Below are 43,535 nucleotides of genomic sequence, written 5' to 3' on the forward strand. Positions count from 1 at the left end.
CCTCTCTCCCTTTTGTAAAGCTTTTTCTTGTCCTTTTTTTATTTTTTTCTCTATTTACCTCTTTTTCTGCCTTTATATCAACGTTTTTTATCCAACTCTTTTTTTACCTTTTTCTCTTCTTTGTCTAATATACTGTGTTTTTACAACAAAAAAAGACCTTTTTAGTGGTCTTCTTTCAAACTGTTAACAAATAAAATGTTAATAGTCTGAAGGACCTATTTCCTCAATAGGCCCTTATTTTTGAATAAACTTTTGATCTTCTTTTGGTATTCCTGTTTCATCTAAAAAATAGCGTTCAACTTTCATATGTAGATGATATTTGATTCTTAGTTCCATTATTTGATCCATGATGCTAGAAGAATGATGTAAATCAATTGCTTCTTGATTATCCCAACTATCCACTAATAAAACCGTTTCTTCATCTTCTACTGAAAAGAAATATTCATAACGTCTATTTCCTTTTTCTTTTTTAATTTCATCAACAAGACCACTTGTTAACATCTCTTTGACAAAAGCTTTTGCACTTCCATTTTCTCCAGTATAGTAAATATGAACAGTAATTGCGTTATTCTTTTTCAAGACTTGATTTCAAATTTTCAATACGTTGATTGATTTCATCAATCTTTTGAACAACTGGAGCAGCTTTTTCATCAAAGACATTGTCCTTATTTAAAACTTCATAATACAACTTTCCTAATTCAATGAATTGATCATCCAAATCAACTTCTGCACTTTTAATACTTACTTTTGTTTTTGCAGTATCTACAAGTTCAGAAGATTTTTCAATTGTTTTTTCCGTAAACTTTGCTGCTTTCTTTGTTAAATCATCAAATAATGCCATACTTTTCCCTTCTTTCTTTCAATAATTTTATCATATTGACCTTTATAATTAAACATTTATAATTAAGACTGTTTGGAGGTATTTATGAATCATAGATTAGAAAATGAAAAAGTGTCATCACTTTTATTCTCGCTTGCTTTACCATCCATTTTGGCACAGCTTGCAACGCTTATTTATAATATGGTTGATCGTATTTATATTGGTAGACTTCCCGATGGTGGTTTATCCATTGCGGGAATTGGTTTATGTACATCAATTATTACAATCATTACTGCTTTTAGTAATCTTTTTGGTCGAGGTGGTGCTCCACTCGCCTCTATTAAATTAGGAGAAAAGAATCCCAAAGAAGCTGAAAGAATTTTAGGAAATGCTTTTAGTAGTTTAATTTTAACCTCGCTTATCATTATGTTCTGTCTTTTTGTTTGGGGTGATAAAATTCTTATTCTTTTTGGAGCAAGTCAAAAAACACTTCCTTATGCTTTATCTTATTTAAGAATTTATGCAGTTGGAACTGTATTTATCCAATTAACAGTCGGTCTTAATTATTTTATCAACACTCAAGGTTATGCGAAGTTTGGCATGATGACTTTACTTATTGGTGGTATTTTAAATATTATTTTAGATCCTATCTTTATCTATGTTTTACATATGAATGTTGCTGGTGCTGCCCTTGCAACCATTATTTCACAATTTGTCTCATGTATTTGGGTGTTATCTTTTTTATTTGGTAAAAAGACAATTATAAAAATAAGAAAAGAATATCTTTTATTTGATAAAAATATTATGAAAAAGATATTAGGTTTAGGTTTTACTCCTTTCTTTATGTCATCAACAGAAGGAATTTTACAAGTCGCCTTTAATAGACAGCTTCTTCTTTATGGTGGAGATTTATCGGTAAGTGCTATGACAATACTTCTTTCAATGTCACAAATCCTATCTCTTCCTATGGAAGGAATTGCCCAAGGAGCACAACCTATTATTAGTTACAATTTTGGCGCAAAAAAATACGATCGTGTAAAAGAGACTATTAAAATTACGATCAAAGTAGCTTTAACCTATTCAATTATTGGTGTTTTGCTAATGGAATCATTTCCTCAAGTATTTGTTTCCTTATTTGCTAATAATACTCAGTTAATTCAACTTTCTTATCAATTATTAAGAATCTATATCTTTGGCTTTATTATCATGGGTGCTTTCTCTACTTTTCAACAAACCTATAATGCATTAGGTTGTGGAAAAAATGCATTTTTCTTTGCATTCTTTAGAAAAATCATTTTATTAATACCTTTGATTTATCTGTTACCATTTATTTTACCAAGTTATGGAGTTTATGCTGTTGTTCTAGCAGAACCGATTTCAGATTTAATGACAACAATTCTTAATGGTATTTATTTCAAGCATTTTGTGAAAAAAACACTCGCTTAAAAAAGAGGCTACAAAAGCCTCTTTTACTCTAATTAAAAATATCTTTTTCTACCTTTAAGCTCATTATTTATGATTGAAAGTTTTTTCTATTTCTTTAATTTCTTTTTCTGGTATTTCTAATAAACAAACCGCTTCTTTAAATGACATTTGTAATCTTTCCATTAGTTTTCTTACATACTCTATATTCTTTTCTTTACGTTCTATTTTTTGCCTTGGTTGATTACTTGACTAATTCCTTGATTGATTCCTTCATTTCTTGCTTTTCTTTCAAGATAGTTTGCATATACAATCATGATGTACTTCATGGTAATGATACATTTCATTGCGAATAACTTGTTCTAATAATTTACGATCTTGTAAATCTGTTAGATTTTTTAGTTTTGCAATAAGTTCTAATAATTCTTCTTTACTTAAAGCACGACAGCCCACAAGAATTTTCACAATAGCAACAAGTTCTTTAGAAACTAAAAAATGATCGAACTTTAAAGAATACGTTTTACTTTGATAAGAATAAAGAAGTTCACTATTTCCTACCACATCTCGATTATCCGCTAAGAAATTTTTAATTTCATTAATATCTCTTGTAATACTTTTTGTAGATACTTCATATTCACTAGCAAGATTAGAAACAGAAAGTTCTTCTCCTTTAAAAGCTCTATAAAAAATATCTAACACTCTATTTTTCTTTTGATTATTTACCATTTGTCTCACTTCCTTATTACAGCTTCTATTATAGAGTTCAACTAAGACAGCCCCATGTCCTAGTAAAAATATTCTAAAAAAATTATACCACGCAAAAAAAGGAAATGGTTTCCCATTTCCTCACTTACAAATTCTAAACTTTTAAAGCTATTGTATAAGCTCCCCAAATAGCAGTCATAAGATTACTTGGATGAATGGCATCTCCTAATAAGTAAACATTATCACCTTTTATTGAATCATATAATGTTTGATTTGATTTATATCCAACAGAAACAACAACTGTATCTGCATCAATTGTTTTTGGAATATGATGTACTCCAAACAATGACATCATACGTGCTCTATTGTTGATATTTGGTTGATTGGTTGTCATTACATTAATTAATAATTTTCCATCTTTATATTCTTTAACTGTTGCATTTTTATAAATATCCACATGATAATGTTCCATTAATTCAACAAGCATATTATAGTTTGGTGCAGCAAGACCTTCAACGTTCATAATTGTTGGAAGTGCTTCTACTACAGATACTTTCTTATTCTTTCTTGCTAAATCATAAGCCAATTCACAACCTGTAAGACCTCCACCAATAATGACAACATTTTGGTCCTTAATATCTTGTTTATCTAAAACATCTACAGCGTATCTTACATTTGGTTGATCAAATCCAGGAATCATGTCTAAACGTTTTTCACTTGCTCCCGTAGCTACAAAAACAACATCATATTTTTCTTTATCTTCTACCTTAAATTCTGTATTGAATTTAACATTCACACCTGTATCTTTAATTTGTTTTTTATACCAAGCAAGTAAACGACGATCATCATCTTTAAAATCAAAAGCACTTGCTTCATTAAAGACACCACCTAGACGATCTGTTTTTTCATAAAGGTCAACCTCATGACCACGAAGAGCAGCAACACGTGCAGCTTCCATACCAGCAATACCGCCACCAACAACTGCAACCTTCTTTAAAACATCTGCTTTCGTAATATTATAATGATTTTCCATACCACATCGTGGATTTAAAGCACACGAAATATCTTTAGAACTCATTGTTTTCATATCAACTTGGAAAATACGTGCTAAGCATCCAAAATGACAAGAAATACATGGTCGAATATCATCTTCTTTTCCTTCTTTGAATTTATTTGCAAGATCTGGATCAGCTAATAATGGACGCCCCATACCCATCATATCAATCTTTCCTGCCGCAATTTCTTTTTCAGCAAGTTCAGGATCATCAAAACGTCCACCACAAATAACTGGAATGTTGACCCATTGTTTTACCTTTTCAACATCTTCCAAGTTACATGCTTTTGGCATATATACTGGTGGATGTGGCCAATACCACGCATCATATGATCCATTATCACAATCAAGCATGTCATATCCTGCTTCTTCTAACATTTTAGCAACTTTTTCACTTTCTTGATAATCTCTACCAAATTCTTGATATTCTTCTCCAGGTAAAGCACCTCTATTAAAATCTTTTGTTTTACTTACAACTGAATATCGAACGGAAACTGGGAAATCTTGTCCACAAGCTTTTTTAATTGCTTTAACAATTTCACATGGGAATCTTAAACGATTTTCTAAACTTCCGCCATATTCATCATTACGTTTATTCCATGCAGCAATCGTAAATTGATCCAACAAGTAACCTTCATGAACTGCATGAATTTCTACCCCGTCAATACCGGCATCTTTAGCGGCTTTAGCCCCCATGGCAAACCATTCAATATATTGATGAATGTCTTCAATACTCATTTCAGGATTATTTTTAGATGGATCCCATACATTAGGCATTGAACTAGGTGCTGGATCTGTAGCATGAATAGATGCTCTACCAGACATTGCTGTTAACATAACAAATACTTTTGATCCATATTTATGAACACCATCTGCTAAGTATTTCATGTTTTCAGTATAGCTTTTTACATCATTGACAATACTTGGAAGCCCTGCTCCTTTAGGTACTGGAACTAAACCAGTAATAATTAACCCTGTTCCTCCTTTAGCTCTTTCAATATAATAATCTGCTCCATCTTTTGTATAACTTCCGTCATTATTCATCATACGTGGTGAAAAGACCCCCATTGGAAGTAATGCAATACGGTTTGGAACTTCTACTGTACCGATTTTAATCGGTGAAAATAAATGTTGATATTTATTCATACCAAATTCCTCCTTGAATTAGTTCACTGAACTTATTCAGTTAGCTTATATATATCGTAAGCCTTTACAATTCAATTGTCAATAACTTAATAATTTTTTCACATAGAAATAAAAAAATAGAAAGACTTTCGTCTTTCTACAAACCAATATAATCTAATACAATAGAAATTTCTTCATGCACTGCTTCTATTAAATCATAACTTCCATTATGACAACACCAATCATAAATACTTCCTCGACTAATTCTTAACATCATTTTAGCAGCATGTTCTTTATTCATATGTTGTATATTATTTAAGTTTTCTAAAAGTTTTTGATAAAGATATCTTTCATCACTATGAAGATATGTATTTTCAGCATTTATTTGATTTTTAAAACAAATAGTTGTCATCTTTAAACCAATATCTAAAAAAACATCTTTTATTTGAAAATCAATTAGAAAGAGAATAGCCTCTCTTTCACTATCAAAAGTTTGCTTTTCATAAGCTTCTTTTAACATCTGATCAAATTCATAATATCCATAATCAATGATGGCTTCTTTATTTTTATAATGATAATAGACAGATCCTACAGAAACATTTGCTGCCTTAGCAATATCACTTACTTTTACCTTATCATATCCAAATTCATCAAATAACTTAAAAGCAACATCATATATTCTCTTTTTCGTTTCTTCTCTTTGTATATCTCTAGTAGTCATCCTATTCCTCATTTCTAAACAGAATAGATTTTATCAAAAGTTATAGAAAATTACAAATAAGTTACATATTTCCAGATTCTAATGCTTTAAAAAAATCATGTGCTTCATCATGGATATTTACTTTCTTTGTTGCCTCAAGAACATACCACGTAAATTCTAAATCTTGAATAATAATAGGAATTCTCTTACCACATCTTTGTAGAAAATAATCTTCTTCAATTAATCTTCTAGCAACATCACTAATCACTTCTAATAATTCATAATACCCTACTGGACCTTTTCCTATATATCTACAATTTTCATCATAACAATCAGGATCTTCATAACCAATATTCTCTATACCTTCTTGTTTATACCACGCAAATAAAGTTTCCATTCCTTTTTCATCAAGCATATCTTTATCATCTTGCTCTAAATATGCATAATTCCATCTTTCTTCACTATAAAGACCTTCATCATCTCCAGAATATTCACTTTTAAAGAAAGTTTCATTATTTAAAGAAATACTAAATTCACAAACATTAGAATATTCTTTATATGTATATGCTTCATTACTATATAGAAAAAAGGTAATAGAATAAGCATCTGACATATCCCAATGATCCATTTCATTTTTTATCTTATTATAAAAATATTCTCTTAAATCAATCATCACTCTAATCCTTTCTTTGTTTATTTATTTAATTATACTTGATAATCAAAGTGATTAAAATAAAAAAATCCTCCTCGTTGATTTCAACGAAGAGGACATTTTAATTAATCATTTCTTTTTCTTCTTGCTAATACAAATACACATCCTGAAATAAACATCATTACTGCAAATGCTGTAATTGCTGTATTATCTCCTGTTTTTACTTTTGATTTTTGTGTATTTTTCTTTGTTTCTGTTTTAACTGTTTCGTCTTTTTTATTTGTTGATTCATCTTTTTTATCAGATGGATTTGTTGGTTCTTCTTTTTTGTTTTCTGTTAATGCTTCATATGCTTTATTTAATGTTGCTAATGCTTCATCAATATCTTCTTGTGAACTTACTTTACTTAATACTTCTTTAGCATCATTTAATGCAATTTCAAATACTGACCATGATGCATCAGTATAGTTTCCTTTTTCAAGTTTTTCTAATTCTGCTACTTTATTTTCTAATTCATCTCTATTAATTGTTTTAGCATCGTATGTTATTCCATGACCACGTTTATAAACAATTTCATCTGTATAACTATTACTATCAGCATCATATTTTGTAACATTTACAGGTAAAGTTCCTGTTGCTCCAAATGTACCTAAAGCTACTTCTACACCAGCAATAATATTTGGTCCATATGCTTCTTTAGATGTTGTAGTTCCACCTACGATAGCTTCTGTTGGATCAACAGAAGATCCTATATCACCATATACAGCTAAGATTGCATCTGCATATGGATATAATTGAACATCATATGGTAAATCTACTGACATAATAACTGAAGTTTTATTATTTTCTTTACAATATTTTGTAAAATTATTTGGTCCAGCAGAAAGCCAATATTTATAATTTGTATAGTATGTTCCATAAATTTCTGAATTAATAATAACAGTATCAGCCCAATCAATATTTTCTTTTACTGTTTCTAAATCATCATGATTCATAAAACATTGAACTTTAACTTCTGCACCATCAGGAATTAATCCAGCTTTCTTTGCCCTATTCCATCCCATTAACATTTGAGATTGTTCATTTGTATATGGACAAAGCATTAAAACTTTACTTTTTTTAGTAACATTTAATGGTAATGCGTTATTTTCATTTTTAACAACTGTTACAGCTTTTCTAGCGATTTCTCTTTCTTTAGCTCTGTTTTCATCACTACCTACTGTTGCTAATGCTTTTTCTAATGAATAGTTAGATTCTTTCCAATCTAAAATTCCTTTATTTTCTTTTAATGTTAAGATTCTTGTTACTGCATCATCTAATCTAGATTTTTGAATTTCACCATCATTTACTGCTTTTTCTACACCATCAATAATTTTATCTAAATTAGCTAAATCATCTTTGCTTTTTAAATCACAAGGCATACATATTAAATCTACCCCTGCATTAATAGCAAGTTTAGTAGCTTGAACTTGATCGTATGTTTTTGCAATACCTGCCATGTTCATTGCATCAGTAACAACAACCCCATTAAATCCTAATTCATTTTTTAATAAATCTGTAATGATTTTATGAGATAATGTTGAAGGTAATTTTTCTTGTTGTTTAGTTTTTTCTGAATAAACAGTTGTATTATCTAATTGAGGGTAAAGAATATGAGCTGACATGATCATTTCAATACCTTGATTAATTGCAACTTGATATGGTTTTAATTCATTATTTAATAATTCTTCTTTTGACTTGTTTACGATTGGTAATCCATAGTGTGAATCAGTAGCTACATCTCCATGTCCAGGGAAGTGTTTTGCACATCCAATAACATTATACTCAGCTAATCCTTCGATTTCAGCTGAGGCCATTTTCCCCACCATTTCAGCATCATCACCATATGAACGTAGTCCAATAACCGGGTTACTTGGATTATTATTAACATCAACAACTGGTGCCAAATTTGTATTAATTCCTAAAGAACTTAATTCACTACCAATAATTTCTCCAGCAATTTTAGCATTATTGACATCACCTGTTGCTCCTAACGCCATGTTTCCTGGTAAAGCAGTTCCTGATCCTAAACGATAAACAGAACCACCTTCTTGATCTGCACTAATCAATAATGGAATACCATTATCTTTTGTTGCTGCTTTTTGTAGATCCATTGTTAAATTATAGCTTTGTTCAGTTTCTTTAATATTGTTAGCAAAGAAAATAACTGAACCAAAATCATAATCTTCTACGATTTTTTGTACTTCTGAATTCATTTTAGTAAAATCAGTAGCTTCCGATTCATCTTCAGTTTTCCATTTTCTAAAATCAACCATCATCATTTGTGTTATCTTTTGTCTTAATGACATATTTGATAACAAACTATCAACTCTTGAAGTTGTAGCACCAACCCCTGACATAGCCATTGAAGCGACCATTGATAGGGACATAGCTGATGCTAGAACTTTTTTCATTCTTTTTCCCATTTATTCATATTCCTCTCTATAATTTGCACTTAATATTGTCTAGACATGTTGTACAATATGTATTGTAACAAAATGCAAATCATTTTGAAAGCCTTTTCATACATAAAATTTCATTTTTTTATAAAAATATTTAAAATATTATTTCAAGAAAAAAAGAAATGAAATTAATCATTTCTTAAATTGTTGATGTTGAGCTTGAATATAATCATGATACCACTTAAAACTATCCTTCTTATAACGTTTATAAGTACCATTTCCTAAATTATCACCATCTACATAAATAACTCCATATCTTTTTGCCATTTCACAGCTTCCAGCTGAAACAATATCAATAACACCCCACATAATGTAACCAATAACATCAACACCATCATCAATGGCTTCTTCTATTTGTTTAAAATGTTGTTTTAAATAATCTATTCTATAAGGATCATGAATTGAAAAATCACTATTTAATTGATCTCTTGCTCCTAAGCCGTTTTCTGAAATAAAAATTGGTTTTTGAGTACGATCATACATTTTATTGAGCATAATTCTAAGACCAATTGGGTCAATTTGCCATCCCCATTCACTTGCTTTTAAATAAGGATTTTTAGTTGAAACTACTAAATTACCTGCTGTTTGTTGTCCATCTTCTTGAACAGTAGCAATTGAACTTGAATAGTAAGAAAAGCTAACAAAATCACAAGCATATTCTTTTAACAATGCTTCATCGCCCTCTTCCATTTTTAAATGAATATCATTTTCTCTAAAAAAGCGATCCATATAACTTGGATAATGACCATTAGCTAAAATATCAACTGCAAACCATTGATGTATTTCTTCATCTCTAACGGCTTTTAAATTATCTTCTGGTGAAGATGTTAAAGGATAATAACAAAAACATGCGACCATACATCCTGATTGACTTTTAGGAGATAATTCTCTTGCTATTTTAATTGTTTGTGCACTTGCAATAAATTGATGATGAAGTGATTGAAAAACAAGACTTTGATTATAGGATTTGTCTTTTTCTTTAACTAAACCTACGCCATTATAAGGACTAAAATAACCTGCATTTATTTCATTAAATGGTAAAAAATAATCAATATATTGTCCCCAATGTTCAAAAACAGTTCTCGCAAATCTTTCATAAAAAATAACTAATTTTCTATTTGTCCAACCACCATAATTGTCTACTAAATATAGTGGTACAGCATAATGATTCATTGTTAAAAATATTTTCATACCCGCCTTATGAACTTCTTTAAAAATATGATCATAAAACGCGATTCCTTTTTTATTTGGTTCTAACTCATCACCTTGAGGATATAATCTTGCCCAACTTATTGAAAATCTATAAATATCAATCCCTAATTCCTTTAATAAAGCAATATCTTCATCTATATGATGATATCCATCACTGCCTTTTCTAAAAGGATAATTTCCAATACCCTGACATTTTTTTGCTTCATCTATAACATCTTGTGTGAGTAAGCGTGTTGCTGTTGTAGCATCAGAAGTTCTCTTTAAATAAGGTCTACAATCTTGTGTATCTAAACCTTTTCCATCTAAATCATAACCTCCTTCATATTGACTACTAGCAGTTGCTCCACCCCAAAGAATATCTTTTTTCTTTTGTATATATACCATTTTATGTCCTCCTTTTAAAAACTAAGGTGATTTCTCACCTTAGTTTCTTTGCAAGTATATAGGCACCATATTCTGGTGTATGAATAGGTGGAATAAGATTAAAACGATTTCCTAATTGATCTTGAAGATGAGGAATAATAAAGGAACCTGCATGTTGAAATACACCGCCTATATAAGAGACGTTAATGGGAGATTTAAAATTTTTAGATAACAAGTTAATAAGTTTATATATTTCTTCTGCAGCTTGTTTATATATTTTTAAAGCATTAGGATCTTTTTCTTTTGCTGCTAAGCCATTGATATAAGCTAAAGCAGCTATTTTTGTACGATCATGATTTAAATTATTCATAAAAGTAATAATGTCATAATCATTTACTAAATAACATTCTCTTTTAATTAAATCATATAAAATCGTCTTTTCTAAACGACCATCAACTTCTTGACAAAAAACATTCAACATCTTTTTAGCAATCCAATAAGCACTTCCTTCATCACCTAATTGATAGCCCCAACCACCACAACGTTGTAACATACCTTCCTTTAAAGAAAGCGCAATACTACCCGTTCCAGCAATCACAACAATACCATCTTGACCATCAAGAGCACCTTCTATTGCTATTTGTACATCACTTTTTAAAACAAATGGTCTATTTTTAAATGCTTTTAAACAAATATCCTCTATTTCTTTTCTTATTTTTTTATCTTGTCCATATCCTGCTAAACCAATACCAATTTTTGAAACACTTTGTGGATCTAATTGTTCAACTCCAGCTTTTAATATTTCAATACATTTTTTTGGCGTTTGACTTAGAATATGAACAGTTGGTAAAACTATTTCTTGACATATATTTCCATCATCATCATAAGAAACCATTTTTGTCTTTGTTCCACCACCATCAATACCTATATACATAAATTTCACCTTTTATCCTTCAATAGCTTCTTTAGCTTTTTCTTCTTCTAATAATTCCTTATCATACATTTTAAAGAATGGATAATATAACACAACAGAGATTACAATTAAAATAATATTCAAAACTGCTGCTCTCCAATCTCCTCCACATGCAAGATAAGCACCAATTGGTCCAGGTAATGTCCATGGAGCAATTGTAACAGCACAATTAACTAAATGCATTGCTGTAGCAACCCAAGCAATTGTTGCCAGAACTAAAGGAATAACAATAAAAGGAATTAATAACATCGGATTTAAAACAATTGGTGCCCCAAAAATCATTGGTTCATTAATGTTAAAAATAGATGGTAAGATTGTTGTTCTTCCTAAAGTTTTTCCATATTTAGATTTTGCTTTAAAACAGAATAAGATAGCTAATCCAAGTGTTGCTCCTGATCCACCAATATGTACAAACCATTGTAAAAATGGTTCAACACCAATATGTGTTGCTACTTTTCCAGCAGCTACCGCAGCTGTATTTTGGTCTAATAAAATTAACCAAATTGGTCTTGCAAGAGAACTAACAATAGAATCTCCATGAATACCGAATGACCAGAAAAACATAATTAAGAAAATAATAATTAATGTTGATGGTAAAGTATCTGTTGCATTTACTAATGGTTTAATAAGTGTTCCGACAATACTATGAACATCAATACCTAACCACATTGTAATGGTAGACATTCCTAAAATAATAATAATTGTTGGTGTTAAAGATTCAAAAGATCTTGCTACTGCTGGTGGAACAGCAGCAGGCATCGTAATTTTTATACCTTTTACTTGTGTAAATCTATAAATTTCAACTCCAATAAATGCAGATAAAATTCCAATAAACATACCTGCTGATCCTAAGTTTTCTGCAGGAATAACATATCCTGAAGGAAGTTGTTGTAAAAATGCATTTAATTCTGCATTTTTACTTGCTAATGCAGTAATTGAATCAGTCACATCTGGAATAGAGACAGGAACAATCGTTAATAAGAATGTTAACTCTGCCATAATTGCTCCACTTAATCCATCTAAATCATAAGATTTTGCAAGTGAATAACCAATTCCAAAAACTGCATATAATGTCATAATATACATTGACATTCTATATGGTAATAAAATAGCTACTGCATTAGCTTTGATAAACTTCGCCAAAGCCCATGATTCAGGCATTTGATTATATGAAAATGCAACAACCATTAATAACGAACTTACAATAATAATTGGTAAAGTAGCAATGATCCCATCACGAATAGCACGTAAATGTCTTTGATTGGAAAGTTTTTCCAAAGGACCAGCAAATTTACCTTCAATAATGTTCGAGAACTTTTCAAACATATTTTTTCCTCCTATCTAATCATTAATATCATCACAAAAGCCATGATTGTAAATATACCTGCAACAATCCAAAAGCTTTTACACATTCCTTTTTTTCTTTCAATATAAAATTGTGAATAAGCAACAGATAAACCACATACAATTGAACTAATAATTGCATTAGGAAGGCGAAAATCAATATGTAAATAATGAAAACCATTTACACAAACAATTAAAGATAACATTGTAGCACCTAAAATCAACAATGCGCTTTTAAATCCGAACATTGGAATATCATAGTCTGTTACCCCAAACATATTTTTATATGTTTTATTTTTTTCATTTTTTACAACATATCTTTTCATTGCTTATTCCTCCTATAAAAAACTTCTAACTGTTAGGCTAATATTACCTTTATTCTTTTCAAGAGCTTCTTGACATTCTATTTCATCTTTACCCGTAAGACCCATTAAAATAGCAATCTTAACATTAAACTTGCTTTTATTTAATAGTCTTGTTGCTTCTGCTTCATCACAATCAACAGATTGGCAAACAATAGAAACAGCTCTCATTTTTAATTTTTCATTTGTTGGTTGAACATCAACCATTAAGTTTCCAAATACTTTTCCTCTTTTAATCATCACTGAAGTTGAAATCATATTTAAAACCATCTTTTGTGCTGTCCCAGCTTTCATTCTTGTTGAGCCAGTGACAACTTCTGGTCCTACAACAACTTCAATAGGATAATTAGCGTACTTTGAAATCTCTCCATTTTGAACACAACACAATGAAATTGTAGAACAGCCAATTTTGCGCGCATATTGCAATCCTGCAATTACATAAGGTGTTCTTCCTGAAGCAGCAATTCCACAAACAATATCTTTGTCATTTAAATCTATTTTTTCTAAATCTATTTGTGCTAATTGCTTCGAATCCTCTGCACCTTCAACTGCTTGAGTAACAGCTTTAATCCCTCCAGCAATAATTCCTTGGATAAGAGTAGGTTCAACTCCATAAGTTGGTGGACATTCAGAGGCATCTAGTATTCCTAGCCTTCCAGAAGTTCCAGCACCTACATAAATTAATCTTCCACCTAAACACATTTTTTTATAGATACAATCAACCGCTTGAGCGATTTGTAATATGACGTCTTGTACTACAAATGCTACTTTTTGATCTTCATTATTAATTGTTTTTAAAATATCAATAGTTGACATTTCATCAATATGTAATGAATTTTGGTTTACTTTTTCTGTATCTAACTGATTTAATTTCATTAATATGGCCCCTCCTTCCAATATCATTATATTATTATTGAAATATTATTTCAATAATAATTGATATATTTTAAAATATTATTCCCAAAATAAAAGATTCATTTTGAAATGAATCTACTTTTTAAGAATTGAAACATTATTTCTTGAATCAATCAAATTATCTTTATTTTTATCAAAGTTCTTTTTAAACACACCATAATACAATAAATCAGTAATTACAAAAGAAGAAATTCTTGATGAAACTGCTCCTATACGTAACTCCTTTTCCTCGCTTGGTACTCTAAGTGCAACCGTACTATTTTTTGATATAAGATTTTGATTAATTTGTGTAATTGAAATATACGGAATATTTTTTTCAACTAAGATTTTAGAAATATCTACCAATCCTGCCGTTGTTCCTGAATAACTGATGATCAATGCCATATCATCCTTTGTCATACTTTGCGTAAATGTCATTTGAATATGTAAATCATTATTATAAATAACCTTTTTCCCAATTCTGATTAATTTTTGTTCAATATCATTAGCAATAACTGAAGAACCACCTACTCCAAACAGATAAATAGTTGATGCATTGCATAAAAGATTTATAGCATTTTCTAAATCACTAACATTAATCAATTGATATGTTTTCAATACCGTATTCATATTTAAACGACATCCTTTATCTACTAAAGATGTCATATCATCATTTTCATTAAAAATAATATCTACATCTAAATCATGTTGCTCATTTGAATGAGATTGTGCTAAATTCATTTTTAAATCACTAAAACCTTTAAAACCTATTTTTTTAGAAAACCTAATAATAGCTGCGGCAGAAGTATTTGTCTTCTCTCCCAATGTTTGTGCAGAATAATTTAAAATCTCATTACCATGTTCAAGAATATATTTCGCTATTAATTTTTCTGTCGATGTATAACTTTCTTCAAATTCTCTAATTCTTACAAAACCATTCACACTATCATCTCCTTATTTTCATTATATCAATCACCATCAATAAATTCTATCCTAAAAAGAAGCTAGTTTCCTAGCTTCACAAACTATCACGAAAGGTAAACATATGGACAATCATCACCAGTGATAGTACACATTTTATGTGCATAATTATTCTATCATTTATAATTAAATAATTTTTATTTAAGAACATTTTGGTCTTTATTCTTTTTTTAGAATACTCTCTCTTGGATTATCTAAATGATATTCTTTTGCCCATTTTCTAAAATGTCTATTAATATATGAATTAAGTTGCACCATATCTCGTTTATTAAGATAAATATCAATTAATCCAAGAGGATCTTCTACTGAATAGTCTTTAATTCTTTCCATCATTTGATAAACAACTTCATTATTCATAATTTGAAAAGAATATGTATCATGTTGTGTGACAACATCTAAATCTACATAATAATTCATATGAACAACTAAGGCTCTCATTAAGCCTATTGAACTTGACATAGATAATTTAAAATATTTTACATCACTATAGTTTATTTTTGTTTGTCCATATTGAAGATAATCTTTATAAAAATATAAGCGATCATAAATCGTTCCATAATCTAAAACGTGATCAACTGCTATTTTAACTTTTCTTCTTTTAATATAATTATTAATTCTTTCATCTATATTTTCTAAATCAAGATGTTGTTTTTTAATCATATCTTTTTTATTTTCTAAAACATCTCTAATCGACTTCTTATCATTTATAATTTGTTTGATTTCTTCAATCGTGACATCCATTTCTCTTAATAATAAAATAAATTTAATTCTTGAAACATCCTCTTGATTATAATTTCGATAATTATTGCTATCTCTTGCTGGTTTTACCAAACCTTCATTTTCATAATAAATCAATGTTTTCTTTGTTATTGATAACATTTCTTCTACTTCATGTGTTGTCATATTCATCACCTCTACCCTTATTAAACAGTATAACCTTAGGATATGGTCAAGTACTTTTTATAATAAAGACAAATATAAGATATACATATTTGAATAACTACCGTCTTTTAACATAAAACCTCCCGGAATCATGTCAACTTCTTTAAAACCTAAAGATTTATATAATACTGATTTACATGCTTATATAATAGCTAATGAATTGATTATTGATCAATTCAAATAAATCATTTCATTATTTAAACAACAAAAGCGTCTACAAAATATGTTAAGCTTTATTCATCAAAATTATTATAAAAGTATTTCTTTACAAGATATTGCTGAAAGTGGAAACATGAACATAGCTCAATGTTATCGTTATTTTAAAATGATTGTTAAAATGTCTCCTTATGATTATTTAATTCACTATCATTTATTAAAAAGTATTGATTATCTTTCAGATTCTACTTTCAATATTACTGAAATTTCTGAAAAAGTTGGTTTTCAAAATGTAAATCATTATATCCAAATATTTAAAAAGGCATACACTTTATCACCTAAAAAGTATCAAAAAAACATAAAAAAAGGAATTTACAATAATGCAAATTCCTTTTCATTCTTTCATTTGACAATTTCCATCCAACATAAATAATCAGCGATCTTTACCTTCATCCCTTCTAGAATATGAACTCTTTGAAGAGGCGTCACTAAAGATTCTAATGTTCTCCAAAACACTTTTTCGCTCATTTCTTTATTATTTATATAGAATTTCATTTTGATTCCCTACCCTTTTTATATTTTTTATAAGACAACCAAAATTAATTTTAGCACAACACTCTTTTCAGTTCTATATTTCAAACAACATCTCTAAGTCGTATATGTCCATTACTTCTTTTTTCATTAATACATCCTAATATTTAATTTTTAAACATGATTAGTATATCATATTTAAAAAGTACAAACAAGAATACGAAAATTACATAATTCTTCAATATTCTTGTTCTATATATTTATTACTACAATTAGCAATCTTTTTTATATTTAGTTACTTTCGTCCTCTGAAGTATCATGAACTTTATGTTCTTCTAAATACTTACTGACTTCTTGATAATCCTCTGAATGTCTAGAACGATAAACGCATTGATTACTACTCATATATATACTCATTACCGATTCTATATCTTCTATAGCTAAATCTTGTAAATGTTTCTTAAAAAAGTTCATGAAACCATCAGCATCATTAAATCCATTATAAGGTGGTACTTTATTTATTAAGATTTTAGAAAATTCTGCTAAATCGAAATCTACACTTTCTTTTACAGCATCATATAATGTCATTGAATAAAGTGGTTGTTGAACTGTACTGTTATCTTTGAAAAATTCATATGGGGTTTTATTAGAACGTGGATAAAATAGTCTATAATATTTTATCCCATTTGGATTTAGTAAAATTTCGTTGCTGATATATTCAAACAATGACACATCTTCTTTGATTATATCCAATAAAATTGGAAAATTTAAAATAAGTTCTATTAAGGATTGTTTTCTTTCAGAAGAGTTTTCTAAATTTTCAATACTAATACTTAATAATTTTTTTCTAACATCTTCTTCTTTAAATAATCTTTCAAACCCATTTTTCCTTATATGATCTGTCATAGCGTAAACAAATGCAAATAATCCATAAGCATTTCTTTCTGCATCTTTATCAGTAGTAATAAATAATAATTTTAAAAATGTTTTATACGACATTTTTAGTGAATCATATGTCATACGTTCCAAATAGTTTTTGGTTATTTCATTTTTTATTCTTTCATCCAGACTATTTTGAGAAATATTATCAATTCTTTGTGAATAAATTTCAACAACTTCTTCCACTATAGAAAATAAATCCATAATAAATGGTGCTTTAACAGAAAGTATATTATCATACATTGAACATATTAACATTCTAGCTTGATAATCCTCTGGAACATATAATGTATTATCATTGACCTTCAAATGAGCACATTTGTGTCTACACTCTCTTAAATAATTTACGTCCTCTGTAAATCGATTAAAATACAACTTACAATTTTTATTAAAGAATTCAATTATTTTCTTTTCGACTTCTAAATATTTTTCATTTTTTAAAATTAATTCATTAATTTCTGCTAATTTTTCCTCAGCCTTATTATTCCCCTCACTTGCCATAGTTTGTAATTTCATAAACAAATCATAAATAACAAATGAATATAACAAAACAATAGTTGCCCTATAATTTTTACTATAATAACATTGTAAAATTTCTTCAAAATATTGTCGAGAATCTGGATTGTCGAAAACTCTTAAATCTCTTTCATCAAATAGCATATTTCTTCTCCTTTACATATTTTTAAATTAAAATAATTTGATATTATTTATTATTTTAATAATATCAAATATTACATTTTTCAACAAATTTTACTAAATAAACTTGTTTATATTATCATAACATTTATTTTAATTTACTCATAGTAAATTCACACTTTTGATTATCTATTGTTTCTATTTGATAGTGTAAGATATTTTGTGTAAATTATGATTTTTCAATTATAGAAAATGGACATATAAATAAAAAAAATAGTAAATCACTTGATTTACTATCTCATCTGTCATATTCACTTTTAAAAGCATTACACTATTTCAATCCAACATAAATAATCGGCAATCTTCACTTTCATCCCATCCAAGATATGTACTCTTTGCATTGGACTTACTAATGATTCTAGTGTTCTCCAAAATACTTTTTCACTTAATTCTTTATTGTTAATATAAAATTTCATTTGGTTTCCTGCTTTCTTTTAATGACATCCATTTTACCTCATCTCTGAAGTAAAAAATAGCGATTTTTAGATAGTGACACCCTTTTATATGGGTGACATCCACGTAAATCGCTATTTTTTGATTCTTTAAAATATCTTAAAAAACGTTGATTTCATCGACAATTTTTCGATGACATCCATTTTAACTCTTAATTTTGGTGGAGATGGCGGGAATCGAACCCGCGTCCAAAAGCAATTCCTCCAAAGCGTCTACAGTTTAGTCCATTGAATAATTTAACTTGGCTACAATCAACGAACAATTTTACACCAAGCGATTCTTTAAATTTTCGTGGTTAAAGTCAAGACCCCTTCAACCCTTATCCTAAAAGTTATAATACTAACAAATAGCTATAGGCTCACTAAATGTTAGCAGCTTTCATGTCTATGTCGACTAAGCGAAAGCGTAATTAGTTTGTCTGTTTCCAGTTATTTTTTGTTTGAGTTTAACGTACTCCAACGACTGCAGCTAAGGTCAAACATACCCCTGTCGAATCCAAGACATCCCCAGATTAGTAGTAATTTTTAAGAGACTTTTCGATATCTCTTTTTGCAGCTTTTTCTTTTAGATCATTACGTTTATCATAAAGCTTTTTACCTTTAGCAAGCGCAATTTCTAATTTAGCTTTAGATCCACTAAAATACATTTTAGTAGGTACGACAGTTAAGCCACCTTCTTTTAACTTATTAGTTATTTTAAGGATTTCTTTTTTATGAAGCAAGAGTTTTCTTGTTCTTCTTGCTTCATGATTAAAGATATTTCCATGATCATAAGGAGCGATATGCATGTTTTCTACATAAACTTCGTTATTTTTGATTCTTACAAAAGAATCTTTTAAATTCACATTACCTAAACGCACAGATTTAATTTCAGTTCCTTTTAATTCAATACCTGCTTCATAAGTATCTAACAAGAAATAATCATGATGTGCTTTTTTATTTTGAGAAATGATCTTCATACATATCACCACCTTTTCTATCTTCTTTTTCTTTTAAACTTTTGTTTTGGCTTTCTATCTCGTCGCTTATTTATTATAACAGTTTTTTTCTTCTTTTTGTTAGATTTCATACCAACAATTTGAAAATCTATTGTTTTTTCTCTTTTTGAAGCAGCTGAAACCTTAATTTTGACTTTATCAGACATCTTAAATCGTCTTCCAGTTCTTTTTCCAATTAATTGTAGATTTATGTCATCAAAATAATAGAAATCATCTACAAGATCTTCCATACGAATTAATCCTTCAATCGTATTTGGAAGTTCAACAAACATACCAAAGTTTGTAATTGAAGAAACAATTCCTTCAAAAGTTTCACCAATATGGTCTTCCATATATTCAGCCATCTTCATATCATCTACTTCACGTTCAATATCAATTGCTTTTCTTTCAAGCGAAGAAGCTTGATCAGCAACATTTTGCATAATAGAAGCAAAATGGAAAAGAGTTTCTTGATCTAATTTCTTTTTAAATAAATACGTACGTATCAAACGATGAACCATTAAATCAGGATAACGTCTAATTGGTGATGTAAAATGTGTATAATATTCATCCGCTAAACCAAAATGTCCTAAACATTGTTCATCATATCTTGCCTTTGCCATGCAACGAAGAAGTAATGTAGAAATAATCACATGTTCATCTGTTCCTTTACTTGCTTCAACGATTTTACTTAATTCTTTAGAATGAATATCTTCTAACGAACCTTTTATTGTATAACCTAGAGTTCTAGAAATTGTAGAGAATTTTCTTAATTTATCTACCTTAGGATTTTCATGAACACGATAGATAAATGGTAAATCAAGCCATTTAAAATGTTTTGCAACTGTTTCATTAGCAACTAACATAAATGATTCAATAATACGGTCACTTTCTCCACGTTGTCTTAAAACAACATCTGTTGGTTTACCTTTTTCATCAACTAATACTTTAGCTTCATTTGTATCAAAATCGATTGCTCCACGATCTTCTCTTGTTTTTTGTAAAATTTCAGCAAGTTCTTTCATTAAGAAAAATAAATCACATACATGGCTATACTCTTCTTGTAGTTTTTTATCCCCTGCAAGTATTTTATTAACATTATTATAAGTCATTCTTTCAGTTGAATTAATAACTGATTCAACGATATCATGGTCAATGACTTCCCCTTGAGGGGTAATTTCCATAAAACATGAAATTGCAAAACGATCCACATGAGGATTAAGTGAACAAATTCCATTAGATAATTTATGAGGAAGCATTGGAATAACACGATCCACTAAATAAATAGAAGTTCCTCTTGCAAGTGCTTCTTTATCTAATTCAGATCCTTCTTCTACATAATAAGAAACATCAGCAATATGTACCCCTAAATAATAATTTCCATTCTTTAATCTTCTTAAAGAAATTGCATCATCTAAGTCCTTGGCATCATCACCATCAATCGTAACAATCGTTTCATTTCTTAAATCAGTTCTTGTTTTAGCTTCTTCTTGATCAATTTCATTTTCAATTGATTCGATTTGTTCATAAACTTCTCTAGGAAATTCAACATGTGCTTCATGTTGAGAAACAACAGATAAAATATCAACCCCTGGATCTCCTACATGTCCTAAAATTTCTACGACATTTCCTTTTAAATAAGGTTTATACGTTTTAATTTCAACAACAACTTTATGTCCAGCTACTGCACCATGACTATGTGCATGATCTATATAAATAGGTTGTGTAAACTTTTGATCATCCGCATCAAAGACAAGTTCTCTTTTAGCGTTTTTCAACAGCCCAACAAGTCTTGTTTGTCCTCTTTCAATAACTTTAACAATTCTACCTTCTTGACGCGATCCTGTTTGATGCTTTTTAAGTTCAACCATGACTGTATCCATATTAAAAGCATCTTTTAAATCTCTTGAAGAAATAAAAATATCATCACTTTCTTCATCAATAATGACAAAACCAAAACCTCTTTTATTAATATGTAAAACACCTACAATATAATTAGAATTTTCTATTAATAAATATTCATTTTTATCATTTCTTACAATTTTACCCTCATCTTCTAATTGATTTAAAGCTTTAAGCAAAACTGTAAAACCTTCACTATTATTTAGATCTAATACATGTTGTAATTCATGAATTGATCTTTCTTTATCTTTTAATATATCCAAAATTCTTTCTTTCATCTTCTCACCTCCAAAAAAAATAGGACGCCTTGCGTCCTATTATTCATTAATTCATACGTAGTAGAATTGCGATCACGAAGAAGGCAATACTCAAAATCATTGTCATTCTAGACATTACTAAATCAACACCACGTTCTTTTTGTTCAGCAAAAAGATTTGAACTTTGACCAGTTAATGCATTAACAATATCATCTGATTTTCCACTTTGTAATAAACATAATATAATAAGAGCAACGGAAATAATAACCATAGCAACCTTTAAAATTGTTTCAAACATATTTTTAACCTCCTTCGATTAATTTAATACATTGCATAGCAAATATTATCATAAAAAGCTCATAAACACAACATAATTTTAAAATAACTTATGCATTATCTAACCCACAAACATAGTAACGATCTTCTACCCTTACAACCGTTACATTGACTGTCGAATTCAAGCCTTCAATTTCTTCATTAAACGTTAATGAAATCAAAATATTATAATAATCATTATCCTCTAATCCAGCAATTGTTACCTTTGAAGGTGAATAAGATATAATATTATATTTTAAAACCTCTAATTCTGGATATTGATTTTTATAACTATAAAATGATGTTTGTGCATATTGACTAAAGTTTTCCACCATTTCAGGATACATATAATCAACACCACCTATTTCATTTTTTTTCTTATCTACAAAAGTATAATAATCACACACAAAATAAGCAGCCACTAATTGACATTCATCTTCTTCATCTTTATTTTTATAACTTGTATCTAGTCTTGCATAAATATTATTTAATAGTTCGCTATCTCCAGATTTAGTGTATGGAGATTGTACTGTTTCAGTTTTTATTGGTAAAGGCGTATCTTTAGATGTCATAAAATAACCAACACCTACAATCATAAGTAAAAAACATAGCGCAATAATTAAATGATCTCTCATGGCTTTTTGAGGAGATCTTCTTTTACGATAACGATCTAAAAATTTAATTTTTGGTAATTTATCAGAATCAATAAAAATATTTACAATTGTTAAAATTGGTTTATATTTTCTAGAAATCATATCTGTTACTTCTACAAATATTTCAAACATAATCATTAAAGCAATAAATAAAATTGTTCCTGCAGTTGGATTATAATAATATAAATAAGATGAAAGCGAAAATAAGAAAGTGACTAAATAAAGCACTAAAACACTTTTTCTTTGTCCTAATTTTAATTTAAACATCAAATTATGATGTAAATGCCCTCGATCCGCTTCACTAAATTTTTTATGATGTATTTTTCTTCTTAAAATTGCTATTAAAGTATCCATGATTGGAACCATTAAAACAATAATTGGTGCTCCTAAAGTAAAAAAAGCAGAAGCATTGTATCCAAATCCTAATAAAGAAATAACTGAAATCATGAAACCTATATATAAAGCTCCACAATCCCCCATAAAAATTTTTGCTGGATGAAAATTAAAAAACAAAAAGCCCATAATACTTCCAGCAAGAATGAGTGATAAAGAAGCAATGTCACTTCTTCCAGATAATAAAGAAGTCATTGAGATAGTAACAAGGACAATAATTGAAATACCTGCAGATAACCCATCTAACCCATCAATTAAATTAATCGCATTAGTAATTCCTACAATCCAAAATAAAGTAACAATCCCTGAAAAAAATGTCATCGCATCACTTGGGAAATATCCAAATCCTTTTATATAGATTTCTCCATAAACAATGACAATCAACGCCGCAATCACTTCAAAAATTAATTTTACTTTAGGGGATAAATCATGACTATCATCATAAAGCCCTACCATAAAAATTATAAATCCTGCAACCATAATAGCATTTATTTGATGATCCGCTTTCAAAAATAAGGCTGATCCTATAAGTGAACTTAAATAAATGGCATAGCCACCAATACGTGCTATTTCATGTTTATGAACTGTTCTTTTATTCATATGTGCAACAATTCCTAATTGATTTCCAGCTTTAATTACAAGTGGAATCATTAAAGCTGAAATGATTGTTGTTACAACAAATGAAAGAATGACCGTCAGTGACATTTTGCCACCTCCTTTATGCCTATATTATTCATTATTTTTTAGTAAATTTCAACTTTTAAATAGCTCTAAGACTTGTATTTGGACAAAAACTTGTCTATACTAGTATATAAGGAGGAATATGTTTATGCATAGTTTAGGAATCTCTGTTTATCCCGATAAAAGTGATATTAAAGAAGTTTATGAATATATGGAAACTGCCGCTAAATTAGGTTTTTCTAGAATCTTTACTTGTTTTTTATCGATTCCAGATGATAAAAGAGAAAGTTATTTAAAAGAATTTAAAGGATTCATGGATAAAGCTCATGAATTAGGATTTGTTGTTGCTGCTGATACAAATCCAGAAGTATTTAAATTAATTGGAGCTACTCCAAATAATTTAAAACCATTTGCAGATTTAGGATTAGATATTATTCGTTTGGATGGTAACTTTGGTACTCAAGGAGATATCGCTGTTACTAGAAATCCTTATGGTATTAAAATCGAATTCAATGCAAGTATGGATGCTGGTGTTGATTTATTAATTAAAAATGGTGGAAATAAAGACCAAATTATTATGTGTCATAACTTCTTCCCAGAAAGATATACTGGGCTAGATTTTGATTTATTCCAACAATTCAATAAACAATGGAAAGCATTAAATCTTCATACAGCTGCCTTTGTTTCAAGTCACAATGATCCAACAATTGGTCCTTGGGAAGTTTTCTGTGGTTTACCTACAGTAGAAATCATGAGACCTTTACCAATTGAAGTCCAAGCAAGATATTTATTAGCTACTGGTGATGTTGATGATATTATCGTTGGTAACTATCCAGCAAGTACAGAAGAATTAGAAGCATTATCAAAAATCAACTTCCAAGCTTTAGAATTACGTGTTGATGAAGTACCAGAAATTACTGATAATGAAAAATACATCATGTATGAATTTGCTCCACACTGGGATCGATACGATCATTCATCATTTATGTTAAGATCAAGTTTCCCAAGACTTCAATTCAAAAACCAAGCAACTGTTCAAGATTCAGGATTTGGTGATAAAAAAGAAGCTAAAGAAGACAAATCTATTCCACATCATGACTGTGGTAAAAAAGTATTTACGCGTGGTGATATCTTAGTGGTTAACGATAACTTAGCTCATTATCGTGGTGAATTAGAAGTTGTTTTAACTGAAATCCCAAATGATGGTGAACGTAACTTAATCGGTCGTATTAAAGATGAAGACTTAGGTTTATTAGATTTCATTCAACCAGGACAACATTTCAAATTTATTAAATAATTGAAAAAGAAGCTTCACATTGGAGCTTCTTTTATTATTACTCAATTGTCTTTAAATATTCTTCTAAACCATGTTCATCAACATGTCCAATCACTTCATCAGCAATTTCTTTAAGTTCATCAACAGCATTTTCCATAGCAATACCATGACCGACATAGCGAATCATTTCTAAATCATTCAAACCATCGCCAAAAGCATAACTATGTTCTTTATCGATTTGTAGATGTTCTAATACTTTTTGCACACCTGATGCCTTTGAAGTATCAAGAACACAAATTTCAAAAGAAGAAGGATGCAATAAGTCACAATGTATCGTAAAAAATGTTGATTCAATTTTTCATCCTGACACATTCGTTATCTTTAAAATAATTTTATACAATGTATTCAAATAAACAAAGAGAAAAAATTCCTCACCTTAAATTGAACTATATTGAATGCTATCTCTTGTTTATAAAATTATGAAAGATAAAGGAGATCTAACTATGGAAAACAAAGACACAAAAACTGTTTCAGTCGGACAAGAATTTTACACAGCACAGGAAGTTACTACTATGCTAGGTGCATCTAAAACAAGTGCATATAGAGTAATCAAACGCCTAAATGCTGAGCTTGAAGAAAAGGGATACATTACTATCACAGGCAAAATTTCAAAGCGTTACTTCCTTGAAAAATCTTATATTTGACCCCTAAATTGAAGTGTGAACTGACAACTCACACTTCTTTTTATTTGCTTAAATATTTCAATCGACACATTCGTTTTATAAATAAATATCCGTTATCATAGTGATACAAAATATGAAACGGAGGAAAATCTTATGAAGTCAATTTATGAAAGCACCGGAAAAGGTTACACACAACAAGGTGATTATTTATTGCCAAATCTTCAGTTAAACGAAGAACCTGAATACAATATTGGTATCTGGGGACAACGTTATCGTCAGCACTTAAAGAGCAATCACAAAATAATTTACTACAATTATTTAACCAAAGGAACATTGTATCAGCACCTTGCAGAAGTAAATGAACGTGCTGAAAGTATGTTGGATCAGCTTGTAAAATCACTTGCCGAAAAAGAAAATATTACCGAACAACTAAAAGAAAACGATATGCTGCTATGGGTTAAAAAGATGAATAACATCCGTAATAGAGCAATGGAAATCATGAACAGCGAGTTGATTTATGTATGAGAAAACTTTTCATTATCACATTGGTTTTGTTCTTCGCTTTATCATTATCGGCTTGTAATAAAACTGAAACACAGATAGAAACAAGTAGTGTTTTTACCTATACAAGAAACAGAGGTCATTGAAGAAACTTCAAGTCAAATCTCTACATCAGAGCCAGTAACAACAGAAAAATCTACTACTCAAGTTGTAATTTCAACGGTAGAAAAGGAAGAAAATAATTTGACTTCGTCAACAACTTTACCACAAATTACAGAAGTAAAACCAACGCAAAAACCTAAACCAACAGAAGCTAAAACTACTCTCAAAAATGTTACTGAACCAGTTGAAAAAACAACGGTTCAGACAACAGATCAAACCATAAAAGAGCAGAAAGTAGACATTGATTATTATGTTGATTATGCAAAAAATTACGCATTAAATATCGGCTTAACTTACGATATTGAGGCTACAGAATGTTGGGATAACCCTATTTCTATTACATCAAAAACCACATCAACAATCGCAAATATTGAAAGCAGATTGAACAGGTACAAGAACATAGAAGGCTTTGAATCCGTATGTATTTGGTATGAAAAATGCGGTGAAAATGACTACAATCTATACATAGGTTACGCATAATATAAAAAGATAAGGCACAGTTTATGGACGTCAAAATCCATTGCTGTGCCTTGTTTAATGTATAACTGATGTAGAACAAGTTTTTATGTATAATCTTAGCGAGCAGACCATCTGTATACCCAAAGGCTATCCAAACGGTAAAACTGCATCGTCTGAGCATCTCAGCGAGCAGTGTATTTGTGTCCTCACATCCACAAATACCTCGTTAGGGAACACCCTAAGACCTGTTAGTAATCTAATAATTAAACAATCATTCTACATTGCTATCAATTATGTTGACTCTGTAACATTTTCCTTGTTCTGGAAGCTTGCATAGATTTCCTTCGTTTTCTTGAAGTATTTTTTTTGTATGAGTAGCAATGCTTTCTTGCAGTTTTTTATTTTTAGGATCAACACCTAAAGAATTTATTTCGTATGCATCTGCAAATTTATATAAATCAGACGAATTTTCTGCTAACTTTTTCAGATCTATTTCCTGATCCTTTGTAGGTAATAATTCAACTATATCAGCTAAAAGAATTTCGTATATTTGAAAATGTTGACTAAATTCAAGATTAGTAATATGCCTTCCACAAACTCTATAGTTTATTTGATTCCAATTTACAATTTCTTTGTCAATAAGTTCTTCTATAAATTCCCTACTTAAATTATCAATAGATTCTCTATTTGCTTTCTTATCAAATCTTTTTATAAATTTTTTTAAATAGCGATTTTCTAATTGTAATCGATAGTCATCTTTCGAAGACTTATCAATAGGAATCCTATCATCATCAATTACATGAAATTTATTTTTTAATTCCATTTTTTCATTTTCAGTAAACTTATAAACTCCTCCAACTGGTTGATATTTTCCTGTGTTACGTTCATTTTTTACTAATAAATATTTATTACCCACTTTGATTCTAAAGAGGTACGCAAAAGAAATTCGTACAATGCTATCTTTTTTTACAATATCTCCTCTTAGTAGTTTTCTTTGTGAAGTCTTCCAATTAGTATTGTCGGTTAAATCTTCTGCCAAAGATTTAATTTCTGGTATTGCTAAACCTAAAAATATACCAGTAATACTGCCTATCGTTACCCAACTTTTATGCTCTGAAATAAACATAACTCCAACGCAAAGAATAGAAAAGATAATTATTCCTATAAACTTCAAAATTTTCATTAGATTATCTCCTTCCAATAGGAATATTGACTCGTTGTTTTGCAACACATAGTTCATCTTTTATAATGTAACATTCTATATAGTGATTTCCATAAAAATTACTATGTTCGATAATTCTATTTCCCTTTTCAAATATTTGTCCTCGAAGCATATTTTTTCTTTCTGCCTCTGGGCCAACATTTTTAACTTTCCACATTATTTTATAAGGAGGAGGACAATCAGTATATTCCATTTCACATTGAATTTCAAAATTATGCGGTAAATATCGAGATAACATCGTCATAAATTGAGCAATTGGTTTTGGTCTAAATCCATTACCACTAACTTGACAAGAAATTCTACAGTTATATAACGGACAATATGTATATAAATCTTCTATAAATTGTTCCGTTTCCGCAAATGATCTAACTTTGACTACATAGTAATTTGAATTAGAAGTACTTTCTAAAGATGATTCTTTTTGATCCCAATAAGTATGGTTAAAAAATCCATACCACGCTTGAATAGCCTCATCCTCAGTACAATCATCTTTAAACAAAACATCCAAATCTTCTATTTTACTTTTCAATCGATTTTTCCAATTTATCATTTTCTTTTTATCGATTTTTCTAGGAGTTAGATCTCTTCCATTGTCGACTGGAGCTGATACACTTGTATAAACATCTAATCTTTTTATAATAGCTTCCATTGTATAATAGAAAAGCTCATCGATTCGAGTATATACATTTTGTAATTCTTCATTGCAAACAACTGTTTGTAGTAACCCGCTTGGCATATTCTTCCATATTTCTCTTGACTTGCAAAACATTTTAGAAAGTCTAACTACTTTCCTAAGTTTCCCATTTGATAAATCATTTTTTTCTTTAAACCAATCAGTTAATCCTCTTAGATCTCGTTTGGTCCATTCCGAACCAGAATGTTCATACTCCCAACATTCAAGAGATTCGTTATAAGTTCGTCTATATATTGCAAAATCAATATGATAACCTTCAGCGTATGAAACTCTTACACAACTCGTTTTTACTTCGGGAGCAGTGTTAAATTGTTTTGTTTTATCTTTCAAAGCAGCTGCAACCATGTTTCTAGTTGCCAATGCACCTTTATCTCTAAGATCTTCCTTATCAAAAACAATTGCTACATCAATATCATAATCATTATCATCATTTTGAACTACCGTTGACATAGCAACACTACCTTGAACACAAGTTTCCTGTATTACATAATTAGTATCATTATCTTTGTTATATTCTTTTAACCCGTCTTTAAGTCGTTGAATATTTAAGTTTGCTTTTTTATGTAATTTATTTTGTTCATCATGTGATAAAACTACTTTTGAATTATAAAAATCATTAAATTTTGCAGATAAATCATACATTTTATTCTCAGCTCCTTTCTATAAAAAAATGAAAAAATATTTTTATATAAAACTTCAAATATGAATAAACACTCCTTTTATCATTCGCTATAAAAATCATCTAATATATATGTCGTCACAGGTGTTATGTATAATTGGTAACGGATGACTAAATCGACTAAATCATTTCCATCAATCAATGTAATCGGAGATCCTTCTCTGCTAGCTACTCTTGCACTATTGGTAAAGCGACTATTTGTAATAAACACTCCATAATCTGCTTGAAATTTATTCATTGCGCCTAAAAATTGATTAATATCTGGTTCTGTAACTGGACCGACATTATATCTTTTACATTGGATAACAACTCTTGTTGTTCTGAAATCATCTAAATCTTTATGGTATCCATATCCATCAATACCACCATCGTTGCTGATTTGAACACCTTGATTTGTAAATTCAACACTCATTTTTGTAAGTAAAGAACGAGAAAATGCTTCAAACTTTTTAGGAGACATTCTTGCAATAGCATTCAATAAATTTTCTTTAAAATCATTTTTTATTTGATCTTCTGACATCGACTCATCAACATTAGTTTCAGTAACGTTAGTCTCTATGTTATGCTGAGTTTTATTTTTCTCACTTAACTCATTCCAAAATTTCTTTGAAGGAATCATAATTTCTTTTTCTACATCTAGGGAATCTACATCTATTTCTAATCCCTTTTTAGTTAATGTAATTGTAGGATTTCCTTTTGTGTAGCTTACAAGTTCTGTAAATGATAAATCCTTTATCGCAAAATTGAATTTAAAATTGAATTCCTTATATGTATTACCTGTTGATTTTGATGTTTTTACCGCTTCAGCAAATTCAGCAATTTGGTCATCTAAATCAGAGATTCTATTTTTAATTTCAGTTCTATCTAATTTACCACCAGCATCCTGTAATACAGTAAGAATCGGCTTTATTAAATATGCGATTTTACCATCTGAAGAAAGCTTTTTTAATTCTATTTCCATATAAAATCACCTTTCATATATTTTTACCTTTTAAGTATCTCTTTAAATGCATAATAACCTTTTTCTAATAAGCGATGATTAATAACTACACTCTGTAAAATATTCTACTTACTATTAATATAATCATCATACAAAACTGGTGTAAGCTTGAAATCTTTACCAGTATAATTCAACACCATTTTATAACAAGGAATTTCTTTTTTTATGCATATTTGATGCAGCTTGTCTTCTATACTTTTTTCTGTTTTGCTTCCAATATATAAAGCCTTAGGTTTAAGATTACATATCTTACCAAATGACGAGCAGTTGCCGCTTTGTCTATCGATAAAAACTCTCCACTCTTTTTCATAACTCCAGTCTTTTGATTTCGTCAACAAACATTTAAGAACAAGCAATGTATCATTATGATACAAATTCCCAGATAAATTAAATTTCTGATTAATTTCCCATTGAATAACCGGAAGTAAGTGTGATGTTGCATCAAATCTATCATCTGAATATATAATTGGCGCTATAGTCGGAGATAACATCAAATGATTACATCCTATTACACTTTTACAGCTTTGCTCACAAGGATGAATCATAGAAGAAAAATCATATTCTAAATAAAAACCTTTATGTCCGTTAGCATAATGTCCCCACATTAGGGTAGAAGTATTTTTTTCACTAAAACAGGCAATATATTTTTCTGCTTCACATTGTAAAATTCCAAAGAAAAAATCATTGACCAACTTTTGATGATTATTTACAATAAAATTTCCTATAATTTGGGGCATATTCGTGCAAGTATCTTTTATGTACTCATCAGTTAAATTGGAAATATTTTCATGCACTAAATCAATTTCTTTAGATGGCAAAACATTTTTAGCTTCTTTTGGAATAGAACCTTTTTTAAAGCCGATCACCATATTATAAAATGCATCTCTAGAATAATTAGCAAACAACTCATCCATTAATTTATTAAGATCATAACAAGGTGTGCATTCATAAGGATCATTGAATTTCCATATGTTACTTCCCCATATCTCATCATTTTCTAAATTTTGAATATCGTATTCGCTGCCAGATCTAAATCGAAAAAGTTGAGGTGGTAGATGATTTAAAACCCAATTTTGCAATTTTAAATTTTCTTTTATTACATCTTCTTCCTTAGCATTCATATTCAATACAGTTTTGTACAACAATTCCTTAAATTGTTCTCTTTCATCCATAGTACCCCTCCAACTTTTTAAATACTGACATATGATATTTTTCTTAATTAATCAAATTTTCCCGTTCTTTACTAGTGATGCAATTATGTTTTACCCAATGGGAAATGCAATTGTCAAATTTTATGTAGATACATCAGCATATTCAACTGATGCTTGGTATATCTCAGCAGAACAAGATACGGAAAATCTTACGAAGTTTTTCTCTTGCTCTATACTATTCCGTTGGTTTTGCTTTTTCTTCAACAAACTTAATTTCTTCAGAAAGCCCATATTCTTATATATAGCTTTTGGTCTATTTCAGAAATAGATTTACTCCAATCAATATCAAATGCAGGAGTTGAATCTTGCATTAGCAAATATTCACCCCCTAAATCAAATTATTAGATGTAACTATACCTATTTATATTTCCAAAAGGTTAAATACATTTGTGCTACTGATTCCATTAGCACTAACAGAATGTGAGCTATAACAATAATGCAAACTGATGTTACATATTTTAGCCAACAAATTGGCAATACACTTTGAGCTATGGAAATGAATATCAACAAAGTTAAATAGGCTATTTCAACAATTACATTATAAGCTATATTAGAAAGTAAAATTTGAAACAGTGATAATTGTTTGCCGTTAATAGGCTTATAACTTCCTTTGTCCGATTCTGTTTCTTTCAATCTTCTTATATTCTCATTATCAGCCGAAACAAGAATAGAAATAATTGCTACCGAAAAAGAAACCAATATAGCTACAATATTTATTTGTGTTCCAATAAACTCTGAAAAGAGGTGAATAATTTTATCTTTTCCACCAACGTCTAAAACAAGTGCAGCTACTAGTGAAATAATTCCGACAACAACCGGAAATGTAAACTTTCTCCACACTTGTTTTCTTGATTTAAAATAATCGCTTAATGGAATAAATAATATGCTCTTCATTTTATTTCTTCCTCATTTCTGTTATAAACACCTGCGCCTGTATAAAGAAATCCTTGCTATCTACTTCTTTAGTTAAGGTTTCTTTATTAACAGTTAAATAGTGTTTCATTCTCATTATCTCGCTATCTACTTCAAAGTCACCAAATTCATTAGTTCCTTTAATAGCAATTTTTTTGATTTTACCTTTCCTTTTATCTTGCGAATCGTCATAATACTCTTTTATTAGATTTTCTGGAAATTTTTTAATCCCCTTAGGACGTTTTAAAGAAATTTCAATTTCATCCGCAATATCAGTTCTTCCTGCGAATTTCATAAAATCGTCTTTAATATCCTCTTTAGATACCGTTAGTTTAAGTACCGATGTGGTTTTTGACTTTTTAATTGCAGAAAGGAAATCTTCGCCTGGCATTGCTTCATATTCAATCGAATAATAATATTTTTCTTGTAGATCCTCATTATATAACTTGAATTGTTCGTTTAAATAATCTACGATGCTTTTCAATGTAAGACCATAATGATTGCTTTCATACACAGTAAGAAAGCGATCATTTCCTTTAAAAAATCTGATACACAAGTGTGTTTTTTCTTCATCACCATCTTGTGGATTCTTTCTTGTACCGTGCTCAGTCATTGTTTCTGTATCTATTTCATTGCGAACGTGATTATATTTTGCTGATTTAAAAATCAAATTGTAATTACCATCTTTTAGGTTTTCATATGAATCGAGCCATATAATTTTTTCTGAATTTATAATATTCTTTTTTCGGACAGTCAACTCTTTATCCAAAACATATTCCAAAAAATTTGAAAAAGATTCTTTAATTTGCTCAATGTCATATTTAGAATTGTCCTGACTCTCCATTTGTTTAGAAATTGTAAGATAATAAAAATAAATAGGAACCTTCTTCTTATCTGGGTTATTCATTTTTCTTCTCCTCTCTTACAAAACATCATCAAGTAATTTCCAGTCATCACTCTTAATATCATCCGAATAATTTTCGGTGCAGATACAAAGAGAACCGCTTTGTTTGTCTTGACGGACAATACCACCTTTAAGTTTGTACTTCATCAAATATTGCTTTAAAACATCAAACTTCTTGGCAGTATATCTATCAATATCTTCACTGTTACCGGTTTTTGTGAAGCCGCCTTTAGTTTCTATGATCCATACTGCTTTATCTTCTGTCCCTACAATATAATCTGGGTAAAATGATTTTTGTTTACCGAAATTATCTGTATAAACTATTGAAAAATACTCAATTCCTTTGTCTCCATTTTTATAAAACCAAGAAATGTTATTGCACTTTTCACAGTAATTTTCAAAAAGTTTTTCTGGTAATGAACGTTTCTCTGCTGAAGCTAAATAATGTTTGTATACATTCTTAGTCATTTCAGATTGATCCTTTGCCGAACTATCATATGTAAATAAAAACTCTTGTGGAAAACCAATAGGCTTTTCTGTTTTCATAGGAAGATTAAGTGTAATTTGTAATGTTTCATCAGCCATAGCACTTCTTACATCTTCAACCAAAGATTTTTTATTATTTATAACAAAAGAATATAGTTCTCTTACTTCAAGATTTAGAACTTTATAAGGACTACCTATATCTTTCAAAAATAATCTTCTCAATATATTATTAGTGCTGTTATAGTCTAAATTAACTTTAAAGCCTATTTCACCAACGCAATGATGATATTCTTTTCCGTGTTTATGTGTATTCAATTGTTCGTGAATAGCTATGTCATTTAAATTAGATATGCTATCCTGATTCAACTTAGTAACAGAACCTGACTTCGTAAAATCCACAATATCCTCAGAGAAAGAATATCCACAAGCTTCAAGCAGTTTTTTATTTTTATTTAAAGCACCAGAGGTGTTATATTTCTTTCCATAAAACTTTTTTATGATTTTTAATGCAAGCTTTGCGTCACGTGGGAATGGTACATCTGTTTTATATTCACTTATTAGCGTAAAATCTCGGTGTTGAGGCTTTAAAAAGACTTTATATGCATCTAAGGCATCTTTACCTAAGCTTTGTTTAACGCTTTCTGTGAACTTTTCGTCTAATGTATATAAATAACAACAATCTAACAAATCGCAATCATAGTGTTTAGCTTCTGGCATACGACGAATACGTCCTATTGTCTGTATTTCAAATGTTTCACTCATATTATCACGAAGCTTCACTAATATATGAGCTCTTGGACAATCCCATCCAGTCGCAACCGCTTGTTTAATAATAACTGCTACAGGTGTAGATGTTGGTTCTTCAATATCTTCTAAATTTTGTTTTTTATCAGAAAGCCATACTGCCAATTGATTATTTTCATATGTAATTCCTTGTGATTCAAAATACTCCTCAACCCGATCTAACAAGGCATCCGATTTATTTGGTATTTGAACAACAATAAGAGGATTAACTTCAGCTTTATATTTCGTAAATTCAGCACGTAGTTCTTGCTGCTTTTTAATTGCCTTTTGCAATAAATATGTTATTTGATCATCAACATTAATATCTTGCTCGAAGTTTTCATTAATGACAAGCAACTTTTTTATTAGACCTTCTGCAATAACATCTTCCTCTGGAATTTCTATTAACTTAGCGTCTTTGTATCCCTTAGGTGTTGCAGAGCAACGTATAATCTTGTCGGTGTGAAACAATTCAATTATGTCATCTGCTTTAATGGTATCGTTTTGATGAGATTCATCTACAACTATTTTAAAATTAATTCCATCATTCAATGCTTTATTGATATGATCTTCAAAATTTAAACGTTCGCTATCTTTTAAAGCCGTATTTCCTTTTTTGGTAAGTTTTTCCCAGTTAATAAAACAAGCATCGTTAGATTCGAATCCACCTGTCATTATGTCATATAAAAGCTTTGTATGACTACCGTGGATATATCTATCCATTTTTTCTTTACTTTGTTCTTCAAGACTTCCTTTTCCAGGAGTTAACCAAATAAATACAGTATTACTATGACTTTTGAAATATTCATCCATAAAATGGGTAAGAATTATCGTTTTACCACTACCAGTGCAACTTTTTAGAATAATATCTCTATTAGATTCCTCCATAGATTCCATAAGTTGACCTATGGCTTTGATTTGAAAATTAGCAAGTGTAATATTCATTTTTTACCCCTCCAATTCCTTGTAGTAATAATCAGGAATAATATTAACTACAATCTTATTGTCTTTTAGCTTTTGTTCTTGTGCTGCATCCAGTAAAATATCGTGTCCCATATAAATTTTCTTACAAGCAGAAAATTTATCTATATCAGCAATAAATTGATCCAATTCTTCTTCTGTAAGTACAATAGCTATTTCTTTATTACCGGTGAAATTAACACCATTTTCCAATTCTACAAGTTCACGAATATGTTCAAGTAATTCATCAGCATATTCATAGTACATACGGTCAGAAATTGGTACATAATCTACTTTGTAATATTTAAGACTTGCAGGTATAGAAGAAAATACTTTGCCTTTTTCTGTAACATATCCTTTTATAACATTAGATAATCTTTGATATGTTTTTTCTATACATATATTATTTTGATTATTTGTGCAAAGAATAAATTTTCTAGTTCCACTATCCTCTTCATTTTGTGTAATTACAGAGTGCCCCGTTGTTCCTGAACCAGCAAAAAAATCTAAGACTGTAATATCTTTTTTAGGATATAAAGAAATAATTCGTTTCATTAAATCTAAAGGTTTTTTTCCATTAGGAAATTCTACATTACCCTCTTTTGTAAGATTTTTTGTACCTGCAATAAAATTCCAATATGTTCCTTGTAATGTTTTTTTATACAACTTACCATCTATTTCTTCACTTACATCTCTTAACCAAGCAAAAAGCCTAAAATTCTTTCCTTTGTAAAATTGTTCGTAAAGTTTTCCTTTATTTTTTCCAGACTTAGGAGTATATTCTATAGAAAATAGTTCGCTTTCAACCCCTAATTCATTCACTTTTTCCATTACTCTTGGTCGTATAGAACTCTGTGGCATTGCTGTTTGGAAAATGCAATGTGAATATTTTGAATAAATGTCTTTTTCTGATAAATTCTCTTCTTTAATTAATTTACTTACTGATTTTATATCATAATTAATCCTTTTATATATTTTTATTTCATCGCCTTCTCCGTCAACTGTAGATCCAACATATATTTTCTCCCCCGGATCAACAAGAGCGGTTGTATATTTCCAACTAATATTTTCATCTCTATAACGTTGCACTAAATCTCCGATTTCTTCATAGTCATATGCACCATTGAATATAGGTAATAAATCATAGTTTTTAGCATATATAAGAATGTATTCACAATTCTTTTTAAATTTTTTATCTTCTCCTCCACCTGATGCTCCAGCAATATTTTTCATATTTACACTGATTATATTAAGAAAATTGTCCTCTCCAAATGTAGAATCACATAACAAACGAAGTTGTGCTAATTCAATATCACTAATTTGTATAAATATTACACCTTCTTCAGTAAGTAGCTTTCGTGCAATTTCTAATCGTTTAGTCATAAAACTAACCCATTTAGAATGTTTGAATCCATCTTCTTTATCTACATAATCATCATCATAAATAAAGTCTTTTATTCCAGTGTTATATGGTGGATCAATATAAATTAAATCAATGCTGCCTCTATGTGTTTTCTCTAATAATTTTAAAGAAGCAAGATTATCTCCTTCGATTAGAAAGTTCATTTCTCCACCGTTATCGATAAACAATTCCTTTTCTTCAGTTAAAACAGGAGTATTATTTTCTAATACTTCATCTATTTTTTCTCTATGTTCCTCAAATACAAGACCATACTTTTTACCATTAATGTCTTTTTCAAGTTCAGAAAGATATGTTAATAGTTTTCCTGTATTTTCATCTTGAGGTGCATTAGCTATATAGGTATGAATTTGATTGATTTTATTCAGTAAATCATCACGTTTAAGTTTTGATATGTTTATGCTCATCCTTTTTCCTCCTAATTATTAGTCAACAATTCACTTTTTAAAATACCAACTTGCATCATAAGTTCATTAACAATTTGACTATCCGAAGCTTGTTCAAAAGGAATTGTGTGCTGTACTAATTTAATTGCTGTAACTTGTCCTACTTGACTATCTTTGATTCTCAACTCTTGTATTTTATGTATCGCATTTTCTCTATCTAAACATCCAAAAGTATTGTAGCTATTAATAATATTTTCACGTTCTTTTATATCATTCAGAATTTTAACTTTATCCTTATAATCTTCTTTATTTTCCATACTGCACTATCCTCCAATTATTCTTCAAATAATATTTCACATACATCTTCAATATTGCAATCAAGTGTTTTGCAAATCTTTGCAAGGACTTCTAATTGAACGGACTCATTCTTACCGAGCTTAGCCATTGCATTTGAAGAGATACCTGCTTCTTCACGCAGTTTAGTTTTATTTATATTCTTATCTATCATTAGTTTCCAAAGTTTGTTATACGAAATAGTCATCATATGCCTCCGTTCTTTTATAACAATTTTATTCATTATACCACTATTTTCTTTGACTTACAATTTTATTTTATATATTACAATTTAATGTTTAATTTCTCAACGAAACATCTTATTTTTCATTATTTGAAGAATAGGATGTTTTTATTTTTTCTATAGTAAATTAAAACTTGTTCCCTACTTCGGTAAAATGCCAATCAATAAAATCACGGTATCAACGGTTAGAACGTGGCAGAATACAATGATTACACACAAGAATAACTATTCGCCTACACACCTTAAAACACTTCATAATCAGCTTTTAGCCATTATGAATTTTATCTTTAATCTTTTGTTTTATAGTGGTATTCGTGAAGGTGAAATGCTCGCATTGACGCTGAACGATTTTAACTTTGAAAACAACACATTATCCATCAACAAAAGCTATGCCGTTGTGGATAAGAAAGAAATTATCAAAGAACCAAAGACTCCAAAGAGCAAAAGAATTGTTGCTATATCACTACCGATTATGAATCTAGTAAAAGAATATTCGCAAACAATCTATGGCTACAAGCCGAACGAAAGATTGTTTCCAACAACGAAAAGTTCACTCTATCGTACAATGAAAAAGTATAGTGAACTAGCCGGAGTTAAAAAGATTCGTATTCACGATTTAAGACATTCCCACGCAAGTCTTCTTATTGAAAAAGGCGTTCCACCTCTTGCGATAAGTGAACGCCTTGGACACGAAGATATACAAACAACATTAAATATCTATTCGCATTTATATCCGAATAAGCAAAATGAAATTGCTGATATGTTATCTTCACTTATGGTTTAAGCTACGGGAATAAAGCATCTTCTCTCTAGGTGGTACACTTTTGGTACGATGACAGGTTTTAGAAAAGATAAAAACCTCCGAAAAGCCTGTAAATAAGGCATTTTCAGAGGTTTTAATTACATTATATTTTTATTCCCACTCAATTGTCTTTAAATATTCTTCTAAACCATTTTCATCTACATGACCAATCACTTCATCAGCCACATCTTTTAACTCTTTAACAGCATTTTTCATAGCAATTCCATGACCTACATATTTAATCATTTCTAAATCATTTAAGCCATCTCCAAAAGCATAACTATGATCTTTATCAATATTCAAATGTTCTAGAATTTTTTCTACACCCGTTGCCTTAGAAGTATCTAAAGCACATATTTCAAATAAATTAGCTGTTCCGTGATGATCAAAATAAAATTTATCAGCAATATAATCAATAATTTTATCATGATCTTTTTTAGCACTTATTTCTATTTTTAAAGAACGATGCATTACTTCTTCTTTATCAAAATTTGTTATTAATTTTTCATGACGAATATCACAAATTTTAAAGAATTCAATAAAATTATGATAAGCAGGATCAATATAACAATCCGTTGCTGTTTCAAAATCATATTCACAATCAATACTTTCTAGCATCTTCATTAAATCTTTCACTTTTTCATAAGGAATTCTATTTTCATAAATAATTTCATGATTCAATTCCACATGTGCCCCATTACATAAAACAAAACCATTAAAACCGGCATCAATGATTTGATTTGAAATAAAAGCTAAAGGTCGTCCTGAGGCAACAAATAAATAATGTCCAGCCTCTTTCAATCTTTTAAGTTCTCTTTTTACTCCCTCCGGTATTTTTAATTCACTATTTAATAATGTTCCATCTATATCAAAAAATAATACTTTTTTCACCATTTTCACCTCAGATGAGATTGTATCATTTTTAACTATTCAATTTGTATAATTTCTAGATAAGAAAAAAACTGTTCAAAAAGAACAGTCTATTTCATATAGTGTAAGTTTTCTAACATCACACCGCATCCATTAGCAACACAATTTAATGCATCATCTGCTACGAATACAGGAACATTTAATTCAGATTCTAATAATCTATCTAAACCAGTTAATAAAGCTCCTCCACCTGTTAAGAAAATACCACGTGATACGATATCAGCAGCTAATTCTGGTGGTGTTTGTTCAAGAACATGTTTAGTTTCTTTAACAATTGTTGCACAAGTTTCTCTAAGTGCTAATTCAGTTTCGTTTGATGTAATAGTAATTGTATGTGGTAATCCAGTTACTAAGTCTCTACCACGTACTTCAAATGTTTTATCAGATGATCCTTTTACAGCAGAACCAATTTCTAATTTAATTTGTTCAGCAGTACGATCTCCAATTAATAATTTATATTTATCTTTAACAAATTTAATAATGTCCGCATCCATGACGTCACCAGCAATTTTTAAAGATGAACTTGTTACAATATCACCTAAAGATAATACTGCAATATCAGTAGTTCCTCCACCGATATCAATAACCATATTACCTGTTGGTTTATTAATTTCAAGACCAGCTCCAATTGCTGCTACTTTTGGTTCTTCTTCGATAAATACCTTTTTAGCTCCACATCTTTCAGCAACATCTCTAATTGCTGATTTTTCAATTGAAGTGATGTTAGATGGACAACAAATCAAGATTGTTGGTCTAGCAAAAATTCCTTTTAAATTTAATTTATTAATAAAATGAGTTAATAAGATTTCAGTAATTCTAAAATCTGCAATAACTCCATCTTTTAATGGTCTAATTGCTTGAACCCTACCAGGAGTTTTACCTAACATATCTTTTGCCTCTTGTCCTACAGCTAATGGCTTTTTAGTTTCTTCATCTATTGACACTACTGAAGGTTCATTGACTACAATACCTTCACCTTTGACATAAATTAATATATTTGCAGTACCTAAATCGATACCAATTTCTTTTGATAATGCCATTATTTCTCCTCCTTGTATGTTTTTTCCTCAATATTGTATCACGATTTTATTGAATTACAAGGCAAAAAAACAAAAGACACTAATTTTTTTATAAATATAAATTTATCATGATGACGTCTTAATTTTTTCAATTTTTTGATTAAAATATTTATCAGGATTTACAGTTTTATCATCAATTGAAACAATAAAATGTAAATGTTTTTTTAATGTTGATTGATAAACATTATTTCCTGCTTTTCCAATAACATCTCCTTGTTTCACTTGATCTCCTTTTTCAACTTTAATATCATCTAAAGATTGATAAATTGTTTGAATACCTTTTTGATGTTCAATCGTAACAATCCACCCTAATAAAGAATCATTTTCTTTTCTAATAACAGTCCCACTTGCACTCGCATAAACATCAAAGCTTTCATTATCCTTTGTATAATCAATCCCATCATTAGGACGATAGACTCCTTCAAAATAAACAAGTGCTTCTTCTAATTTTTTATCATCTAAAGACGTATCATAAAAACCCTTACTTACTTTAACATCATCATTAACTGGTTTTTTTAAGATTTCACTTCCTTGATTTTTATTTTCATCTTTTGTTTCTACCGAAACTACTGGTACATCCTCGAATGGTTTTAAATTCTTAACAATTTCCTGAATAACACCGGCACCTATTAAAAATAATAAAAGTGAAGTCATAAAAATAAATGTTTTTTTATTCCTCTTCAATAATCCTTTCATGCTTTTCACCTCTTAAGAAGTGTAACCATAAAATCATTCTTTATTCTTTGAAATCTCTACTCCTTGATAATAGTGTTTTAAAATAGCTTGATAATTATATCCTTCCTTTGCCATTCCTTGTGCACCATATTGAGACAACCCAACTCCATGTCCACATCCTTTAGTCACAAAAATATAAGAATTTCCTTCTTTAACTATTTCAAAATCACTTGAAGACAATTGTAGTTTTTCTCTTACTTCCCTACCACTATATTGTTTTTGATTAATAAGAATAGATTTAACTCTCCCACTAGGATAGTGTTCTAAAAAACGATATTGAAACGAACCTCCAAAAAGTGAATTAAGCTGTGCTTTAGTATATTTTACTTTTCTTATAAACTGAGGATCATATTCTTGATCCCAATGTGAATCTACAGAAACCAAATACGGTTGACTTGAACCTTTAAAATAGTTTTCTACATTTTCGCTTTTTCCATTACTGCTTGAATAAAAAAGAGCTGAAATACACTTTCCTTGGTAAGTTAAGATTTCCCCCTTAGTTTCTACAATAGCTTTTTGAACTTTCTCTTTATATTCTTCATAATGATCACTCCATGAAACCTTCATCTTTTCATCATCTAGATAAACTTGTGTATTGGTTGTATTATCTACACTTAATAAACGCGAATAAACAAAAGTTCGACTTGCGACAACTTGTGCTTTAATTGCTTCAAGTTCAAAACTTGCCGGCATTTCTCCAGCAACGACCCCTAATAAATAGTCATCTAAAAGAATTTTTTGTGTATTATCTCCAACTTGTACACTTACATAAACATCTTCATTTTCTTTTCCTTTATATAAAGAATCTTTCTCTTTAGTTGGTTGATACAACAAAATAATCGCTAATAAAATAAATAGAATAAGTAATAATTTAAAAAAAATAGTTTTCATATTTTAATATATGAAAACTTAAATTAAAAATGTATTGTTACAAAATCTAAAATAAAAGATGCAAATAAATAACCCAAAGATACAGAAGCAACAAGATATAAACAATAAAATTGTTTTAATTTTCCCTTAAGAATATATTTTTCATAATGAAAACAACTTAACCCATACATTGAAGATAAAATAGAAAACAAATAAACAATTAACTTTAATATCTGATATGACATATATTTCTCCTCATATAACCCATCAATCTGCATATAATAAACAGGGTGATCATTTTGACAAATAAAACTTTACAATATCTTATCTATAATCGACTCTATTCATCAAGTATGTACGAACTTCTTGCAACCCAAGCTCCTACAAATATATTACAAACTCAGATGAAACTTTACCAAGAAGAAACACTTAATAATGTTTCTTATCTTGATCGTTATTATCAAGAATTAAACACATCAAGTTATCATCCAATTGTAAAAGAGCCTGTTAATCAAGGAAGTTTTAAAAAAAATATATATTGGATGTTAGAGTATGAAGGATCAAGCACGAAAATATTTTGCAGTGAAAGTTTTAACGCGAATAACGACGAACAAATAAAAAACCTAACCTCCTATATTTCTTCTATAATTGATCAAAGAAACACAAAACTAACAAATATATATTTGAATATACTTGATGAAGAAATCGCAAATAAATAAAAAACATCACCGAAGTGATGTGATTTACAAATGGTGACTCGTACGGGATTCGAACCCGTGAATGCATGCGTGAAAGGCATGTG

The 43,535-nt window shown here is 29.4% G+C and carries 44 protein-coding genes, 1 other RNA gene and 1 pseudogene; 9 read left to right on the forward strand and 37 right to left on the reverse strand.

Features of this window, described 5'->3' with window-relative positions; translation table 11 throughout:
* Positions 1 to 234: 234 nt before the first annotated feature.
* On the reverse strand, positions 235 to 579 hold the full coding sequence (locus HUU89_RS10100; protein WP_175301663.1) for a putative quinol monooxygenase: 345 nt from the start codon (positions 577 to 579) through the stop codon (positions 235 to 237).
* The gene (locus HUU89_RS10105) at positions 566 to 841 is read right to left on the reverse strand and encodes a hypothetical protein (RefSeq protein ID WP_175301664.1); all 276 of its coding nucleotides are present in this window, start codon (positions 839 to 841) and stop codon (positions 566 to 568) included. The genes HUU89_RS10100 and HUU89_RS10105 overlap by 14 nt, the downstream gene beginning before the upstream one ends.
* Positions 842 to 925: 84 nt before the next feature.
* On the opposite strand from HUU89_RS10105, the gene HUU89_RS10110 reads away from it, so the two are divergent.
* Complete coding sequence (locus HUU89_RS10110) at positions 926 to 2,266, forward strand: MATE family efflux transporter (protein WP_175301665.1); 1,341 nt, start codon at positions 926 to 928, stop codon at positions 2,264 to 2,266.
* A 267-nt stretch (positions 2,267 to 2,533) separates the two neighbouring features.
* Here the strand turns inward: HUU89_RS10110 and HUU89_RS10115 are convergent, their stop codons facing one another.
* From HUU89_RS10115 to HUU89_RS10170, 12 genes are all read right to left on the reverse strand, one after another.
* Complete coding sequence (locus HUU89_RS10115; RefSeq protein WP_175301666.1) at positions 2,534 to 2,968, reverse strand: HTH domain-containing protein; 435 nt, start codon at positions 2,966 to 2,968, stop codon at positions 2,534 to 2,536.
* Positions 2,969 to 3,101: 133 nt separating this feature from the next.
* Positions 3,102 to 5,147, reverse strand: coding sequence for an FAD-dependent oxidoreductase (locus tag HUU89_RS10120; RefSeq protein ID WP_147580833.1), 2,046 nt, complete (start codon positions 5,145 to 5,147; stop codon positions 3,102 to 3,104).
* Between the two features lie 136 nt (positions 5,148 to 5,283).
* A complete protein-coding gene (locus HUU89_RS10125) occupies positions 5,284 to 5,847 on the reverse strand; it encodes a TetR/AcrR family transcriptional regulator (RefSeq protein WP_175301667.1) in 564 nt (187 codons plus the stop codon).
* Positions 5,848 to 5,908: 61 nt separating this feature from the next.
* Positions 5,909 to 6,499 (reverse strand): hypothetical protein, encoded by a 591-nt coding sequence (locus HUU89_RS10130; protein WP_107029942.1) that lies wholly within the window; start codon positions 6,497 to 6,499, stop codon positions 5,909 to 5,911.
* A gap of 104 nt (positions 6,500 to 6,603) precedes the next feature.
* Complete coding sequence (locus tag HUU89_RS10135; protein ID WP_175301668.1) at positions 6,604 to 8,943, reverse strand: glycoside hydrolase family 3 N-terminal domain-containing protein; 2,340 nt, start codon at positions 8,941 to 8,943, stop codon at positions 6,604 to 6,606.
* A gap of 168 nt (positions 8,944 to 9,111) precedes the next feature.
* The gene (locus tag HUU89_RS10140; protein WP_217498470.1) at positions 9,112 to 10,575 is read right to left on the reverse strand and encodes a glycoside hydrolase family 1 protein; all 1,464 of its coding nucleotides are present in this window, start codon (positions 10,573 to 10,575) and stop codon (positions 9,112 to 9,114) included.
* A gap of 34 nt (positions 10,576 to 10,609) precedes the next feature.
* On the reverse strand, positions 10,610 to 11,488 hold the full coding sequence (locus tag HUU89_RS10145; protein WP_175301669.1) for an N-acetylglucosamine kinase: 879 nt from the start codon (positions 11,486 to 11,488) through the stop codon (positions 10,610 to 10,612).
* 12 nt (positions 11,489 to 11,500) lie between these two features.
* The gene (locus HUU89_RS10150) at positions 11,501 to 12,853 is read right to left on the reverse strand and encodes a PTS sugar transporter subunit IIC (protein WP_022000971.1); all 1,353 of its coding nucleotides are present in this window, start codon (positions 12,851 to 12,853) and stop codon (positions 11,501 to 11,503) included.
* 11 nt (positions 12,854 to 12,864) lie between these two features.
* The gene (locus HUU89_RS10155) at positions 12,865 to 13,197 is read right to left on the reverse strand and encodes a hypothetical protein (RefSeq protein ID WP_032089731.1); all 333 of its coding nucleotides are present in this window, start codon (positions 13,195 to 13,197) and stop codon (positions 12,865 to 12,867) included.
* Positions 13,198 to 13,209: 12 nt separating this feature from the next.
* Positions 13,210 to 14,109 (reverse strand): N-acetylmuramic acid 6-phosphate etherase, encoded by a 900-nt coding sequence (gene murQ / locus HUU89_RS10160; protein ID WP_032089730.1) that lies wholly within the window; start codon positions 14,107 to 14,109, stop codon positions 13,210 to 13,212.
* A 114-nt stretch (positions 14,110 to 14,223) separates the two neighbouring features.
* Positions 14,224 to 15,069, reverse strand: a complete 846-nt coding sequence (locus HUU89_RS15330) for a MurR/RpiR family transcriptional regulator (protein ID WP_032089729.1) — start codon at positions 15,067 to 15,069, stop codon at positions 14,224 to 14,226.
* 198 nt (positions 15,070 to 15,267) lie between these two features.
* A complete protein-coding gene (locus tag HUU89_RS10170; RefSeq protein WP_175301670.1) occupies positions 15,268 to 16,011 on the reverse strand; it encodes a MerR family transcriptional regulator in 744 nt (247 codons plus the stop codon).
* Between the two features lie 262 nt (positions 16,012 to 16,273).
* Between HUU89_RS10170 and HUU89_RS10175 the strand changes: the two genes are divergently transcribed.
* Positions 16,274 to 16,639 carry a helix-turn-helix domain-containing protein gene (locus HUU89_RS10175; RefSeq protein ID WP_175301671.1) on the forward strand — a complete coding sequence of 122 codons (366 nt, stop codon included), beginning with the start codon at positions 16,274 to 16,276 and terminating at the stop codon, positions 16,637 to 16,639.
* Positions 16,640 to 17,028: 389 nt separating this feature from the next.
* Here HUU89_RS10175 and HUU89_RS10180 read toward each other — a convergent pair whose 3' ends face one another.
* The 7 genes from HUU89_RS10180 to HUU89_RS10210 form a co-directional block, all read right to left on the reverse strand.
* Positions 17,029 to 18,336 carry a hypothetical protein gene (locus tag HUU89_RS10180; RefSeq protein WP_175301672.1) on the reverse strand — a complete coding sequence of 436 codons (1,308 nt, stop codon included), beginning with the start codon at positions 18,334 to 18,336 and terminating at the stop codon, positions 17,029 to 17,031.
* A 302-nt stretch (positions 18,337 to 18,638) separates the two neighbouring features.
* Complete coding sequence (locus tag HUU89_RS10185) at positions 18,639 to 18,788, reverse strand: hypothetical protein (RefSeq protein ID WP_022000981.1); 150 nt, start codon at positions 18,786 to 18,788, stop codon at positions 18,639 to 18,641.
* A gap of 195 nt (positions 18,789 to 18,983) precedes the next feature.
* Positions 18,984 to 19,333: a transfer-messenger RNA gene (ssrA, locus tag HUU89_RS10190) on the reverse strand.
* A gap of 3 nt (positions 19,334 to 19,336) precedes the next feature.
* Complete coding sequence (gene smpB / locus HUU89_RS10195) at positions 19,337 to 19,783, reverse strand: SsrA-binding protein SmpB (protein WP_032089679.1); 447 nt, start codon at positions 19,781 to 19,783, stop codon at positions 19,337 to 19,339.
* Positions 19,784 to 19,800: 17 nt separating this feature from the next.
* On the reverse strand, positions 19,801 to 21,981 hold the full coding sequence (gene rnr / locus HUU89_RS10200; RefSeq protein ID WP_175301673.1) for a ribonuclease R: 2,181 nt from the start codon (positions 21,979 to 21,981) through the stop codon (positions 19,801 to 19,803).
* A gap of 46 nt (positions 21,982 to 22,027) precedes the next feature.
* Positions 22,028 to 22,258, reverse strand: a complete 231-nt coding sequence (gene secG / locus HUU89_RS10205) for a preprotein translocase subunit SecG (RefSeq protein WP_022001041.1) — start codon at positions 22,256 to 22,258, stop codon at positions 22,028 to 22,030.
* Positions 22,259 to 22,346: 88 nt separating this feature from the next.
* Positions 22,347 to 24,026 (reverse strand): MraY family glycosyltransferase, encoded by a 1,680-nt coding sequence (locus HUU89_RS10210; RefSeq protein WP_175301674.1) that lies wholly within the window; start codon positions 24,024 to 24,026, stop codon positions 22,347 to 22,349.
* 124 nt (positions 24,027 to 24,150) lie between these two features.
* On the opposite strand from HUU89_RS10210, the gene HUU89_RS10215 reads away from it, so the two are divergent.
* Entirely contained in the window at positions 24,151 to 25,299 is a 1,149-nt protein-coding gene (locus HUU89_RS10215) for a DUF871 domain-containing protein (protein WP_175301675.1), read from the forward strand.
* A gap of 37 nt (positions 25,300 to 25,336) precedes the next feature.
* Here the strand turns inward: HUU89_RS10215 and HUU89_RS10220 are convergent, their stop codons facing one another.
* Positions 25,337 to 25,633, reverse strand: a complete 297-nt coding sequence (locus tag HUU89_RS10220) for an HAD family hydrolase (RefSeq protein WP_175301691.1) — start codon at positions 25,631 to 25,633, stop codon at positions 25,337 to 25,339.
* A gap of 148 nt (positions 25,634 to 25,781) precedes the next feature.
* Between HUU89_RS10220 and HUU89_RS10225 the strand changes: the two genes are divergently transcribed.
* The 3 genes from HUU89_RS10225 to HUU89_RS10235 all read left to right on the forward strand — a co-directional run bounded on the left by HUU89_RS10225 (position 25,782) and on the right by HUU89_RS10235 (position 27,104).
* Positions 25,782 to 25,982 (forward strand): hypothetical protein, encoded by a 201-nt coding sequence (locus HUU89_RS10225; RefSeq protein WP_175301676.1) that lies wholly within the window; start codon positions 25,782 to 25,784, stop codon positions 25,980 to 25,982.
* Positions 25,983 to 26,114: 132 nt separating this feature from the next.
* The gene (locus tag HUU89_RS10230; protein ID WP_175301677.1) at positions 26,115 to 26,486 is read left to right on the forward strand and encodes a TnpV protein; all 372 of its coding nucleotides are present in this window, start codon (positions 26,115 to 26,117) and stop codon (positions 26,484 to 26,486) included.
* An 87-nt stretch (positions 26,487 to 26,573) separates the two neighbouring features.
* On the forward strand, positions 26,574 to 27,104 hold the full coding sequence (locus tag HUU89_RS10235; protein ID WP_175301678.1) for a hypothetical protein: 531 nt from the start codon (positions 26,574 to 26,576) through the stop codon (positions 27,102 to 27,104).
* Between the two features lie 250 nt (positions 27,105 to 27,354).
* On the opposite strand, the gene HUU89_RS10240 is transcribed toward HUU89_RS10235, so the two are convergent.
* The 10 genes from HUU89_RS10240 to HUU89_RS10285 form a co-directional block, all read right to left on the reverse strand.
* Entirely contained in the window at positions 27,355 to 28,266 is a 912-nt protein-coding gene (locus HUU89_RS10240) for a hypothetical protein (RefSeq protein ID WP_175301679.1), read from the reverse strand.
* Positions 28,267 to 28,270: 4 nt separating this feature from the next.
* Complete coding sequence (locus tag HUU89_RS10245; RefSeq protein WP_175301680.1) at positions 28,271 to 29,641, reverse strand: nucleotide-binding domain-containing protein; 1,371 nt, start codon at positions 29,639 to 29,641, stop codon at positions 28,271 to 28,273.
* Positions 29,642 to 29,721: 80 nt separating this feature from the next.
* A complete protein-coding gene (locus tag HUU89_RS10250; RefSeq protein ID WP_175301681.1) occupies positions 29,722 to 30,639 on the reverse strand; it encodes a restriction endonuclease in 918 nt (305 codons plus the stop codon).
* Between the two features lie 104 nt (positions 30,640 to 30,743).
* On the reverse strand, positions 30,744 to 31,850 hold the full coding sequence (locus tag HUU89_RS10255; RefSeq protein WP_175301682.1) for a DUF2971 domain-containing protein: 1,107 nt from the start codon (positions 31,848 to 31,850) through the stop codon (positions 30,744 to 30,746).
* A 396-nt stretch (positions 31,851 to 32,246) separates the two neighbouring features.
* Positions 32,247 to 32,783: a hypothetical protein gene (locus HUU89_RS10260; RefSeq protein WP_175301683.1), complete on the reverse strand. Its 537-nt coding sequence runs from the start codon at positions 32,781 to 32,783 to the stop codon at positions 32,247 to 32,249.
* A gap of 1 nt (position 32,784) precedes the next feature.
* Entirely contained in the window at positions 32,785 to 33,708 is a 924-nt protein-coding gene (locus HUU89_RS10265) for a hypothetical protein (protein ID WP_175301684.1), read from the reverse strand.
* Between the two features lie 15 nt (positions 33,709 to 33,723).
* Positions 33,724 to 35,919: a DEAD/DEAH box helicase gene (locus HUU89_RS10270; protein WP_175301685.1), complete on the reverse strand. Its 2,196-nt coding sequence runs from the start codon at positions 35,917 to 35,919 to the stop codon at positions 33,724 to 33,726.
* Positions 35,920 to 35,922: 3 nt separating this feature from the next.
* Positions 35,923 to 37,761 (reverse strand): site-specific DNA-methyltransferase, encoded by a 1,839-nt coding sequence (locus tag HUU89_RS10275; RefSeq protein WP_175301686.1) that lies wholly within the window; start codon positions 37,759 to 37,761, stop codon positions 35,923 to 35,925.
* Between the two features lie 11 nt (positions 37,762 to 37,772).
* Positions 37,773 to 38,057: a hypothetical protein gene (locus HUU89_RS10280; RefSeq protein WP_175301687.1), complete on the reverse strand. Its 285-nt coding sequence runs from the start codon at positions 38,055 to 38,057 to the stop codon at positions 37,773 to 37,775.
* Between the two features lie 17 nt (positions 38,058 to 38,074).
* Positions 38,075 to 38,281, reverse strand: coding sequence for a helix-turn-helix domain-containing protein (locus HUU89_RS10285; RefSeq protein WP_175301692.1), 207 nt, complete (start codon positions 38,279 to 38,281; stop codon positions 38,075 to 38,077).
* A 133-nt stretch (positions 38,282 to 38,414) separates the two neighbouring features.
* Here HUU89_RS10285 and HUU89_RS15450 point away from each other — a divergent pair.
* Together HUU89_RS15450 and HUU89_RS14755 are read left to right on the forward strand one after the other, a co-directional pair.
* Positions 38,415 to 38,513 (forward strand): annotated as a pseudogene (locus tag HUU89_RS15450) (hypothetical protein); the annotation flags it as partial.
* Between the two features lie 9 nt (positions 38,514 to 38,522).
* Positions 38,523 to 39,101 (forward strand): site-specific integrase, encoded by a 579-nt coding sequence (locus HUU89_RS14755; RefSeq protein WP_217498472.1) that lies wholly within the window; start codon positions 38,523 to 38,525, stop codon positions 39,099 to 39,101.
* 129 nt (positions 39,102 to 39,230) lie between these two features.
* On the opposite strand, the gene HUU89_RS10295 is transcribed toward HUU89_RS14755, so the two are convergent.
* From HUU89_RS10295 to HUU89_RS10315, 5 genes are all read right to left on the reverse strand, one after another.
* A complete protein-coding gene (locus tag HUU89_RS10295; protein ID WP_175301688.1) occupies positions 39,231 to 40,010 on the reverse strand; it encodes an HAD family hydrolase in 780 nt (259 codons plus the stop codon).
* An 89-nt stretch (positions 40,011 to 40,099) separates the two neighbouring features.
* Positions 40,100 to 41,089, reverse strand: a complete 990-nt coding sequence (locus tag HUU89_RS10300; protein ID WP_022001045.1) for a rod shape-determining protein — start codon at positions 41,087 to 41,089, stop codon at positions 40,100 to 40,102.
* A gap of 105 nt (positions 41,090 to 41,194) precedes the next feature.
* Complete coding sequence (locus HUU89_RS10305) at positions 41,195 to 41,824, reverse strand: M23 family metallopeptidase (protein ID WP_032089673.1); 630 nt, start codon at positions 41,822 to 41,824, stop codon at positions 41,195 to 41,197.
* 33 nt (positions 41,825 to 41,857) lie between these two features.
* Positions 41,858 to 42,754, reverse strand: a complete 897-nt coding sequence (gene spoIID / locus HUU89_RS10310) for a stage II sporulation protein D (protein ID WP_119362648.1) — start codon at positions 42,752 to 42,754, stop codon at positions 41,858 to 41,860.
* A 23-nt stretch (positions 42,755 to 42,777) separates the two neighbouring features.
* Positions 42,778 to 42,978 (reverse strand): DUF1146 domain-containing protein, encoded by a 201-nt coding sequence (locus HUU89_RS10315; protein ID WP_032089671.1) that lies wholly within the window; start codon positions 42,976 to 42,978, stop codon positions 42,778 to 42,780.
* A 54-nt stretch (positions 42,979 to 43,032) separates the two neighbouring features.
* On the opposite strand from HUU89_RS10315, the gene HUU89_RS10320 reads away from it, so the two are divergent.
* On the forward strand, positions 43,033 to 43,452 hold the full coding sequence (locus HUU89_RS10320) for a hypothetical protein (protein ID WP_175301689.1): 420 nt from the start codon (positions 43,033 to 43,035) through the stop codon (positions 43,450 to 43,452).
* Positions 43,453 to 43,535 lie beyond the last annotated feature (83 nt).

Origin of the sequence: Faecalibacillus sp. H12 (genome assembly GCF_013361255.1) — a bacterium.
GTDB lineage: Bacteria > Bacillota_I > Bacilli_A > Erysipelotrichales > Coprobacillaceae > Faecalibacillus > Faecalibacillus intestinalis.

What these genes read in the sequence shown, in the direction of transcription:
- HUU89_RS10105 (WP_175301664.1), bottom strand. Translation starts at nt 841, where the DNA reads ATGGCATTATTTGATGATTTAACAAAGAAAGCAGCAAAGTTTACGGAA.
- HUU89_RS10110 (WP_175301665.1), top strand. Translation starts at nt 926, where the DNA reads ATGAATCATAGATTAGAAAATGAAAAAGTGTCATCACTTTTATTCTCG.
- HUU89_RS10115 (WP_175301666.1), bottom strand. Translation starts at nt 2,968, where the DNA reads ATGGTAAATAATCAAAAGAAAAATAGAGTGTTAGATATTTTTTATAGA.
- HUU89_RS10120 (WP_147580833.1), bottom strand. Translation starts at nt 5,147, where the DNA reads ATGAATAAATATCAACATTTATTTTCACCGATTAAAATCGGTACAGTA.
- HUU89_RS10125 (WP_175301667.1), bottom strand. Translation starts at nt 5,847, where the DNA reads ATGACTACTAGAGATATACAAAGAGAAGAAACGAAAAAGAGAATATAT.
- HUU89_RS10130 (WP_107029942.1), bottom strand. Translation starts at nt 6,499, where the DNA reads ATGATTGATTTAAGAGAATATTTTTATAATAAGATAAAAAATGAAATG.
- HUU89_RS10135 (WP_175301668.1), bottom strand. Translation starts at nt 8,943, where the DNA reads ATGGGAAAAAGAATGAAAAAAGTTCTAGCATCAGCTATGTCCCTATCA.
- HUU89_RS10140 (WP_217498470.1), bottom strand. Translation starts at nt 10,575, where the DNA reads ATGGTATATATACAAAAGAAAAAAGATATTCTTTGGGGTGGAGCAACT.
- HUU89_RS10145 (WP_175301669.1), bottom strand. Translation starts at nt 11,488, where the DNA reads ATGTATATAGGTATTGATGGTGGTGGAACAAAGACAAAAATGGTTTCT.
- HUU89_RS10150 (WP_022000971.1), bottom strand. Translation starts at nt 12,853, where the DNA reads ATGTTTGAAAAGTTCTCGAACATTATTGAAGGTAAATTTGCTGGTCCT.
- HUU89_RS10155 (WP_032089731.1), bottom strand. Translation starts at nt 13,197, where the DNA reads ATGAAAAGATATGTTGTAAAAAATGAAAAAAATAAAACATATAAAAAT.
- murQ (WP_032089730.1), bottom strand. Translation starts at nt 14,109, where the DNA reads ATGAAATTAAATCAGTTAGATACAGAAAAAGTAAACCAAAATTCATTA.
- HUU89_RS10170 (WP_175301670.1), bottom strand. Translation starts at nt 16,011, where the DNA reads ATGACAACACATGAAGTAGAAGAAATGTTATCAATAACAAAGAAAACA.
- HUU89_RS10175 (WP_175301671.1), top strand. Translation starts at nt 16,274, where the DNA reads ATGTTAAGCTTTATTCATCAAAATTATTATAAAAGTATTTCTTTACAA.
- HUU89_RS10180 (WP_175301672.1), bottom strand. Translation starts at nt 18,336, where the DNA reads ATGCTATTTGATGAAAGAGATTTAAGAGTTTTCGACAATCCAGATTCT.
- HUU89_RS10185 (WP_022000981.1), bottom strand. Translation starts at nt 18,788, where the DNA reads ATGAAATTTTATATTAACAATAAAGAATTAAGTGAAAAAGTATTTTGG.
- smpB (WP_032089679.1), bottom strand. Translation starts at nt 19,783, where the DNA reads ATGAAGATCATTTCTCAAAATAAAAAAGCACATCATGATTATTTCTTG.
- rnr (WP_175301673.1), bottom strand. Translation starts at nt 21,981, where the DNA reads ATGAAAGAAAGAATTTTGGATATATTAAAAGATAAAGAAAGATCAATT.
- secG (WP_022001041.1), bottom strand. Translation starts at nt 22,258, where the DNA reads ATGTTTGAAACAATTTTAAAGGTTGCTATGGTTATTATTTCCGTTGCT.
- HUU89_RS10210 (WP_175301674.1), bottom strand. Translation starts at nt 24,026, where the DNA reads ATGTCACTGACGGTCATTCTTTCATTTGTTGTAACAACAATCATTTCA.
- HUU89_RS10215 (WP_175301675.1), top strand. Translation starts at nt 24,151, where the DNA reads ATGCATAGTTTAGGAATCTCTGTTTATCCCGATAAAAGTGATATTAAA.
- HUU89_RS10225 (WP_175301676.1), top strand. Translation starts at nt 25,782, where the DNA reads ATGGAAAACAAAGACACAAAAACTGTTTCAGTCGGACAAGAATTTTAC.
- HUU89_RS10230 (WP_175301677.1), top strand. Translation starts at nt 26,115, where the DNA reads ATGAAGTCAATTTATGAAAGCACCGGAAAAGGTTACACACAACAAGGT.
- HUU89_RS10240 (WP_175301679.1), bottom strand. Translation starts at nt 28,266, where the DNA reads ATGAAAATTTTGAAGTTTATAGGAATAATTATCTTTTCTATTCTTTGC.
- HUU89_RS10245 (WP_175301680.1), bottom strand. Translation starts at nt 29,641, where the DNA reads ATGTATGATTTATCTGCAAAATTTAATGATTTTTATAATTCAAAAGTA.
- HUU89_RS10250 (WP_175301681.1), bottom strand. Translation starts at nt 30,639, where the DNA reads ATGGAAATAGAATTAAAAAAGCTTTCTTCAGATGGTAAAATCGCATAT.
- HUU89_RS10255 (WP_175301682.1), bottom strand. Translation starts at nt 31,850, where the DNA reads ATGGATGAAAGAGAACAATTTAAGGAATTGTTGTACAAAACTGTATTG.
- HUU89_RS10260 (WP_175301683.1), bottom strand. Translation starts at nt 32,783, where the DNA reads ATGAAGAGCATATTATTTATTCCATTAAGCGATTATTTTAAATCAAGA.
- HUU89_RS10265 (WP_175301684.1), bottom strand. Translation starts at nt 33,708, where the DNA reads ATGAATAACCCAGATAAGAAGAAGGTTCCTATTTATTTTTATTATCTT.
- HUU89_RS10270 (WP_175301685.1), bottom strand. Translation starts at nt 35,919, where the DNA reads ATGAATATTACACTTGCTAATTTTCAAATCAAAGCCATAGGTCAACTT.
- HUU89_RS10275 (WP_175301686.1), bottom strand. Translation starts at nt 37,761, where the DNA reads ATGAGCATAAACATATCAAAACTTAAACGTGATGATTTACTGAATAAA.
- HUU89_RS10280 (WP_175301687.1), bottom strand. Translation starts at nt 38,057, where the DNA reads ATGGAAAATAAAGAAGATTATAAGGATAAAGTTAAAATTCTGAATGAT.
- HUU89_RS10285 (WP_175301692.1), bottom strand. Translation starts at nt 38,281, where the DNA reads ATGACTATTTCGTATAACAAACTTTGGAAACTAATGATAGATAAGAAT.
- HUU89_RS14755 (WP_217498472.1), top strand. Translation starts at nt 38,523, where the DNA reads ATGATTACACACAAGAATAACTATTCGCCTACACACCTTAAAACACTT.
- HUU89_RS10300 (WP_022001045.1), bottom strand. Translation starts at nt 41,089, where the DNA reads ATGGCATTATCAAAAGAAATTGGTATCGATTTAGGTACTGCAAATATA.
- HUU89_RS10305 (WP_032089673.1), bottom strand. Translation starts at nt 41,824, where the DNA reads ATGAAAGGATTATTGAAGAGGAATAAAAAAACATTTATTTTTATGACT.
- spoIID (WP_119362648.1), bottom strand. Translation starts at nt 42,754, where the DNA reads ATGAAAACTATTTTTTTTAAATTATTACTTATTCTATTTATTTTATTA.
- HUU89_RS10315 (WP_032089671.1), bottom strand. Translation starts at nt 42,978, where the DNA reads ATGTCATATCAGATATTAAAGTTAATTGTTTATTTGTTTTCTATTTTA.